Here is a 57,671-nt window from a genome sequence, read left to right on the forward strand (position 1 = left end):
TCACGAGAGAGTGCAACACCTCGGCGGCCTCGACCTGCTCGCGGGTGCTCTTCTCGGGGTAGATGACTTCGTTCTCGAGCAGCTTGCCCTGGCGATCGAGCACGACCACCTTGCAGCCCGTGCGGAAGCCCGGGTCGATGGCGAGCATCGTCTTCTGGCCCAGCGGCGAAGCGAGCAGCAGCTCGCGCAGGTTCTCAGCGAAAACGCGGATGGCTTCCTCGTCGGCCTTCTTCTTGAAGAAAATGCGGGCCTCGGCCTCCATGGCGAAACCGAGGAGACGCTTGTAACAATCCTGCGCGGCGAGGCGCACCTGCTCGGCGGCGGGCGATTTGCCGCGCACGAAGAGGTTTTCCACGATAGTGAGCGCGTCCTCCTCCGGCGGAGTAAGGCGGGAGTACAGGAACCCCTCGGACTCGCCACGGCGAATGGCGAGGATGCGGTGCGAAGGCGCGGTGGCGGCGGGTTCGCTCCAGTCAAAGTAGTCCTTGAACTTCGCGCCCTCCTCTTCCTTGCCCAGGGCGACCTTGGATTTCAGCACGCCCTTGGTGAGGTAAAGGTCGCGCAGCTTGGCGCGCACCTCGGCGTCGTCGTTGATGCGCTCGGCGATGATGTCGCGGGCTCCGGCCAGCGCGGCCTCGGCGTCCGGCACTTCCTTGGCGGCGTCGACGAACGGAGCGGCTTCCGCCACCGGGTCGGTCGTGGCGTCCTGCGCCCAGAGGATGTCGGCGAGCGGCTCCAGGCCACGCTCCTTGGCGACAGTGGCCTTGGTGCGCTTCTTCGGGCGGAAGGGCAGGTAGATATCCTCCAGCGTCGCGAGCGTCTCGGCGCCGTCGATCTTGGCCTTGAGTTCCTCGGTCAAAAGCTTGCGCTCCTCCAGCGAGGAGACGATGGATTCGCGGCGCTTATCCAGCTCGACGAGCTGCTCGAGGCGGTCGCGAATCGAGGTGATCTGCACTTCGTCCAGCTCACCCGTGCGCTCTTTGCGGTAACGCGCGATAAAGGGCACCGTGGCTCCCTCCTCCAGGAGCATCGCTGTCGCGGCGACCTGACGGGGCTGCAGCTTCAGTTCCTGGGTAACTTTCAGTACGTATTTTTCGATCATTGCGGGAGAAAAAGGGTGCGTCATGTTGCGCCAATTCCGCGTGGAGTCAATGAGGAGAAAATTCCATTTCTCGCTTGCCCAACCCCCGTCGGCTTCCATGGTAGAATTCATCAACTCTGGCGAGGCTTCCCCAAACCGGAGGCCGTTGGAAAACTCCCGGATTACGTAGAATCCCGGTGCCACATGCCCGCATTACTTCCGATTTTTCCCACATCTCGGAGCATCCCGTGGAAAAACAAGCCTGAGAACTGATTGCAATTATAAGTTTTTCTTATTTTCTTGTTCGCCATCCCCCCCCGAGGGCATCCTCAGGCCAGTTGGCCGATTGATGAAAATCTTCAATCCCAGACGCGAGAGGGGTATCAATCCGGACAGTATTCTCCGGAAGGGGCAGTGCGTTTGCCGAGCAAGGAGCCAATCCCTGCATTCCCCGCGATAGCCTACCATGAAACCCTCGATTCCCCAGGTCTCCGCCCCTTCCGATGAACTGATCGAAAAGATGAACGCCTGGTGGAGGGCCGCGAACTATCTCAACATCGGGCAGATTTACCTCAAGGCGAACCCGCTCGTGAAGGAGCCGCTCACGGTCGATCATATCAAGCCCCGCCTGCTCGGTCACTGGGGCACGTCGCCGGGACTGAATCTCGTCTACGTCCACCTCAACCGGCTGATCAAGCAATACGGTCTCGATGTCGTCTACATGGCGGGGCCCGGCCACGGCGGCCCGGCCTTGGTGGCGAATGTATATCTGGAGGGGAGCTACACGGAGTTCTTCCCCGAGATCACCCGCGACGAGGCGGGACTGCTGAAGCTGTTCCGCCAGTTCTCCACGCCGGGAGGAATCCCGAGCCATGTCAGCGCAACCACCCCCGGCTCCATCCACGAAGGCGGCGAGTTGGGTTATGTCCTCGTCCATGCCTTTGGCGCAGTGATGGATAATCCCGAGCTTATCGTTGCGGCGGTGGTAGGCGACGGCGAGGCGGAGACAGGCCCGCTGGAGGGAAGCTGGAAAGGCATCCGCTTTATCAACCCCGAGCGCGACGGCGCGGTGCTCCCCATCCTGCACCTGAACGGCTACAAGATCTCCGGCCCCACCGTCTGGGGACGCGAGAGCGACGAGAATATCGCCCGCTTCCTGGAGGGGCATGGTTACGAGCCGCATTTCGTGGAGGGCGACGATCCGGCGGCGGTTCACCGGGACTTCGCCGTCTGCCTGGAGACCGCCATCCTCAAGATCCAGGCCATCCAGAAGGAAGCCCGCGAAAACGGCTTTACCACCCGCCCGGTCTGGCCGGCCATCGTCCTGCGCACGCCCAAGGGATGGACCGGCCCGAAGGTCGTCGACGGTCTGCCGGTGGAGGGAACCTTCCGAGCTCATCAGGTGCCGCTCTCCACGGTGCGGGAAAATCCCACCCATCTGAAGATGCTCGAGGAGTGGCTGCATAGCTACCGACCCGAGGAGCTTTTCGACGAAAACGGAACCTTCCGCGCCGACCTGTATGCCCTCGCCCCGGCGGGTGATCACCGCATGGGCGCAAACCCTCATGCCAATGGCGGCAAGCTCACCATCCCGCTCGACCTGCCGGATTTCTCCGATTACGCCGTGCCGGTCCCCTCGCCCGCAAAGGAACGCATCGAGTCGACGCGCGAACTCGGGAAATTCCTCCGCGATCTCTACAAGCGGAACCCGCATAACTTCCGCCTCTTCTGCCCGGACGAGACGAACTCAAACCGCCTCGGCGCGGTCTTTGAAGTCACCGACCGCTGCTTCGTCAGTCCGCTCATCGCCATCGACGACCATGTCTCGCACACGGGCCGCGTAATGGAGGTGCTCAGCGAGCATAACTGCCATGGCTGGCTGGAGGGCTACAATCTGACGGGACGCCACGGGCTCTTTGCCACCTACGAGGCCTTTGCCATGGTGGCGGATTCCATGTCGATGCAGCACGCGAAGTGGCTGGAGCACTGCCGCCACATCCCGTGGCGCAAGCCGGTGCCGTCGCTGAATTACCTGCTCACCTCGACCTGCTGGCGCAATGACCACAATGGATTCAGCCATCAGGGCCCCGGCTTCATCGACAATCTCATCAACAAGCGCCCCGAGGTCGCCCGCGTCTATCTCCCGCCCGATGCGAACTGCCTGCTCAGCGTGGCGGATCACTGCTTCCGCAGCACGAACTACCTCAACGCCATCGTCATCGACAAGCAGCCGCAGTTGCAATACCTGACGATGGAACAGGCGCGGGCACATTGCGCACGCGGCGCGGATATCTGGACGTGGTGCAGCAATTGCCCGCCGGATGAAGAACCCGACATCGTGCTCGCCTGCGCGGGCGACATCGCGACGCAGGAAACCGTCGCCGCCGCGTGGCTGCTGCGCCAGCACCTCCCGAGCGTGCGCGTGCGCGTCGTCAACATCGTCGACCTCATGGCGCTACCGCCCCGCGACAAGCATCCGCACGGGATGGATCACACCGATTTCGTCCGCCTCTTCACGGAGAAAGGGCACGTCATCTTTGCCTTCCACGGCTTCCCTGGCGTGGTGCACCAGCTCATTCATGGCCGCCCCGATCAGGACCGCTTCCATGTGCGCGGCTACATTGAAGAGGGCACGACGACCACGCCTTTTGACATGGTGGTGCTCAATAAGATGAGCCGCATCCACCTTTGCCAGGATGTGATTCGCCACGTGCCACGGCTCGCGGGCGAGGAAACGCGCCTGCTCCAGGCTACCGAGGATTTGCTCCAGAAACACCGCCGCTATGTCCGCGAGCATTTCGAGGACCTCCCCGAGATCGCGGACTGGGTCTGGACGGACTGATTTATGCCAGCGTCAAACGACACCCCCATCGTGAAAACTCCCCAGCAGGTCCTGGCCGAGCAATCGGTCGACCCGGCCAAGGGACTGACCCCGGAGGACGCCTCCGCCCGGCTTCAGAAATATGGCCCGAACGCCATCGAGGAAAAGAGCCAGAGCGCGCTGAAGCGCTTCCTCGGTTACTTCTGGGGACCGCTGCCGTGGATGGTGGAGGCGCCTGCCGTGATGGCCGCGCTCATCGGCGACTGGGTGGATTTCTCGATCATCGTCTTCATGCTCGTCTTCAATGGCGTGCTGGGATTCTGGGAGGAAAGCACCGCGTCCAACGCGCTCTCCGCCCTGAAGAATTCCCTCGCCCTCACCGCCAAGGCCCTGCGTAAGGCCGCCTGGGGTGACGTCCCAGCGCGCGACCTCGTGCCCGGCGACATTGTGCGCGTGCGGCTGGGCGACGTGATTCCCGCCGACGGGGTTCTGCTGGAGGGCGATTATCTCGATATCGACCAGTCGGCGCTCACGGGCGAATCGCTCTCGGTTTCCAAAAAAGGCGGCGATGTCGTGTACTCCGGCTCCATTGTGAAAAAGGGCGAGATGACGCTTGTCGTCACCGCCACCGGCACGAACACCTTCTTTGGCCGCACGGCCAAGCTCGTCGCCTCTGCCGGAACCAAGTCCCACCTTCAGGAAGCCGTCGTCGGCATCGGGAATTTCCTCATCATCCTCACCCTCGCTCTCGCGGCGGTGCTGATCGTGGATCAGCTCGCGGGAATGCGCGGGCATTTCTCGAAGAACGGCCTCTTCGGCCTCGCGGAATACGTCCTCGTCCTGCTCGTGGCGGCGGTTCCCTTCACCACGCCGGCCGTCCTTTCCGTCACGATGGCCCTCGGCGCGAAGATGCTCGCCATCAAGAAGGCCATCGTCTCCCGGCTGGAATCCATCGAGGAACTCGCGGGCATCGACATCCTTTGCTCCGACAAGACGGGCACGCTCACGCAGAACAAGCTCACGCTCGGCGATGTCCTCCCGTGGAATGGCGCGACCGCGCAGGACGTGATCCTCGCCGGGGTGCTCGCCTCCAAGCTGGAAGACAAAGACCCCATCGACCTCGCCATCGCCGCCGGGCTGAAGGATCAGTCAACCGCCAGCGCCTGGACGCTGAAAACCTTCGTTCCGTTTGATCCGGTGAGCAAGCGCACGGAGGCTATGCTCACGGACGCCGCAGGCAGGACCATCCAGACCACGAAGGGCATGCCAGCGGTCATCCTCAGCCTTTGCGACCTGAGCGACGCCGACCGGAAAAAGGCGGAGGATTCCGTCACCGCGCTGGCCACCCGCGGCATGCGCGCCCTCGCCTCCGCTCGAAAGGACGAAGGCGGCAAGTGGATCTTTCTCGGCATCCTGCCCCTCATGGACCCGCCGCGCACGGATTCCAAACAGACCATCGCGGAAGCCCGCGAACTCGGCGTGCAGGTCAAGATGGTCACCGGCGACGATGTCGCCATCGCCCGCACGATCTCGGGCGAACTCGGCATGGGCGAGAACATCCAGCTCGCCTCCGACCTCTTCCCGGAAGGCACCTCGGTCGACAAACTGCCCGCCAATGCCGCCGCCCACATCGCGGCGGTTGACGGGTTTGCCCGCGTCTTCCCCGAGCACAAATATGGCGTGGTGAAAGCCCTCCAGGATGCGGGGCATATCGTCGGAATGACCGGCGACGGCGTGAACGACGCCCCCGCGCTGAAACAGGCCGACGTGGGAATCGCCGTCTCGGGAGCAACCGATGCCGCCCGCGCCGCGGCCGCGCTCGTGCTGACTGCTCCCGGCCTGTCCGTCATCATCGACGGCATCAAGGAGGCCCGCCGCATCTTTGAGCGGATGATGAGCTACATGCTCTACCGCATCGCCATGACGGTCGCGATCATGTTCTTCGTCGTCACGGCGGTAGTCTGCTATGACTTCTTCCCGCTCAGCGCTGTGATGATCATCGCCCTCGCGCTGCTGGACGATCTGCCGATCATGACGATCGCGTATGACAATGCCTCCGCCGCCCCGCAGCCGGTGAAGTGGCACATGCCGCGCATCTTCATGATCTCCTCGATCCTCGGCATCTTCGCCGTGGTGGAGAGCTTTCTCCTGCTCTTCCTCAGCCAGGACATCTACCACCTCGATAAACCGCACATCCAGACGATGATGTTCCTGCAACTCGTCGCCGGAGGTCACCTGATGCTCTTTGTCACGAGGGCCACAGGGCCATTCTGGAAACCGCCTTTCCCCGACATGCGGCTCTTCGTCGCCATCGTGGGCACCCAGGTCGTCGCCGTGCTTCTCTGCGGCTTCGGCGCGGGAACCGTGGTGCCCGCCCTGCCGTGGAACATCATCGGCTGGGTCTGGGTTTACAACATCGCGTGGATGTTCCTCCTCGATTTCGTGAAGCTCATGATCTACCGCGTGCTCGACGGCTGGAATCTCCACGAGGGACGGTCGTTCTTCACCACCATCCGCACCCACCTCAGCCCCTTCGGCTCGCTCTATGCGAAGAAGGGGCCTCGGTAAGGATGTATTAGCTTAACGAAGCGGAGCCGTCGCGAGGGTCGCCACGCGGCGGTAGCCTCGGTGGGAAAGTTCCGCCGCAGCGTAGGACGCAAAGGCGGGACTCTGCCCGACTGCGGGGAGCAGGACGATCATCTCGTCGCTGATCGCATCGAGCTTCGGCCGGATGTCGCGCTTCAGGTCAAACGGCGGGTACGCGGGCAGTGTTCCTCCCCGGCTCCAGGAGCGGATGAGCGTCTTCTGGATTGCGCGGGAAGCCGCCATCTGGGCCTTCATGAAGGCCTCGACCTGCAAAGGAGGCACGCCCCTGGCCTCCCCCTTGCTGACGAGGCCAGCCAAGAGCTCCGCCTCGCGCTTCGGATCGTAGACCGGCAGAGTGTCGCGGAATTTGACCCATGCGACCTGCGAGGCGAGGTCCAGCCGGTTACCCATCAGCTCGACCATGCGCTTCTGCGGCAGCGTCGGGTGAAAGGAAGACTGGGATGCAGGCGTGGCGCATCCCCCGACGAGCGCGAGGCAACACATGGCGAGAAAGGAACGTGTCAGCGTTTTCATCATCAGAGCGTGGGAAATTTCACCCACTTCGCGCCGAGGCTGGAGCTTTTCACCGCCGTCTCGATGAAGGCCATGCCATACACGCCGTCGTCGATCGTCGGGTAATCCACATCCTTCGGTACCTTCTTGCCCGTAACCGCCGCACGGATGGCGCGGAAGGCCTCGATGTAGATGTTTCCAAAGGCTTCCAGATAGCCCTCGGGATGCCCGGCGGGAATGCGCGTGAATTTCTGGAGCTTCGGCGAGAGGTAGCCATTGCCCCGGCCCCAGACCTGGCGCGGCTGGTCGGGGTACTTCACCACGAGCTGGTTCGGATGCTCCTGATGCCACTCCAGGGAGGCTTTCGAGCCATAGACGCGGATGTTGAGATTATTCTCCTCGCCGATGGCGATCTGCGAGGCGAAGAGCGTGCCCTTCGCGCCGCCCTTGTAACGCACAAGAATGCTGCCGTCGTCGTCGAGCAGGCGGCCTTTCACAAAGGTGGAAAGGTCCGCGCAGAGGCTCTCGATCTCCAGCCCGGTGATGTAGTGGGCGAGATTCTCGGCATGCGTGCCGATGTCGCCGAGCGAACCCGCCGCGCCGCTGCGCTTTGGGTCCGTGCGCCACGCAGCCTGCTTCTGCCCGTCCTTTTCGAGGAAGGAACTCAGCCAGCCCTGCGGGTACTCGGCCACCACCTTGCGGATCTCGCCGAGGTAGCCGGAGCGCACGAGCTCGCGCGCCTGCTTCACCATGACATTGCCGGTGTAGTTGTGAGTCAATACAAAGATCTTGCCGCTCTTTGCCACCACCTTGCGCAGCTCCTTGGCCTGCCTGAGGTCAAAGGTCACAGGCTTGTCGCAGATCACGTTGAAGCCGCTCTCCAGGAAAAGCTTCGCCGGACCGAAGTGCTGGTGGTTCGGCGTGACGATGACGACGAAATCGAGGCGCTCGCTGGCGGGCCGGTCTTTTTCCGCCGCCGCCATTTCCTCATAGCTGCCGTAGACTCGCGAGGGATCGAGGTTCAGATCCGCGCCGGATTCCCGCGAGCGCGTTGCATCCGAGGAGAAGGCCCCGGCCACGAGTTCCGCCTGCTGGTCCATCGCCGCCGCGATGCGGTGAACCGCACCAATAAAGGCTCCGCGGCCACCGCCTATCATTCCGTATCGAAGTTTGCGTGCCATAAAAAATCCTACTGCTCTGCTTTGTCGAAGGCCGAATCAAACGCGCGTGCGCTGGAGGGAAAATCCAGGGCGCGGACAGCGCGAGCCGCCTCGGTCGCGCCGTGGATGCGGTCCATGCGCGCATCCTCCCACTCCACGGAGAGCGGGCCGTGGTAGCCGATGTCGTTGAGCGCAACGATCACATCCTCAAAGCGGATGTCGCCGCGCCCGATCGAGCGAAAATCCCAGAACCGCCGTGCATCGCCAAAGCTCGTGTGCCCGCCGAAGACGCCGACTGATCCGTCACCGTGGCCCCACCAGACGTCCTTCATATGGGCGTGGTAAATGCGGTCGGAGAAGGTACGGATGAACTTCACATAATCCACCCCCTGATAGCCGAGATGCGAGGGGTCGTAGTTAAAGCCAAAGCGCTTGTGCCCGTCGACGGCCTCAATGGCCCGTTGGGCGGAGACAATATCAAAGGCGATCTCCGTCGGATGCACCTCGAGAGCGAAGTTCACATTCAGCGCGTCGAAGGCGTCGAGGATAGGCGTCCAGCGTGCCGCAAAATCCTCAAACCCCTTGTCCCAGTAGGCCTGCGTCGTCGGCGGAAAGGCATAGATGGAGTGCCAGATCGAGGAGCCGGTGAATCCATTGACCACGGCCAGTTCCCCGGCCTTCGCGCCCGGCTTGGCATCGAAAAACGCGCGGGCGGCCTTGCCCGTGGCGATCATCTCCTCGGCAGCCCGCTGGCGAACACCCTCGGGATTTCCATCGCCCCAGACGGCAGGCGGCAGGATGTTGCGATGGCGGTCGTCAATGAGATCGCACACGGCCTGGCCGACGAGGTGATTGGAGATCGCGTGGCAGGTCAGATCATTTTCCGCGAGGAGCTTCCAGTGATTCGGAATGTAGTCCGGGTCCGTGAGGGCCTTGCGGACATCGAAGTGGTCGCCCCAGCAGGCGAGTTCAACGCCATCGTATCCCATGGACTTGACGAGCGGGAGGAGTTCGCGAACCGGGAGGTCCGCCCATTGGCCGGTAAACAACGTGAGGGGTCGGGGCATGAGGCCGTAATGTGTCAGCCTCGCCGCCCGGGCGCAAGTCGAGGGATTCCCCCTTGTTCCTGCCTGCGATTTGCGCCAGAAACGGGAAAGTGCGACCCTTGAAGGCCTTGCGAATCTCTCCTCTTATCCTCGGTATCACGTTATCTCTGGCCGCTGTGTGCGGGCTCAGCGCCCAAGACCTGCGTCGTCCTCCCACCCCGGCGGACCGTCAGCAGTTCGGCTCCACCGGATGGCCCGCCGCCCGGGATCAACTCCAGACCGCCCTGCTCGCCGCCTACGCGCCCGGCGGTTCGCAGCGTCCCGGCAGCACAGGCGTGACAGCCTTCAAGAGCTGGCTGCTCCTCTGGAAATGGGCCGACCTGCTTTCCAAACCCGAGCAACCTTTCGGCACGAAACCTCAGGAAAGCGCGTCTCCATCCGCAGACATGCGAACCAATGCCGATATCCTCGATCCCGCTGTCGTTCGCGCATGGATTGCCGATGAGGCTTTCGGCACGATGCTTTTCGCCACGTTGTCGCCGGACGACAATGCCACCCAGGTCCTGAAAAACCTCCAGGAAATCTATCAGGCCAATGCCGCGAAGTTCCGGGAATATCAGGCTCTCGCCCTGGCGCTGGCCGTGGTCTACGACGAGCCGCTCCCCCGCTACTGGCCGCATCACCAGGTAACACAGTCGCTCATCCCGATCACCAACCAGACCGTGGCCGAGCGCTTCGCCTACTGGACCGGCGTGAATGATGGGAAGGATCTCCTGCTCGACATCCGGCGGCTGAAAGCCGACCAGCTCAAGTTCCTCGTCGACGCGCCAATCGACCCTGCCGAGTTTGCCTGGGCGCGCAAGCGGGTGCGCCTGTCGCGGTCCGAGATGCCGAAGGCCTTTTCCATGATCCGCTACGATCGCGACCGGCTCATGAACCAGCAATATTCCTGGACGGAAGGCCCGTACAAGCTGGACGAGATTTCCTCCAAAGGCGGCATCTGCGTCGACCAGGCCTACTTTGCCTGCATGGTCGGCAAGGCCCGTGGATTGCCTACCCTGTACTTCTCCGGCCAGGGTGTGGACGGTGGTCACGCGTGGTTTGGCTACATGAAGCTCGATGACAAGTGGGAGTTGGACTGTGGGCGCTACGAAAACCAGAACTACGCCACCGGCGAAGCGCTCGACCCGCAAACGTGGACGCCGATCAGCGACCACGAGCTTCAGTTCCTCGCCAAGCGCTTCCGCGATACGCCGCTCTACGCCGCCTCGCAGGACGACATTCTTTTTGCCGAGCTGTTCCTCGCCTCGGGCCAGAATGACCGGGCCTTGCGCGCCGCGGACAGTGCTGTTTCTGTGTGTCCGGAGAATCCGGATGCCTGGAATGAAAAGATCGCGGTGCTGGAAAAGACCCAGGCTTCGCTGCCCGTGCGCCGCACCAACCTGGAAGCGGCGAGCAAGCAATTCACCAACTACCGGGATCTCCGCGTCGACTACCAGCTCGCCCTCGCAAAGGTCGCCCGCGAGCAAGGCGACGCAGCGACCGCCGACGCTCTGGAACGCCAGGCTCAGTACCAGAACAAGAACAAGCGCTCCGACCTGAGCGTGAGCATCGCCGCCGGACGCCTCTCCACGCTGGTCGAGCAAAAGCAGTTCGACGAGGCCTTCAAGGAATACAAGAAACAGATCACCAGCCTGGGCAAAACCGGGGGCGGCAACTTTTTCTACGACATCGTCGAGCCGTTCGCCATGGCCCTCAAGGGAGCGGGTGATACCGCCAGGGCCGAAAGCGCCGTCTCTCTTGCCCGCAAGGCTCTGCGCCCCGAGACCGGCGGCATTCTCGATGTCGACATGACGCAACTCGAGAACGCCGTTTCCGCCAAAGCGGGCAACTAGCATTCGCCGCGAGCCGGAGCTGGCGAGCGGGCCGCCCGGAGCAAGCGCACTTGCGGTAGCGCCACTGGCGACTCGCCTTGCACCGCCATGCCGGTACTGCCGGGGTTTTGTTACCCGACATCTTTTCCGGAAAGCTCCCGTCCCGAAAAAGAAAGGACGCCGATGTCCTGCGACACCGGCGTCCCGGAGATCAGATGATCAGCCGATTAGGCGGGGATCAGTTCCTTCACCATCTCGCGCTCCTGCTTGAGCTCGTTGACGGTGGCTTCGATCTTGCCCTTGCTGAAATCGCTGAGCGGAAGGCCCTGAACGATCTCGAGCTTCGAGCCGTTGGAGCGAACCGGGAACGAGGTGATGAGCCCGGCCTCGATGCCATAGCTGCCGTCGGAGCACAGAGCCACGCTGTGGAAATCGCCAGCGGCGGTCGGCTCGATGATCGAGCGCACAGTATCGACCACGCCATGCGCGGCGGACTTGGCCGAGGAGAGACCGCGGGCCTCGATGATGGCCGCACCACGGAGCTGGACGCTCTTGATGAAGTCATTCTCGAGCCACTGGGTGTCCGTGATGACGGAGGTCACCGGCTTGCCGTTGATCTTCGCGTTTTCAAAATCCGGATAGAGCGTGCTGGAGTGGTTGCCCCAGATGGCGACGTTGGAAACGGCGGTGGAGTGCACCCCGGCCTTGGTGGCGAGCTGCGACTTGGCGCGGTTCTCGTCGAGACGGGTCATGGCAAACCAGCGGTCGCTGGGCACGTCGCGGCCATTGTTCATGGCGATGAGACAGTTCGTGTTGCAGGGGTTGCCCACGACGACGACGCGCACGTCGGAAGCCGCGTTCTTGGCGATGGCAGCGCCCTGGGAGATGAAGATCTTGCCATTGATGCCGAGTAGGTCCTTGCGCTCCATACCGGCCTTGCGCGGCACGCTGCCGACGAGGAGAGCCCAGTTCGCGCCGCTGAAACCTTCGTCGAGGTCAGCCGTGGCAACGATATTGGAAAGAAGCGGGAACGAGCAGTCGTTGAGTTCCATCACGACACCCTCGAGCGGCTTGAGAGCGTTGGGGATTTCGATGAGGCGAAGTTCGACAGGCTGGTCCGGGCCGAAAACGGAACCGGAAGCAATACGGGGAAGGAGAGAGTATCCGATCTGACCCGCGGCGCCGGTCACAGCGACTTTAATGGGAGCTTTCATACATTAATAAAACTAATGCAAGATGGCGTTTTCCCAAAGGACAAAAGCAGAAATCGTGAAGAATTTCGCGTAAACCGCCGTTCCGGAAAATGAGAAACCCCGTTTGCCTCGCGGCAATACGGGGTTCCTCGGTGCTGGGGGAGAAAGTGGTTTTTAGACGAGCTCCTTGAGAGCCTTGCCTGCGACGAACTTGACCGTCTTGGAGGCCTTGATCTTGATCTTCTGGCCGGTCTTCGGATTCACACCCGTGCGGGCTTTGCGGCTGGCGACCTTGAAGGTTCCGAAGCCGATGAGCTGCACCGTCTTCGTTTTCTTGACGCCGAGCTTGATGCCATCGATCACCGCGTTAACCGCGCGCTCCGCATCTGCTTTGCTGGTTCCGAGAGATTTCTGGACGGCTTCGACGAGTGCAACTTTGTTCATTGAAGGAGAAAAGATTGAGACTAGGGCGGACTATGACTAAGTCGGCCCGCCTCTGTCAACGTTTTCAGAGGAAAAAATGAGGAAAGCACATTTTTGCAAAATAGCAAATCGACATGGAGTTGCGGGAGGCCGGCCCTGGCTTTATAGATCGGCATGACCTTTGAGGAACAAATTGCCCTGTATCTCGGGCGGGAACCACAGATCGCATCCACTGCCTACATTGCTCCCGGAGCCTTTGTTGCCGGCGACGTAACGATCGGTGAGGAGGCAAGCATCTGGCCCGGATGTTCCCTGCGTGGCGATATCGCGCCCATCCTGATCGGAGCCCACTCCAATGTGCAGGACGGTTCCGTCGTTCATGTAGCGGATGACAAACCGGCCATCATCGGAGAATGGGTCACCATTGGCCACCAAGCCATTGTCCATGCCTGCGAGATCGGTGACGAGGTGCTTGTCGGCATGGGTGCGGTCGTGCTCGATGGAGCCAGGGTTGGCGCCCGGAGCATCATCGGTGCAGGCGCTGTGGTCACCGGCCGCATGGTGGTACCGCCGGGGTCGCTCGTGCTGGGGTCGCCCGCAGTGATCAAGCGGCAACTCAGCGCGGAAGAGCAGGCCAAGGTGCGCGTGTGGGCGGAACGCTATGTCACCGTGTCGCGGGCTTACCTCTCGGGTATGGCCAAGGTTGCCCGCCCATCGACCTGCTGCTAGTCTGCTCTCATGAGCAAGCCGGTGGAACAGATTTTTGTTCGAGCGATCATTCCGACGAGTGCTGGCGTCGCCGTGTTTGTCGGAAATGTCGAGAAGGTCTTCGTCATTTACGTCGACCCGAGTGTCGGCAGCGCGATCAATATGTTCCTCAACGGCACCGCCAAGGAGCGTCCCCTCACCCATGATCTCATGGCACTCATCCTGGCCTCACTCGGGGCAAAGGTCGATCGCGTCGTCATCAATGATCTCAAGAGCGGCACTTACTTCGGACGCCTGATCCTTACTGCGGAGAACGAACTCCAGCAGCGCAAGATCATCGAACTCGATGCCCGGCCCAGCGACTGTATTGCCTTGGCCTGCCAGCAAAAGGCCCCGATCTACGTGAGCCGAGAAGTTTGGGATGAGGTCGAGGATATGTCCGACGTGCTGGCCTCGATGCAGCAGCAACAGCAGGAGCAGTCTGGCGACGACGAAGAAGAGGACTAGAGCGGCCTAGATAAAGATGGAGCCGGTGCCCGGTGAATGCCCGGAGGGAGCGGCATCATACTGGGATTGCACGGAATGAATGGTTACATCCCTCCCAACGGGCCGACACCCATGGATCGCTCCAACCGAGCAATATCCATAGATGGACCCGATCTGCTCTAGAGTCCTCTCCATCGCGTCCACCCGGCATCGACCAGGAAAGCCAAGGCCACGAGCAGCAGCAGCCAGTTTCCCAGCGAGGCATAGCCTTCCGTAGCGGGGCGCACCCAGGCCTGGCGCAGATCGGTGATGACTCGTCCGCCGCTGGCAGCACTCACCGCGCGCACCTCATCCACGCGTTCCGAGGCAGAATCCCACTCGGGATCGACCGATGGAGCGACCGGACCAAAACCCCAACGCAGGTCCCCGGCCCGTACAACGCCCCTCAGGGGCTTCCCAGGTCGGAGAGGAACTCTCGCTTCCAGTTTTCGCGGCTCGATTTGCTCCCAGGGAACGGTCCGGGGTTCGGCGGACAAGTCGTCCGAAACGATCAGGACCGGAGGAGCTTTCGCGAGGCGCTCGGTCCAGGAATCATCGGTAAGCAATTCGATCCGCACGTCGTTGCCCTCCGTCCTGACCTTCAGGCTGGTCCCCTGCGGGGCGTCCAGGGGCAAAAGCCATCGGGCAAGCGTTTGCACAAAGTCTGGCGCAGCAGGCCAGTCACGGAATGCCGTCGAGTATTCTCCCGCCATCGGAAAGCAAACCGCCGCCACCCGCCCGATGCCACGCTGCCAGAAAGAAACCAAGGGAGCTTTATATTCGTCGCCCGAGATCAGCGCAACAGACGCCCCTGGGCGCAAATAACTAAGGTTGTAGCCGTCGACCTGCGGCAACCAGTCCATGCGGCGAGGAGAAATCTCCGACCATCCGCCAGCGCTGACAGTCGCTACCGGCTCCTTGAGAAATGCTGACCTCGCAATCGCAACTGTTTCCTGCGCAAACAGGCCAGGGAGTTGAGCCGGGTCGGCATTAAAGAATATACGACCTCCACCCAGCGCCGCCACGTCGGCGAGGAAATTGGCGTCGCTGTCAGTGGAGGACCCCAGACCGATGACACTGACGGTCGTTCCCTGGGCCTTCATCTCCCCGAGGAGGTGCCGATAATCTCCCGGCTCCTCCGCGTCGGCCGCATCGGCAAAGAGGATCACGTGGCGCTGGCCCGCGGTGGAGGTCTTCAGCGCCTCCCAGGCTGCTTTCAACCCCGTATACACATAGATCCCTCCGCCGGCGCTGCGGATGCTCCGCACATCCTCCGCCATCTTCGCCTTATCCCGCCCGATCATGGAGAAGGGCACCACCTCATGCGCCTCGCTATCCACAGCATAGACGGCCACGGCGTCCATTGCGCCCAGCAGTTCGATTGCGCGGGCCGCGCCTTCGTTTGCCAGGTCCATCTTGGTAGCTCCACCTCCGGCCGAAACGGCCATGCTCCCGGAACGATCCAGCACGATGGCCATCGCCACCGCCAGTTTGCGATGCTCCTCTCGCAACTCCATGGATACGGGCAGTAAAGGGTCCACCTGGGACTCAAAGTAGCCGCCGGCACCGAAACTCTGAGCCCCGCCGGACATAAGCAAACCGCCACCCTGCTCTTTTACAAAGAAAGGCAGCGCGCCCAGAAAAGCAGCGGGCAGACGATTGGCGGGCATATTGTTCAAGATCACAAGTCGCGACCCAGACAAGTCCCCCGCATGCAGGCGGGACGGATCATTGACGACCTGGACCGCCACACCACCCCGAACCAAAGCCGCCGCCACGGGATCGTCTGGATAAGGACTCACGAGCAGAACGCCCGGTCCGGAAACTGTCTCGATCCAAACGGAACCTGAGTTGTTGGCCATGCGCGAGTCCTGGAGGGGAATCAACCGGACATCGTACCGATGCGCTCCCCCCTTCTCCGCCCGCAGAGCGACTCGACCGTGTCCCCGGCCCCGCCGTACGGAGACCGCCCCTGTTCCGATACGCACTCCATCACGCAGAACCTCATAAGGTATCTCCTGATCCTCAAAGGAAAACGCCTCAAATTCCACCATCATCCCCTGACCTGCCTGCACTCGCAGAGGTGCATTCACCCGGGTGATCCCGGCATCGCCTGCGGAGGAGCGGTTTTCCATGCGCAGATCGAGAGGGACTTTCGCCGCAGCCAGCCTGGTCGACATTTCGCCGAGGGACTCGGTGGAAACGCCGTCGGTAACCATGAGCAACCGCGTAGCCCTCGCCGGATCGCGCAAGCCGAGAGCGTACTCAAGAACGAGCCTCATGCGAGTCTCGCCACGCGGGGACTCAAACGATCTGCCTCCCTCGCGCTCCAGAGGGGCGGCGGCAAAGTCCACGATACGAAGCCGGTCGTCCATGCCCCGCTTGGCCTCCAACAGCCGCTCGATCTCCTCGCGGCGCGGTTCGATCCACTCCGATGCCGACGACGATCGATCCATCAGCACGATCAAGTCCATGCCGGGCGGCGTCATGTTCCACTCAGGTCGGGCCAGATAGAAAACAAGGAGAACCAGGCAGGAGAGTCGCAACGGGCGCCATAGCCCCGCCCGGGGCAGCAGCCAGGCAACGAGAGCGACGCAAGGCAGCAGAAGCAGCCAATACGGAGCGCCCAGATGAAACATGGCGGCTATTCGTATCTCAGGGCGCTGATCGGGTCGAGTCGCGAAGCGCGCAGGGCCGGGTAAATACCAGACAGCACACCCGCAATGATCGCAAACACCACGCTGATCACGATCGAGTCCAGGGACACATAGGGAACGTTCTCACTCGGCGCGACTGCAATCAGGAGCTTGATCAGCCCGAAACCCGCCGCGATGCCGATGATCCCGCCGATGAATGCAACCGAAACGCTCTCGACCAGGATCTGCAAAAAGATATCCGCCCCCCTCGCTCCCACGGCAAGACGGATGCCGATCTCACGCACGCGTTCCGTGATACTGGCCAGCATGATGTTTGTAATGCCAATGCCACCCACGACGAGACTGATGGCCGCGATCAGGCCGCCGCTCAACCGGGTGGCGGAGATACTCGCCTCCATGCCCTGAAACCACTCCTCGCGAGTCTGAAGATCGAAGTCATCCACCCCGCGGTGGGTGATGTTGAGGGCATTGCGCACCATGCTCAAGGTCTCGCGGAATCGATCCAAGTCGCCAACGCGAAATGACAGGTTGTCCAAGCGAATGGAATCGAGAGAATCCTCGGGAAGCTGGCCGGACTTGTATTCAAAAAACATCGTGCTGAGTGGAATGATGACAGACTCGTTTTTGCGGCGAAACGGATCCCAGCGGTTCTGTGACTTGGAGGTCGGTTGCGACTGGCGAGCCTTCACGATCTCCCTCATGCGCTTGTCCTGCTCCCTCTCGTAGACATTCAGCACTCCGACAACTTTGAAGGGGGTCTGATTGATGGTTAAAATGCGTCCCACGGCATCTTCAGCCGGGAGATTCGGCCAGAACCGTTTCAGGATGGAATCTCCGATCACGACGGAGTGTGCCGCCCGGTCGACATCCAGCTGGGTCAGAAAGCGCCCCGCCGCGATCTCGTGCCGATTGACTACAAAATAATCCGGCCAGGCTCCAGAAACCTGCATACGTTGGGAGATCGGTCCGGAGGAAAGCAGCGCGCCGATATTGATCTCAGGAGAAACCTCCGTAACCATCGGCGTGGATGCCAGGATCGCGCGCGCATCCTGCACCGTGCGACCCGGGGAGAGATTGGCAAACTCGATCATCTCTGCGGAGATCTCCTTACCAATGACGGTGACGAGTTCCAGCCCGCCGACCTGCTGCATGAAGGCCTTCGTGCCGCGTTCGATACCATTGGTAAGCGACATCGTGGCAATGAGGCTGCTCACGCCCAGCACGATGCCGAGCATGGAAAGAAAGCTGCGAAACTTGTGGGCGGCGATCTCCCTCAGCCCCGTCTCGAGAGTGATCCAGAGATTCATGGATTGTATTCCCTGCGGACCTTTCCGTCGCGAATCTCGATGACCCGCTTTGTCACCGCCGCGACGTCAGGATCGTGCGTCACCAACACCACAGTGCGACCAGAGGCATGGAGGTCGCGGAACATCTGGAGCACCATCTCGCCGGTGGCCGAGTCGAGATTGCCCGTCGGTTCGTCGCCGAAAATGATGCGGGGCCGATTCACCAGGGCGCGGGCGATGGCCACGCGCTGACACTGACCACCGCTGAGTTGCGTCGGCCGGTTGTTGAGACGAGCCCCCAGCCCGACAGATTCCGCCACCTCGATGGCTCTCTTCCTTCGTTCGGCCGCGGGAATGCCGGAGTACAGGAGCGGCAACTCAATGTTGCGCACCACATCGATCTTCGGAAGAAGATTGAAGGACTGGAAAACGAATCCGATCTCCTTGTTTCGCACCTGGGCCAGAGTATCGGCACGGGCCGAGGTAAGATCCCGGCCAAAGAGCTGCATACGCCCGGAGGAAGGGGTATCCAGGCAGCCGAGCAAATGCATGAGAGTGGACTTGCCACTGCCGCTGGGGCCGATGATGGCGATGAACTCTCCCTCCTCGATACGAAGGTTGATTCCATCAAGGGCGCGGATCTCCTGATCACCGATCCGATACGACTTGACGACGTTTTCCAGGAGGACGAGAGCCACGACGTTCGCTAGGATTTCGCCGGCATCTTGGAGGGTTCCTCAAGCAGGATCTCCTCTCCCTCATTAAGACCAGCCTTCACCTCGGCAAACGAGAAATCGGTAAGGCCGATCGTAACCTTGCGGCGCTCTGTCGTCGCTCCGCGTCGAACATAGACAATATTATCCCGCCGATCGCGAAACACTGCCGTCACCGGTACGGAGACCGCGTTGGCGACCTTGCCGATAGGTACGATCATGCTCACCGACATGCCGGGCTTCAAGCGTCCCACGCCCTGATCGATCTCTGCCTCGACCTTGAACCCTTTAACGTTGTTTTTCACGGTCGCCAGAGGGGCGATGGATTCAATGCGCGCCGTAAGGGAACCCGTCATTCCATCGACAACCGCGATGTCTACTTTTTGCCCGACGACGAGATTCGGAGCATCGGCTTGATTGACATGCGAATCGATCATGAGCCGGGAAAGGCTGGCAAACTTCATCATCGTCGTGCCGGAGTTCACACTGGCGGCGGCCGTGACGACCTGCCCTTCGTTGACCGAATCCGGAATGTCCAGAACGGTGCCATCAAAAGGAGCCGTAATCACCGTTTTGCGCAGCTTGTCGTCCACGGTTTGAAGCCGGCGCTGGGCTTTTTCCAGGTTGTTCTCAGCGATGGCAAAATCGGACTCCAGATTGGAATAAACCTCCTTGCTGATGAGCTTCTGCTGGTAGAGGGCCTTGGCGCGCTCGTAATTCCCTCGGGTCTTGTCCACTGCCAGCTTGGCGCCTTCGATCTCGGTAAGCGCACCTGCCCGCTCCGTCTGGAGATCACGATCGTCGATGGTGGCAAGCATGTCACCTCGCGCCACGGTATCGCCGATGGCGACATGGATCTTCTTGATCTTGCCGCCCACCTCTGGCTTTACGTCGATCTGAAGCGATGGCGTCACCTCGCCCGTGAGGAGGAGGGAAGATTCGATATCCCGGCGTTCCGCCGTCACGATCGTCTCACCGGGGGCGGGTTCCGGAGCTCCCGTCGCTGACTTTCCGGAATACCAATGGAACCCGGCGTAGCCGAGCCCGGCCACAATGACCGCGAAGAGTATGAATCTGGTGGGAAGCTTCATGTTTCACTCCGCTCTTCGAAGAAAAGAGCGCAGGAGGCAGTATAGGAATGAATGTGGTTCTTGTCGACCACCGGGCCGATTTCCCCGCTGCAAAGGAAGCCCGCACTCGGATGATCTCCGAGGATTTCCTCCAGCAATCCGGCGTCGTGGCTTGAACTTCCAAACAATCCCGACCCACGTCCTGCACACGCAAAAAGCAATGAGGCAGAAGGCTTTACCCCCTCCAATACCGCATGCCGCAGGACGGAGCGCCACTCGTTATCCGCGGAATCTTTGTCCCGTAGCTGGTACTGCAAAGTTTGTCCGATGCGCGGGATGCCTCCGATGACAACCGCGCCAGAATTGGGGTCTGCGCCGAGAATATTGCGGATCAAAAAGTCGCCCGGTTTGAAATCCTCCACGTACTCCGTACCAGCCAGTCCGGCAAAAAGATTGCCCTTTGCCGAGGCCTTTTCGCCATCGGTCAGCCCTTCAAAAGCAGACTCGAGCGCCTCATACGCCGGATGGGATCCGAGAGCGTAAACAATATTATTTTCCGCCTTGGTCACAGTGAGAGGCTCTCCTATCGGGCGGCACCCCTGACTGACCAGCGGCAATACGCGCATGCCCTTTACTCCGAGCACGAGTGCATCGACAATCTTGTCATTCCAGAAAACCGCCGTGGTTTCCTCCTCCCCGGAAGCCAATCCCCCGATGCATGGAATATTCGGAAATGCCTTGTTCCATTCGGCAAGCCATGTCTCGACATCGAATAGAAACGGATTGGCCAGTGAGATCCAGGCAGAGGGATCAGTCGACCCCGCGATTTTCTTCCACGTCGATGTCCCGGCGGAACCCTCAAGGGTCGATTCCTTCAGCGTGACGACCTCAAAGGAGGCCTCTGGAGCGTCGACAGCGAGAAGGCTGAAACCTGATCCCGTCTCTTCCTCGACCCCGTTTGAGGTCAGGCCAACGCCGGTACAACCCACGACATCGACCACGTGGCCATCCACGCGTACGATCTCGGCAAACTCGGAGAGATGGGGTACATAATCCGGCGTCACAAAGGCAAACGCGATGGAGGCATTTCCTCCCGTGGCAGTCCGCAACTCGGCAGCCGCACTCACGACCTCCGCCGCGTCGAAACTCCCTTGCCTATGTACACTGGCGCATTTCTTCATCGCAGATGATTTTCCTGCGATCCGCTGTATTGTCAACGCCCGTGGCGCTGATTTTCATCCCACGTAAGTGATTTAGGCCGAACGAGTCGCCGGGGAACGATCATTCCGCCCCCCGGCGTCCGTCCCTGCTCCCCTACTCGAAGCTGTCGACGAGTGAGAAAATCTCCAGTTGATCCTTCACTGCCGACAGGCTTGCCGCCTCGCTCAGCGTGATCGTGATCGTCCGTTCCTCGCCGGCATACAGATCGACAAAGTTGTCATCGGCGCGGAACTCGAGCGCTGGGAAGTTCACCTGCACCGCATGGTGAAAGGTCTTCGACGCCAGAGCGACTTCAAACTGTGTCTTGGACACCGCCTTCACCCTTGAGCGGATCGGCGAGCGCTTGAGGTTGAGATACCTCTGTGCCGTAAAGAATGCCGTACGACGAGCCACAGCACCGTCCTCGGTGACCAACTCGGCCTTCAGGTAGATTTCCGACGCACCGTATTTCGCCAACTCCTTGCGAGCATCCACCGTTTCCTGGAGCACCGACTGGCCATACTCCAGCACGAACTTGCGGGAGCCGGAGCGAAGGACCTTGCCATCGAGAGTCTCGATGCTCCAATTGAGCCGTGCCTTTTGCTGCGGAGCCAGCCCGTCGTAAACGGAGTGAATCTCCACTCCATGCACAGTACTGAGAGCGATGTTGTTTTTGCCGATGGACTCCGCGCCCAGCACCTTGAGGCTCAGGAGAGCCGGAGCGAAGAAGCGTCGGGACTCGTATTGCAACGCCTTCCAGCGCCCCTTGTACTCCAGACTGCTCCACGAGGCGACCGGCCAGCAGTCATTGAGTTGCCAGTAGAGTGCTCCCATCGTACGGGGCATGGAGCGACGGAAGTGCTCAATGCCTACTTTCATGCAATATGCCTGGTTGAGTTGGGAGAGGTAAGCCAGGGAGCGGTAATCCCTCGGGAACCGATAGAGCCGGGACACGTAGTCCATGATGATGAGGTTGCCCGCGCCGTTCTTCTGGTGATTCTCCATCACCGGCCCGAAGACATTCATGTCCTCCTCGCTGCAGTAGGTCTTTGCCACCTCCGGCGAGCTGTAGGATTGCATGCCAAACTCGGAGCAGAAGCGGAAGTTCTTCTCCTCATAGGTACTTACCGGTTTGCGCATGTGCCAGACGTCCCAGAAGTGGCAGTCGCCCGCCCGCTCGTTGTTGTGGCCTTTTTCGTACCCCTCCGGATTATGCGGTGAACACGGCCAATAGGTGGTGGTTCCATCGTATAGAGCCACGGCCTCGGGCAGGATGCGGTAAAAGACCGACTCGTAGGCTTTCTTCCTCGCCTTGGTGGCGACGATCTGGTCCGGCATCTGCTCGATCTCGTTGTTGCCGCACCACAGCGCGAGACAGGCGCGATGCGCAAGCCTCTGGACCTGATACGCTGCCTCGGCCTTCACGCTGGCGAGGAATGGCCTGTCGCCCGGGTACAGCGCGCAGGCAAACATGAAGTCCTGCCACACGAGGAGGCCCTTCTCGTCGCAGAGGTCATAAAAGTCCTCCTTCTCGTAGATGCCGCCGCCCCAGACGCGGATCATATTCATGTGGGCATCTGCGGCCGAGCTTAGAAGGTTGTCGTAATCCTCGCGGGTCACCCGGGCGACAAAGCTATCGGCGGGAATCCAGTTGGCTCCTTTGGCAAAGATGACACGCCCGTTCACGACGAACTGGAAGGACTCGCCAAATTCGTCCGGATGACGATCGAGTTCGATGGTGCGCAGCCCGATCTTTCGCTGCCAGGTGTCGATCACGCAGCCCGACTTGTCCAGCCAGCGAAGCTCGACCGTGTAGAGCGGCTGCTCCCCATGCCCATTGGGCCACCATAGCGCGGGGTCCTTGATGACGACCTCGGTGCCCTGAAACTCCGCGATCTTCTTGCCGTCGAGCGAGAGGGTTCCCGCGAGCTTACCGGCGGACCGTCGCTCCATGCGGGGGGTGAAGCTGAGCTTCACCTTGCCACGCGAATGCTCCTGGCGGATGCCCACCGAGCGAAAGCGATTTTCGCTCCAAGCCTCGAGATACACCGATTTCCACAACCCGGAGGAGGCAAAGCGCGGACCCCAGTCCCAGCCAAACGAGCGGGCTTCCTTTCGCAGAAGGGAGCTTCCGCCCACGGGATCGTTCCACTCGATGAGTTCCTCTCCCGTGAGACGATCCCGTATCTCCTTCAACGGGCTGCGAAATCTGACCTCGAGGACATTTTCCCCGTCGGCCTTGAGCAGCCGGGTCACGTCAAACCGGTAGCCAATGAACATATTGTCCACTCTGGCGAGCTCCTTCCCGTTGAAAACGATGGTCGCGACCGTGTCGATGCCCTCAAAGACGAGATCCACCCGCTCCTCGGCGAGTACCGCCTCGTCGATGGCAAAGGTCTTGCGATAGGTGAAATCGAGCTCCTCCAGGTGCTGGAGCGCCAGTTCGTTGCGCCCCCAGTACGGGTCGGGGATCAAGTCATGGCTCAGGAGGTCGGTATGTGCACATCCGGGTACCTGCGCGGCGAGCCAGCGACGGGATTGAGGATCGAGAAATTTCCAATCGGAGAGGAGAGGTTGTTGAAGCATGATAGCGAAAAACTATTCTTTCACTCCATATTCCCCATTTACATCCGCGCCTCCACTGCATTTGATATCAAAATCCTCTGAATGCTTGTGAAAAGCTCTACTCCCTACGAGCTCCTCGGCGTGGCCATGTACTACCAGCCGGAAGGCAGTGAGCCCGACTACGATGTCGTCACCGACGGCATCGAGCGAGTGGAGCTGGTCATCGGGGGCCGGGGATGGTTGCGCACTCCCGATGGGTATCTGGAAATCAAGCCCGGCCACCTGCTCTGGCACATCACCGGCGAGGAAACGATCTCCCGCAGCGACTGGAAGAACCCCTACTTCTGCCTCTCCCTCCACCTGCGCGTCGCCTCCGGCCACAGCCGCCCATGCCCGCGCATCTCCGTGTGGTCCGACCTGGAATCCGCCCGCGTCTTTTGCGACCAGGCCGTCCGGTGGAATGCGGATGAGACCGTGAGCCGCGACGGCCTCGTGCAGTTCATCATCGGCTCAATGCTGATCCAGGCCTCGCAAAGCGCCCGGCAGGAATCCGTCAAGGTTCCGATGCGGGTGAGCCGCGCGTTGCAGGCGATCGAGTATCGCCATTGCGAGAAGATCAGCGTGCCGCAGGTAGCCCGCGCTGCCGGGGTTTCCTGTTCCCATCTGCATGCCCTGTTCCGCGAATACTTCAATGCCTCCCCGCACGAAATGATCGTCAAGTACCGCCTGCGCTCCGCCCGCGAGCAACTCGCCGGCACGGATCGGTCAATCAAAGAAATCGCTCTGGGGTGCGGCTTCACCTCGGCGGCGGCTTTTTGTCATACCTTTCGATCCCGATCCGGAGAGACGCCTCTCGCCTATCGCAAGCGGCAACTCGGACGATAACGCGGCGTCGATTACGTATCATTCCTCATTTCCGCAGAATCTTCCTTTTACGTTATTACCCAAGAAGGAGTTCTTGCCGCTTGCCGCGGGAACGATCAATCCGGGGATTCGCACTCTTGTTCCGAAAACTTTTTCGCGCTCTATCAGGCAATACTTTGCCGCTATATGGGTACCGGCTGGAGGTTCGCACAACTGGTTTCTTCTGGCCAATGACAAAGAGATGATCTTATCTTTCAGGGAGTCTTAATTTTTACGCAAAGTTAAGATTAACTAATACAGGAGAAGAAGCTTGAAACCCTTCCCCCACCCCCCGTCATTCTCCCCTGACAAATTAGCATCCAGCTGGCAAACTGACGATGCCCTGCGATTTCTGGTCGACGCCATCCCAAACGCCGCCCTCCTCACCAACAAGGAAGGTGTCATTCTCCAGGCCAATGCCGAGAGCGAGCGTCTCCTGGGCTATCCCCAGGACGGGCTCAAGGGCTGTTCCGTGGATGCCCTCGTGCCGGAGCGCTACCGGAGCCAGCATCCGGCCTTCCGGGGAGAATATGCGCACAAGGCCGAGGCCCGGCCGATGGGGCACGGCCGCGAGCTTTACGCCCTGCGGCGCGATGGCACGGAGGTGCCGGTCGAGATCGGCCTGAATCCTATCAAAACCGCCGACGACCTGATGATCGTGGCGGTCATCGTCGACATCACCGAACGAAAAAAGTCGGAGGAGGCAATGCGCACCCTCAATGCCGACCTGGAGCAGCGAGTCCTGAGACGCACGGCCATGCTGCAGACGTTCCTGGAATCTCTGCCCGGCCTCTATGTGGTCCTGACGCCCACCTTTGACATCGTGGCAGCGAGCAATGCCTATCTCTCCGCGACGATGACAAAAAGAGAGGCCATCACGGGGAGGAACCTTTTTGACGTCTTTCCGGACAATCCCAATGAAGGCGGATCAACTGCGACGACGGAGCTGCGGCTGTCGCTCCATCATGTCCTCGAAAACGCCGAGGCGCACACGATGCCGATTGTGCGCTACGACATTCGTGACGACGCAGGCCGCTTTGAGGAGCGCTACTGGAGCCCCATCAATTCGCCAATTCTGGACGAAAACCGCCGCGTCCAGTTCATCATACACCGGGTCGAGGACGTCACGGCATTCATGCAGCAAAGGATGCGGCAGACGAGCAAAGCCGAGCTGACCCAGACTCAGCGCGAACAGATGGAAGCGGAGATTTTCGTCAGCTCACTCAAGGTCCAGGAGGTCAACCGCCAGCTCGAGGCGGCCAATAAGGAGCTGGAGGCGTTTTCCTATTCCGTCTCCCACGACCTGCGGGCGCCACTGCGAGCCATCGACGGCTTTTCCCTGGCGGTGGCGGAGGACTACGGCTCCCTGCTGCCCGAGGAGGGGCGCCGCTATCTGGAGATCATCCGGCAGGGTGCGCAACGGATGGGAACCCTGATCGACGACCTGCTCACCTTCTCCCGCCTGAGCCGCCGACCGCTCGCCGTGTCGCCGGTCGAGATGAACACACTGGTGCGCAATGTATTGGCTGAGCTCTCCGCCCAGCATGACCGCCGGATCGTGGAGATCCGCCAAGGCGACCTCCCGCCGGCCTCCGGCGATCTCGCCCTGCTGAAGCAGGTCTGGCTCAACCTTCTCTCCAATGCCTTCAAATACACGCGCCGGCGTAATCCTGCGATCATCGAGATCGGCGCGATATTGCAGGATGGCGAGACGGTGTATTTCGTGCGGGATAACGGGACGGGGTTTGATATGCGGTATGCGGACAAGCTTTTTGGGGTCTTTCAGCGCCTGCACCGGGCGGAGGATTACGAAGGCACCGGCGTTGGCCTCGCCATCGTGCAACGCGTCGTCCACCGCCACGGCGGGCGGGCCTGGGCAGATGCGAAGGAAGACCACGGAGCCACCTTTTATTTCACCCTGGGAGACCATTCATGAACAAAAGCGACATCGTGGAACTGCTGCTGGTTGAGGATAATCCTCAGGATCTCGAACTGACCCTGAGAGCCCTCAAAAAGGCGAATCTGGCCAACAACATCAGGGTCGCACGCGACGGAGCGGAGGCGCTGGAGTTCCTCTTCGGTAGCGAGGAGCACATGGAGCGCCGCATCGAGAATGGCCCCAGCATCATTCTCCTCGACCTGAAGCTGCCCAAGGTCGACGGGCTGGAAGTGCTCAAACGCATCAAGGCTGACCCGCGCACGCAGTCCATCCCCGTCATCATCCTGACCTCGTCAAAGGAACACACCGACGTGTCGGAATGCTACAAGCTCGGCGCCAACAGCTACATCGTGAAGCCAGTGGAATTTGAAGGCTTCGCCAACGCCGTGCGCGACCTCGGCTTTTATTGGCTCCTCCTGAACCAGTCACCCCGAATGGAAGTCTGAAATGACTCATCCTCTTCGCATCCTGATGGTCGAGGACAATCCCCTCGATGCCGAGCTGATCCTCCGCAACATGAAGGAAGCGGGATTCCTCGTCGAATCGCAGAGGGTGGAAAGCGAAAAGGACCTGCGGGCGGCCCTCCGGCATGATGTCGACATCGTCCTCTCGGACTATTGCCTTCCGCAACTAGACGGCATGCGGGCCCTGACCATCGTCAAGGAAACCCGCCCGGACCTCCCGTTTATCATTCTCTCCGGAACGATCGGCGAAGAGACCGCGGTCGAGGCCATCAAGCGAGGAGCCAGCGACTACCTGCTGAAAGACCGCCTCGCGCGGCTGGGACCAGCCATCACCCACGCGATCGAGCAATGCCGGACCACCCTCGAGCGCAAGCGTATCGAGGATCAGCTCCGATGGCGCACGGCTTTCTTTGAGGCCATGGTAAACTCGTCGCTCGATGGCATGCTGGTCGTCCAGACCGACGGAACCAAGATCCTGCAAAACGCCCGCTTCAATGAGCTGATGGGCATCCCTCAGGAGATTATCGACAATCCCGACGACCAGGCGCAGCTCGCCTTTGTCATCAGCCGGATGAAAGAACCCGGGCCTTTTGCCGAGCGGGTCGCCTTCCTCTATTCGCACCCGGCGGAGATCTCGCGAGACATCGTGGAGCTCGTCGACGGCACGATCCTCGACCGTCACACCGAGCCGGTGCGCAATGCCGAGGGCGAAATCTATGGACGGGTGTGGGTATTCCGGGACGTCACGGAAGAGCGTAGACGCGAGTCCGAGATGGCAGCTGCGCTCGCCCGGGAAAAGGACATGCTCCGAGCCGCCCAGGCGGGTAATCGCGCGAAGAACGAGTTTCTCGCGGTAATCAGCCACGAGATCCGGACGCCGATGAACAGTATCCTCGGGTTTTCCGATCTGCTGGCCAGGATGCCGGAGTTGCCCTCCACCTGCGTGGACCATGTGAAAACGATCTCCTCCAGTGCGGAGAGCCTCCTGCGCATCCTCGATGATGTGCTGGACTTCAGCCGCAGCGAGGCTGGCGAGATGAAAATCGAAAATACTTTCTTCTCTCCGCGAGAACTCATGCAGGACGTGCACACCTTCCTCCAGCCCCTTGCGGAAGAGAAACATCTCTCGTTCCTTCTCGACATCAGGGAGCCCGTGCCTGCCACTCTTTGGAATGACGCCGGCCGCCTGCGTCAGGTCCTCATCAACCTCGTACGCAATGCGCTCAAGTTCACTTCATCAGGATCGGTTTTGCTAGGATTTCAGTCCGGATCGGACCAGGGAAAACCCTGGATCGAATACTTCGTTTGCGACACTGGCATCGGAATCCCGGAAGAGAAACAGTCTCTGATCTTCGAACCCTTTACCCAGGTGGACTACAGCACTTCGCGCCTGCACGGGGGTACCGGCCTCGGGCTGGCCATCTCCCGGCGATTGGTCGAACTCATGTCGGGTACACTGACACTCGAGAGCACCTCGGGAGCCGGCTCGATTTTCCGCGTGCGTTTTCCCGATACAAGCGTCCCGAAGATGACCATCCGTCCTGTGGAAGCGATCACCGATCAGGATCTCAACGAATCCTTTGCCTCGGAACATCCGCTCAACATTCTCCTCGTGGAGGATGACCTGGTGAATCTCAAACTCCTCCGCGCGATCCTCACCAAGCTCGGGTACACTCCCTTTGTAGCGCACGATGGGGTGGATGCGGTGAAGATCTTCTCCGAGCAGCACCTTGACTGCATCCTCATGGATTTGCAGATGCCACGAAAGGATGGCCTCCAGGCGACATCGGAGATTCGCCAGATGGAAACTGCCGCCCACGTTGGGCATCGCGCCTTCATTTCCGCACTCACCGCCAATATTGTCGAGGAGACCCGGAGCCAGTGCTTCGAAGTGGGAATGGATGCTTACCTGAACAAACCCGTGCGGCGCACCCTTTTGGCCGGCACGCTATTGCAAGCTTGGAACAATAGACAATGTCCGGTCGTCAATCCCTTGCAGCATAACGGACGACTGCGAAGGTGAGCTGACAAACGGCGCACTCCTCATCAGGAAACCGCAATCGCATCTGCCTCGATCTCAAAAAGCAGGTCAGGTCGGCAGATATCGGCCTGAAAGCAGACCATCGAAAAATCCGGCAATGCCCGTTCCCGCGCGATTTTCTGGAACACCGGAAGGTGCTCGTTCTTGTGCTTGAAATAGGCAATGGATCGGGAAACATCCGCCCAGGAAAATTGCTGCTTCTTCAAGATTGCCTCCATCACGTCGAGGCTCAATTGGATCTGCCTCTCGATATCGCCGACATGAATCGTTAACCCGCCCGGCTCGATCGAGGCGGTACCCGACACATAAAGTTCGCGGAACTCTGGATGCCTCACCTCCACCGCCCGGCTGAATGAACTGCCATAGTCCTCCGCCGAGCATTGCAATGGCGAGGAATGCCGGTGCAAGGTCAACCCCGGCCCCTTGGGTTTCACAGCAAGAAGGCTGCCGACAATCGCCGCTCCGCGCGTATTCCCTGCCCCGATCCCTGTACTGGCGGGAACGATACGGTCAAAGACTCCTCGCTCCTCGTAAAAGCGGGTGCGCACTTCGTTCAAGGTGTCGTACCAGTCCAGCACATTACTCGGATACAGCCAGGTGCGGATGCAATCTGTAAAAACGAAGCCATGTGCTTCGAGAACTCGCTCGAAGACTTCATATAGCTGCCGACACTGCACTCCCGGCCTTGCCGCGAGGTCCATCGGATACAAGTCGCCAACCTGACAATATCTCGCCAGGTCATCTTCCCAAACCACGCCATTGATCCGCCCTTCAAAGCAAACCGGAGCGGCACTTGCCCCGTTGACTTCGAAAAACTGAAAAGAAACTGGCGAATTCTCATCAGCCAGAGTCACTCCGTGCTGCTGAGGCAGTAACCGAATGGCTCCCTCAGGCAACTCCCCTCTCGCGGGGCCAAAGACATACTGCATGGCTCGACGATCCCGCCCCATCTCCGCGGGTAACGAGCCCCGGATGTCTTCAGCAAGGCCATTCCCGGTGGCAACACGCACTCTGTTGCCAGACGACTCCAGCAAGGTCTCCCGCCAGGAGCGCCCATGAGAACGTTGCAGCAATGAGACAGTTTTAGGAACAGACATAGACAGCCCTTTCAGATTCGCTCGTAGCGCCTCTCCGGTCAATGTTGTTGGAGGTTCCCCCCTGCCAAGGCTATCGGGATGTCTCCTCGTATTCACCTGCCACCATCACGCGTAATGCTCGTCCAAGCTCCACTTTAGCAATGAAAAACAGAAGCGAGTCACGAGCAACTATCGAGAGATCACCTGAACCTTCGTGTCGGGTTCCGACGCCTACCCGATATTACTCCGCAGGATAAAAATACCCAACCGCGGCTAGGTAGCCGGAGAGGATGGTCTCCGGGTTTCGATGGCCTCTGCGAGAACCTGGTCCAATTGCGCCGGCGTCAGCGGTTTTAGCAGGTGATGCCGGTATCCTGCCGATAGACTCCGCGAGTGGTCCGACTTGCTGCCAAATCCACTCATGGCCACGGCAAAGATGGGATGGGGCAGCGTCGTTTTCTCCAGCAAGTCCCATCCCGTGCCGTCGGGGAGGCCGATATCGGAGATCAGGACATCGCATTGCGAGTCAGGCAATACTTTCATGGCCTCCGCCAGACAGGTCGCAGTGAGCACGGTATGCCCGAGGTCTTCCAGGTAAAAGGTCAGGCACTCCAGGGTATCCGGATGATTCTCAACGAGGAGGACTCTCAGCTTTTTTTCGGACGCCGCTTTTCCTTTCATTGGATACACATAACAAAAGGAACGTCTGGAAGCCATACGTTCACGCCATACCTGTGCTCACCGAGCACGCGAGTTACTCGACATCCTCGAACATCTTATCCTGCACGGAAGTTAATCCTCTCCCTGTAGCCGACCGCTTCAGCGACTTTCTTGACCAAGCGCGTGCTCCCGCGAAGCAGGTAACAGGCAAAGCGCATGCAGGAAGCCCGTCGGCGTGAGGCCAGCTTAAAGCCGAAAAAGAAAGAGTGGAGCGGGTAGCGGGAATCGAACCCGCATGGCCTGCTTGGAAGGCAGGAACTTTACCATTAAGCTATACCCGCGATGGGTCAGGCAGTATCTCGATCGAGGAGGCTGCCGTCAACGGGAATTTATCCGATAGTTGGCAGAAGATTGGAGCCGATTGCCCGATCGATGGAAAGGTGACCGCCGCCGAGGAAAAGCAAGGCCAGGCCCGAGGATAGGATAGTCAGCGGGAGCTGGACGTTTTCAAAGGTCGTCCCACCATGAACGTAAAAAATGGCCGCCCCCATGAGAATCACTACCAGCAGACCGCCCAGGCGAGTGAGAAGACCAAAGAACAGAAGCACCACAACGAGGAGCTCTGCAATGATGGCTGCCGAGATCAGGATAACGGGAACATTCACGCCCTCGGCGGAGGTCCAGGCATGGACCGTGGCCATCCACCCCTCCCCTCCGAACCAGCCGAACGCTTTTTGACCGCCCTGATAGAGGAATATCGCCACCAAGGCCATCCGGAGAAAAAACGGGCCAAAACTCGGCGGAGTCCGAAAGAAAAGATACACCGGATTGCTCGACACGCGGGGACGCTAGCAAACCCGGGAGCAAGGAGGAAAGGAAAACTGTTTGGCTCCGGGCATGGTGGCCGTCTAGGGTGTGCGCCCATGTCCGGCCGCAAATCTCTCCCACCGCCGCTCCTGGCCTACACGGCTCCGTTCGTCGTGTTCCTGTTGTTCCTCGCCATGGAGCAGGGAATTTCATCGCTCGGGGCAGAGTCCGGCCAATGGTGGCTGGCGACTCCAAAGTACTGGGTCTTCCCACTCCAGACTCTGGTTTGCGGCGGGATATTGCTTTATTTCTGGCGGCATTACCAGTTTGGCCCGCTGGCCCCGGGTTGGATCGGCGTTCTCGGCGGGCTGGTGATTCTCGGCCTCTGGATCGCCCCGCAGGCGGTCCTCGGCTTTGCTCCTCGGACGACGGGCGGGTTTGACCCCTACACGTTAGGTGCGGAGGGAACCACGCCCCTCTTAATGATCGCTGCCCGGTTCGCCCGCCTCGTGATCGTGGTCCCGCTGGTGGAAGAGATTTTCTGGCGAGGCTTCCTTATGCGCTACCTGATCAAGGAGGACTTTCAGAAAGTCCCCTTCGGCGCGTACTCCCACCTGTCATTTTTTGGCGTTGCGGGGTTGTTTATGCTGGTGCACAGCCAGGCCGACTGGCCCGCGGCGTTTCTCTCCGGTATCATTTTCAACGCCATTGCCGTGAAGACGAAGAGCCTGTTTGCCTGTATAGTGGCCCATGCCGTGGCTAATCTCGGCCTCGGGATGTACATCATGACAACGCGACAGTGGGGATTCTGGTAGAAACATGAAGATCGGCTTTGCCCAGCTCAATACGACCGTCGGCGACTTCGCCGGGAATTGTGAACGCATCCTCTCGGCCTACAAGAAGCTGGCCTCGGAGGGCGCTGATATCATCCTGACGCCGGAACTCTCAATCACCGGCTATCCGCCGCAGGACCTGCTCTTCAAATCGCAGTTCGTTCCCCGCAATCTCGAGGCCCTCGCGGAGTTGCAAAAGGCCGTGACGCGAGCTGCGCTGGTGGTCGGTTTTGTCGATCTCAACACTTCCAGCCATGGGAAGCCGTTTCGCAATGCCGCCGCTGTGCTCCAGCCAGGCATCCAGCCCGCCATCGTCCACAAGACCTTGCTGCCGACCTACGATGTGTTTGACGAGGCCCGGTATTTTGAACCCGCCGTCCACCACTCTCCTGTTGAGATCCGGGGCGAGAGCTTTGGCGTCACGATCTGCGAGGATATCTGGACCGGGGAATACCTCCCCCGCCCACTCTACGCGAATGATCCCGTGCGGGAACTGACGGCGGCAGGAGTGGCGGCCATCCTCAATCTCAGCGCCTCGCCCTTTGCCCTCGGCAAACCCCGCCAGCGGACAGCGATGATCGAGGAACTCGCCCGCAAATACGAAATCCCCTTTTACTACTGCAATGCCGTCGGGGGGAATGACCAGCTCGTCTTTGATGGCAACTCGCTGGCTGTCTCCGCGAGCGGAAAGACATTCTGGCGCGGCGCATCTTTCACCGAGGAGCTCAGCGTGATCGACGAGAACGACCTCCAGGAGGGCCTGAAGCCCGCTCGCTCCGACATGGCCGACCTTTACGACGCCCTCGTCCTCGGCCTGCGGGACTACATGGGGAAATGCGGGTTCAAGTCCTGTGTCCTGGGGTTGAGCGGCGGCATCGACTCCGCCCTCACTGCTGTCCTAGCCGCGGAAGCGGTCGGCCGCAGCAATGTCCTGGGAGTTGCCATGCCGACGCAATACTCGTCCCAGCACAGCGTGGGCGATGCCGAGCTCCTCGCCCGCAATCTCGGCATTCGTTACCTGAAAATCCCGATCCAGGAGAGTTTTCAGGCCTTCCTCGGCCAGATGAATCCGGTCTTTGAAGGGCTGAAGGAGGATACGACAGAGGAAAACATGCAGGCCCGCCTGCGAGGCCTCACCCTCATGTCGCTTTCCAACAAGTTCGGCAGCCTGCTCCTGACCACGGGCAACAAGAGCGAGCTGGCCGTAGGGTATTGCACCCTCTACGGGGACATGTGCGGAGGATTGGCCGTGATCTCCGATGTCCCCAAGACAGTCGTTTACGAACTCTCCGAGTACATCAATCGCAATGGCGACATCATCCCCCGCAACACGATCGTCAAACCTCCCAGCGCCGAGCTGCGCCCGGACCAAAAGGATCAGGATACACTCCCGCCCTATGATCTGCTCGATTCCATACTCTCCCTTTACGTGGAGGAAAATCTCTCCGGCGCAGACATCATCCAGAAAGGATTCGATGCCGATACGGTGCGGTGGATCATTCGCCGGGTGGACCTCAATGAGTACAAACGCGAGCAGGCGGCCCCGGGATTGAAGGTCACCGGCCGCGCCTTTGGGATGGGTCGACGCATGCCGATTGCCCAGAAGTTTGTGGCCTGAATGAGAAAATTCCCCTGTCTGCCTCTCGGGGAAATAACTGCCCCCTAGGCTTTATCGCGGCTCTATGCTATTGGTCAGGCTTGCCTTCCAAATGAAAAAACACGGCCTTGTGTGGCTCATCGCAGCATCTGCTGCATTCGTAACTTCTGGAGCTCCGGCGACCGAACGCGGCAACTCCGACCTCGTTTTCCAGGGAAAATCCATCGACCAGATGGTCGTCGAGTACATGCGGGAAAAGAAAATCCCGGGCCTCTCCGTGGCCATAGTACAGGCTCCGTACATCACGCGTGTCACCGGCTACGGATATTCCGATACGGGCCGCAAGCTCCTCAGCGCCTCCCGGACCTTGTTTCAGATCGGGCAGATGGCCGAGGCCTACACAGCGGTAGCCGTGCTCCAACTGGTCGAGGACGGCAAGGTCAAGCTGGATGATCCCATCGAGCAGCACGTCCCCCTCACCCCGGCACCATGGCACGGCGTGACGGTCCGCCAGTTGCTTCAGCATCAATCCGGCCTGCCTGACTACACAAAGGCCACTCCGAAAAACCCGGGAGATCCGCCGGCCCAGATGTTCCAGGCAGTCGCCGAGCAGGGACCTCTTTTCCCTCCCGGTTCCCAATACGCACCGAGCGCCACGGATTACCTGCTCCTTCAGCTTCTCATCGAGACAGCGAGCGGACAGAGTTACGAGAGTTTCGTTCGCGCCCGCCAGTTTGACCGGCTGGGACTCAAGGAAACCTTCTTCGCCGGAGAAATCCCCCAGTTACCCCGTGACCTGCCTGAGGGCGGCGAGAAGCCGAAAAAATTTCTCCAGGAGGCTGTCTTCATCAATCCTGTGGAACCCGCCACCGGCTACCGGGACGATGACCTGAAACCTGTCCCCCTTTCCGACGCCCTCTTTCGCTCCGCCATTTACGCCTCGGCCTCCGATATCAGCTTCTGGGACATCGCACTGGCTGGTGACCTGATGCTGAAAAATGCCGACCTCAAGAAGCTCGTCTTCACCCCGGCCAGCATCAAGACAGACATCCCGACCTCCGGCCCATGGCGCTTTCCGGGGCGTCCCGGTCTCATGATTGCCTCGGGTAGCGCAGATGGATTCTCGTCCGTGCTCTGCCGCTTCACCGACCCCAAGGACCTGCTTTGCGTGACCGTCCTCGCCAACCGCGAGGGCATCGACCTTGAGCCGCTCGCCCTGCAAATCGCTGGTGCTTACGATCCCTCGCTCGGTCCCAAGCCAAAAGCCACCCCCGCCGCCACGCCCACTCCTGCACCCGCAACCTCGCCCACTCCAGCCCCGAAACCGACGACAACGCCTGTCCCGAAGCCCTCATCGACTCCGACTGCCACCCCGTAAGGCGAAAGCCCGGGTTGACCGGAGGTCGCAGGTGCGTTAAGTCGCACGGAAAACCGCACTCTGCCTTCATGCCTCGATCGCCTCTACCCTGCCTCGCCATACTCGGCTGCGTCATCACCCTGACGGGAGCACCACTGGCCGCGCAACAGGTCATCGTGCCTGAGGACCCGATCTCGGAGGCTCCCATCGCCTTGCAGGAGATGCGCGCTGGATACCCTCGACTCTCCAAGGCCACTCCCGACCAATTGCAAGAGTATCTGGACCGCGTCGACAAACTGCAAAAAGCGGCGGAAGCTTACGCGCAGACCGGCAAATCGCTCCAAGCCTCCCTATATTACAGTCAGGCCCTGGAGGGTATCTCAAAGCTGTCGACGTCACGCCCGCAATGGAAGCCCGAGGAAATGCAGCAGCAAAAGAGCGTGATCCAATCCGCAATTGCAGCGTTGCCTCCGACCACGCCATCGAGTGCGGATGAAACAGCCACGATCGCCCTGCTGGCCGATCAGGTGAGCGATGGTAAGCTTGCCCTCTCCTGGAGCTTGCATGCGGTGAATCTCTCCGCCGATGAAGCCGCCCGGCACCTCGATGTCTCGGTGAGCTACGACTCCCTGCCCGCCAAGCAGCGCAAGGCCCGCCTGCTGGCCAATCAGGTGTCGCCAGATCCGTCCGGGGAAAGTGGCCGGTTTGCCGTTCGACAGGAGTTCGCCTGCCCCGCAGGAGTGACCAAGGCTTCAATACGCGCCGATTTCTTCGACCAGGACCTCTTCACAGAGTCCAGGGCCCTCGTGCGCGGCACCGAGGAAGCATCCAACAGGCAGACTCCGAAATCCGCCGACTAAAAAAAAGACGGCGGCACATCGCGAGATGCACCGCCGTTTCAAATCAAGTCCCGCTCAGGAAGCGGCGGCGAGATAACTCACCGCCTTCTCCGAGGAAAACCGGGAGCGAACGCTCAGGAGATCAGCTTAGCATCGAGCGTGATCGTCGCATTGAGGAGCTTCGAGATCGGGCAGTTTGCCTTGGCGAACGCCGCGAGCTCGTCAAATTTCTCCGCGTCGATGCCCGGCACTTCTGCCTCGAGAGAAAGATGCACCTTGGTCACGGCCCACGCGCTCTTGACCTGCTCGAGGATGACCTCGGCAGTGGTATTGAGCGCCTTCGGCGTGAAACCTGCGTTGCCGAGGAAAAGGCTCAGCGCCATCGTGAAACATCCGGCGTGAGCAGCCGCGATCAACTCCTCGGGATTGGTTCCCGAGCCATTCTCGAAACGAGCCTTGAACGAGTAAGGCGTCTGATCGAGCACCTTGCTCTTCGTTGTGATGGTTCCCTTGCCATCGTTGAGGTTACCTTCCCAGTGTGCAGAGGCGGTATTTGTGATCATCGTCGTTCGTGTAATTTGGATGCAACCAAGGAGCCCGGTTGCGAGTCCTCTACATTGCCGCGAGACCGCCCGGCGATCAAGCCCAACCGATTTTTCGCAAGCCGTGTAAAATTTTCGCAAAAAAGAATTGGAAAATCCGCGGAAGCAGACATATTTACCGTCCCTCGCGCAAGGAGTCTTAGCTCAATCGGTTAGAGCGCTGCCCTGTCACGGCAGAGGTTGCGGGTTCGAGCCCCGTAGACTCCGCCACTCACTCGAGTGGCGGATTTCCCTCAGAAGTCCTTTATTTATCAGCCTTTCCGGTCGACTGGTGGTTTTCTCGTGGATGCAAAATCCACGTGTTTCATGCAAAACGTTTGTTACCTTTTGTTACCTCTGCCTGGGAGCAATTTCGAGGCCTCCATTTCCCTGATCACCCTCTCCCGGTGAGCAACCAGGGTTGGCATCGGCATCTGTAGGGCCTAAACGAGCTATCTCCGCCAGACGCTCAATTTTGATGGCTTCCCTGGCAACGGCTCAAAGATCCCTCCGGATCGCCCCAAAGTGAAAAACCGGCTCCCCCTTGCCCAAGGTCGAGGAAAAGGTTCCCGGGGCGTTCCGGCACCTTTCCGCCGACAGCATCACCTCGAAAATCAATCGACTCACGCCAGCCTGAGCCCTGCGGATCGCAGCACGCCCCAGCCACAGACAGTCCCAAATACACCCCCCGATGGTCTTTCCAACACGCCTGACCGGGTGATGCGTTCGATTATTTCCCAAAGCGCACGCGTGAGCACAACAGATAACGAGTGTTCCAAAGAGATCGGTGAGATCGCTTTCATTCTCATCATTTCGATGTGTGTCCAGACATTGAAATTTCGAAAGAGAAGCGACCCCAAACCTTCGAGGGTCATGCTGGCGGAACCAGAGGGTCAGCCACGCGCCAAGGCTTCCAGCAGAGGCGGACACGTCCGAATGTATCCCCCTGCAAAAGCCAATGTCTTTAGGGGTCCGCGCAGGATGCGGCAATACAAGCAGAGCTGAAGAACAGAAATCTTGAAGGCCCGATTTTCTTATCGCTCGTTTTCAGGCTTCCTCGTCCGAAACACCACTTCGAAACCGCAAAGAACTCCAGAAAGCTAAAAGACTCCGCCCCGAACAGGCATACCAAAAAGCCCGATCTCAACAACCTCGAGATGGGACTCAATGACGCATTGAACGCCATCGAGGCATGGGGAGACAACTGTCAGGTCTGCTCAGTCCAAAAGACAAAAATCTACGTGGAAGGCCTAGAGCTCCACTATCCGAGGTGACAATATCGACTATTCCCGACGGCTGATGAAGCCGAAAACCGAACCCCGCATTTCCCCAGGAATCCCAAAAATGATAGCGGGACGGCGACTTCTGCATGAAGTTGTCAGAAAACGATGAGAGAGCGAGGACTAGACGATCCTGTGGCAAGCAAAACGTGATGCTCCAGTCACCACGACTCAACATATCTCCGATCAGGCGGTATGTTGTTCGTTTTCTTCGGATCCTGCTTACTTGGATCGGTCCATACAGCGTACATCGACCTAACTTTTGCCTTGCCGTTCGTCCCTGCATTTTGGATGTCGCTGGAGTAGTTCGTGTCGTAGGCGATCTGGTACGGCCCTCCCCACGGATCGAGAAACGCGCCATTCGTATACCCTCCCTTACCGGATTTGTAGTACGGAACCTCGATGAAAATGATCCTTCTGGCGTTCGTTCCCATGAGTGCATCGAGCAACGCGCCTCTCACCTCGGTGAAGCTGTTGGTTCCCCATGGACCAACGCCGTACTCGGTTTCGTAGGCTCGACACGCGGTAGCGATCTGCACCGCGTCATTTCGAGCCTGCGCCTTCCTTGCAGCTGTAATGGCTGATCCAACCGCCGGGAAAAGGAGAGCCATCAGGATACCTATGATCGCGATGACGATCAGGAGTTCTATGAGCGTAAAGGCTTTCGAGCGCATATCAGTTTCCGGCGATTACCGGCATTACCCAACCACGCGAAGTGAGAACTGGCTCCCCCTGCCCTGCTGCAGATATCGTGGCAAGAGCCTGTTTTGCCTCGGCCTCAGGAAGCTTTCCGGCCGCAACCTGGGCGGAAAGAAACTCGGAGAACGTCTTGGAGGTCGTTCCAATCCCGCTGCCTAATTTGTACTTTTGGAGAAGCGGGGCGAGGACCTCGATCTGGACATCCGTAGCGGCCTGCAGATCATGGATCTTTTGTTCTCGCGAGTCGGTGTAGGACCGGAGAGAGAAAAACGCACCCAGGGCGATTACCGAGGCAACCAGAACGAGCGCGAGGGGTACTGGGAGTTTCATTTGGTTTTCTGAACCGTGATCAGGCACGAGAAAAAACTCCAGAAAAATCGTATACTGCTATAGGATTTTAGCGATGCATCTAGCGTATAGTTACGTAATGGCCGGTCGTAAAGGCGCGAAGGCTGGAGAGCGTAAAAACCTCTTCGGAGCCAAGCTCAAGGCATTTCGCCTTGCGCAGGGCATCGCTTTGCGCGACATGGCTGCCCGCCTGGAGGCCAAAGGCTGGGAGGTATCTGAGGGTACCTGGGGCCATGTAGAAGCAGGCCGACGCGTTCTGAGCGACATCGAGTTGGCCCTCGCTCTCAAAGTCCTTCGCAGGAAGTTCCGGGATCTAGACTAGAGCAGTCCCGATATAGAAAGCACCGGAACGACCCGCGCCAGGGCAAACACCGCAGTACCGCGACTCCGTCGACAATCACTCCGAGAAAGCCGAACCGTCTGTCAGAAGCACGCAGAAGTGCTGCGAACAGATAACCAGCGGGGATCCAGACAAGGGCGCGTGTGATTGCCACCCTCCCCATGTCGACTTACACAAGGATCTCACCCTCGGCTGTGATCCGAAATTTCTCCATACCAGCAGCCAAGTCTGCCTTTTTGAATAGTCGGAGCTTTCCGAGATGGTAATGGAGTACCCAGCCCTTGCTGACGCAGGCGTGATATTGTCGGCCCGGAGAAGCTACCGCTCTAGCTTGGCAAGCTCCTTGGCGGTGTCCCTCGGGTACCTGTAGTTGCGCCAGATGTGGAGGGGCACAGGATACCGAGGATTGCCAGGATCTAGGAGAGTGGAACAGTTCATGCCGGTGACGTCGAGATTGACTGCAAAATGCGCTGACAACACCCGTGACCTCCTCCAGCCACCTGCAGGCGTATAAAGTTTATGCAGTCTGACGCGTGACGAAGCCTCATCGCATGGTCGTTCTGGATTCTCTCCCGAGGCCACAATGCAGAATCAGTTCATGCCTCGCAGGAAGTCAGGACCTTCATCCCCCTTTCCTGTACCGCCCTCACCAAAAGGACGTATCCCATTGATACCTGATTCCGGCCTATGGAGCGAAGGTGAAACGGATTGCCTCTCTTGAAATTTGAAATTGAGTTCGATTCAAGAGTCGGAGTAGAAGCCTCTTATGCGCTTGATGGTCTGTTCTCGTGAGAGTGTGGAGAACTACCATGGCCATCCCGTTTCCCACTTCGTCAGTCTGATTGATCCTGGAGAAAAAGACCCCTCAATCCCGCCGCCGTCGGTGGAAAAGGACTTGTCCCTGGCATTCAGCGACCTGGACGACATCGAGGTCACATTGCCGCGGTTCAAGCGCTACCAACCGCCGGAACGGGAGCACATTGAGGAGTTGGTGGGTTTCGGGCGTGAAATGAGCGATCTTTCGGAATGGGGGTTGCTGTTAAACTGCGAGGCCGGCATCAGCCGCTCTCCTGCGGCAGCCATTATTATTCTGACCGCGGCCGGATATCGTCCGCAAACGGCGTTTGGCCTCGTTCGCCGGGTGCAGCCCGAGATGCTGCCCAATCGCCGCATGCTGCGTCTTTCCGATGAGGTCCTGGACACGGGCGGCGCCCTTCATCGCATGGCGGAGATTCACCGCCAGAAAGCTTTCCTCCGCGCGGGTTACGAAGACCCGACGCTCGTCCGGCAACGGGAAGCGCAACTGGAAGCACAGCAGTCCTGGTGGAAACGCTGGATGCGGTCCGTGGCTCGCCGATTGCGTCGGGAAAATCGCAAGGTGCCGGGTCCGAAATAAACTCGGGCGCACGACATCTCAGCTCACCGTCGCCGATGTTGAGGCGTCGTCTGCGCTCTCGTGGTCGCCTGAGGCAGGCTCTATATGCACGACGGTGTCGATGACCCTAGGGACTTCGTTCTGAACTCGATTTTTTACGAGATGCCCGATGCGGTGCCCTTCCCAAACACTGAGGTCTCCATCAATCCAGACGTGGAGTTCGATAAACATGCCGATACCGCTCTTGCGGATGCGACATTTCTCGATTTTGCGCACGCCGTCCACCTGCGCTGCGATGGATCGCATTTCGTTAATCAGGTCTTCCGAGACGTTCCCGTCCAGCACGTCATGGAGCGCGTTTTTCGCGATGATGGTCCCATTCACGATGATGATGCCGCAGGCCAGCAATGCTGCGTAATCGTCCGCAGATTCCCAGCCGGGGCCACCGATTAAGGCAACAGCGATACCGATGGCCGCCGCTCCCGAGGTAATTGCGTCGGAGAGATGATGCCAGGCGTCCCCTTCCAGCGCACGGCTATCCACCTGCTTGTTCACTTTCTGAATGACCCGGGAAAGGGTCCATTTGGCAATGACCACGCCGAAAAGAACCGGCAGCGTAAACCACGCAGGAGCATGGTGAGGCGTCAAAATCTCCAGTACGGAGTGCCATCCGATCACGACAGCCGCTATCAAAAGAGCGGCACCCGAAAAGAATCCGGCGAGAGACTCTATCTTGCCATGTCCGTAAGGGTGATCCTCATCGGCTGGACGAAGGGACAGCTGAAACCCTGCCCAGGTGATAATCGACGACAGGATGTCTCCGGCAGACTCAATGCCATCAGCAATCATGGCGTAGGAATTGCCGATGATGCCGACGGATATCTTTACCGCCATCAGGACGATGTTGACGCAAAGAGTCAACATGCCGAGGGCGAGGGTCTTACCTGTATCGATCATAGCTGGATTGGCTCGCAAAGGAGCTGCGCCCCATTACCGATTTTCCATCATTCTGTCAACGAAGGCCGCACAGAAGGTCCCCAGGCCAGAACAATCGCAAAGGAAAGACGGGACGCGGTGGCTGGCAGGACTGCAAGGAACGGACCTGGGCATCGGAATCCCAGTCACATATTTGCGCATCGCCATCCACCACGTCTCTCCCGACTTTGCCTGCCGCCCTAGCCGCGCAGGACGTTCTCGACCTTTAGTTTCATGGTGCCTCCCGGCATCGTCCACTCAAAGACGTCGCCGCGGCGAAATCCCAGCATTGCGGTGCCGAGCGGCGCGAGAATCGAAATACGTCCCTCGCTCACGTCGGCCTCCTGCGGCAACACGAGCGTGTAGTCGAGCACATCGCCCGACTCCAACTCCACCAGGCGAGCCCGGCGTCGCAGGGTAATGACATCGGGCGCAATCTCCGCCTCCGGCAATATATCTGCCCGAAGCAACTCGCTGAGCAGGGCGCCCTGCCGCGTCTTTTCATCGTTCGTTTCGCCCGGATTGCGGGCGAGGAGTTCCATCAAGGTGTTGTAGTCGTTTTGAGTGACTTGGATCGTGTTCATGGATGTTGTGGTGTTGTTGAGGGAAAAGGCGCGGAAAAGGCGTCGAGGCGGATGCATTCGTGACCATCGGCATGCCTCCAGACCGCCTCGCGTTTCGCGGTATTCAGCAGGATGTGGCACGGAAATTCGCCATCAGGGTTGAATCCGGCATTAAAAATCACGGTGGCGCCGCGTCGGTCCCACCAGCATCCGCCCGGCTCCCATGGGGCGCTCCGCATATGGCCTGTCAGCAGGAAATCCGGGTGATAGGAAAGCGCAGCCGAGTCCTCCTGCAAATTCGCCCCGGCACCTACGCCAACCGCCGCTCCAGCAGGTGGTTCATGCTCCATAACCAGCCAGCGACATCGCGTCTGCCGCCGCCAGCGATCCGGCATTTCAAACCAATGCTTGTTTTGACTTCTCCATGGGAGAGCAGTGATGGCCACATCGTCATGGCACCGCGTGCCGGACTGCGATTTCAGCCAATACCATCGCGCGCCCAGGAGATCCTGCTCCCCTTCAGAAGCATAAAAGCCCACGCGCGCCTGGCCGATACGCCATGCGGCGAACTCAGCAGCCTCGCGCTGAGCATCGATGTTACCAAGGCACGGGTCCACGAGATCCCCAGCGACACAGATCGCATCGACGCGCGGCGCGCAACGAACAAGCCATTCGTACCAATGTTGTTTTCCCAGCAAATCGCTGGTCAGTAGCAGAGTCATTTTCAATACCTGTGGATGAAACCGGCAGAGAGCGCACACAGGTGTGTGCGCGAGAGGAAGGTCCCCCAAGGAACCATTCAAGACTGGAGACGAGCGGGCTGATCCTGGAGCAAGCGCCTCACAAAAAGAGGCACACCGGACGCCCGCCTACGACATGAAGACGAGGCAGAGAAAACCTCGCGAGCGCTTGGGATGGCGCATCGCCGCATCCAGGCACACTTCTCCCCCGACGGGGGCAAACGAGGACGAAGATAGTGAGCTCATGGTGACCTCATAATCATCCCCTCTGTTTGAAAAAAATCAACCCCCTTCCGATATTTCAAGGTACAGCTTCCCCCGACCGTCGTGGCGCGAAGTTCATCGCCCTTATTTCGCGCCCGCTGCGTTGATATATTTATATCGACGTATTTTTCTTTTTACACCTGCCATCCAAACGCTTTTCCTTGGCGCATGCGCAGAGCTTTTATCGCCCTTGTGTCCGCCATCTCGGTGTTTTTGTCTCCAAGTCTCACTATCGCATCCGAGAACGGACCATCTCCGGGCAATGGAATGATCCTGACGCCCCGACCAGGCCCCACCCCTCGCTTAAACGGGCCGAGCGTGTTTGGAGTCCGTCCGGGTTCGCCGGTGCTTTATACGATCCCCGCTACGGGTGAACGACCCATTGCCTTCTCCGCCGACAATCTGCCCCCCGGTCTCGCCCTCGACGCTTCGAATGGTTTCATCACCGGTACCCTCAAGGAAAAAGGAGAATATCGGCTCACCCTGCATGCGACAAACCGCCTCGGCAGCGCACGTAAGGCTTTTCGTATCATCGTGGGGGATACGATCGCCCTTACTCCGCCGATGGGATGGAATAGCTGGAACTGCTGGGGGGCATCAGTGAGCCAGGAAAAGGTACTGAGTTCCGCTCGTGCTCTCGTGGAAAAGGGCCTGCGCGATCACGGGTGGAGCTACATAAATATCGACGATGGCTGGCAGGGAAAACGCGGTGGCGTATTCAACGGCATTCAAGCCAATCCAAAATTTCCCGATATCAGCGAACTCGCCGATGATATTCACAGGATGGGGTTGCGGTTTGGGATTTACTCCACACCGTGGAATGTCACCTATGCCGGTCACATCGGTTCGTATGCAGACCATGAAGATGGCAGCTACACGTGGATCTCCAGCGGACAGCATAACGAGAACTTTAAAATCAACCGCAACGGCAACAAGCCTGACGATGTCGGAAAGAAGGAAGAGATCGATGGCTCCCATTCCTTTGTCCTCAACGATGTCTCACAATGGGCGGCTTGGGGAGTGGATTTCCTGAAGTACGACTGGCACGTGATCGATGTTCCCCGGGTGAAAGAAATGCACGATGCGTTGGCCGCCGCATCCCGCGATATCGTTTACAGCCTGTCGAATAGCGCACCTGTGGAGGAGGCGGCAAATTTTGCCCGCTATTCCAATCTCTGGCGCACCACGGGTGACATCGAGGACTCATGGAAAAGCATGAGTACGATCGGATTCAATCAGGATCAGTGGGCTCCCTACTCCGGGCCCGGTCATTGGAACGATCCCGACATGCTGATCGTGGGACATGTGGGATGGGGCAATCCCCATCCCACCACGTTGACTCCCGACGAACAGTATACGCACATCTCCCTATGGTCCTTGCTGGCGGCTCCCCTGCTGATCGGCTGCGACCTCTCGGCGCTGGATGATTTTACCCTCAGCCTCCTGACCAATGACGAAGTGATCGAGGTCAACCAGGACCCGCTCGGCAAACAGGGAATCTGCGTCGCCAAGGACGGGGACCTCCGCGTTTATGTCAAGCCGTTGGAAGACGGCTCCCTGGCGGTCGGCCTTTTCAATCTCGGAGCGCAAAACGCCGAGGTCACGGCGTCATGGGCCGATCTCAAAATCTCGGGCAGGCAGCGCGTGCGGAATCTCTGGACGCAAAAGGACATCGGGACGTACGAGGACAGTTTTCGCTCTTCCGTCGCCTCCCATGGCGTCGTGTTCCTCCGCCTTTTCCCGGAGGAGTGAGTTCGATCAAGGGACCTGCCGGGCGGGAGTATTTTCTTCCACCCGTTTGATGAAGCCCGGGATAAGCAGGCAGGCGCCATTGACGACCCCGCCATGATCGAGCCCTCCCATCTCGTAAAGCTCGACGAAAGGATGGCCCAGGTTGCGCAGGCTCACGGCTAGGAGATCATTCTCCTCCACGCGATTCTTATACTCGATCCTCCGGTCGCCCAGAATGAGACAGATCGGCGGCAGGTCTTTGGATGCGTAATAAAGCGGAGCATACTCATCAATGATCGGGCGTAGCTCGGGCTGCGTATCGCCCCGCACCTTTTTCACCTGGAAATGCGTCGAGACCTGCCCGCTGACCGGGATGATGCCGGCGAGCTGCCGATTGGAAAGCCCAAGCGCCGCGAGCCAGCGCGGGTCCATGCCGATCATGGCCGCTAGATACCCGCCCGCAGAATGCCCGGCGATGAAGACCTTCTTCGGATCGCCGCCCCTCGCCTCGATGTTTTTCAAGACCCACGCGGTGGCTGCCGCTGCGTCCTGAAGGATTTCATCCGGGGTAGCCTTGGGGGAAAGCCGGTAGCCCACGGCAGCTGTCGCGATACCCTTTTCCTGGAGAAGCTTGGGAATCTCCCGCTCGCCGCCAGTCAGTCCGCCGCCGTGAAACCAGATCACCGTCGCAAAACCCGGCTTATTGGTTGGGTATACGAGATCCAGGACGCAGGTTTCCTTCTGGTACGCATCGGCCTTTTCCAGCCGGGCAGATTCATAATAGGACAGGGCTGCCTCCGTGCGATACTCCTCCGCGCCCAGGTCGGCATGGATTGCGAACAGCGCCAGGGAGAAACAAAGTAGGGCCTTCATGGAGGGATTCATTCCTAGCAAAACAGCCTGCTGCACCCAGCCAAATATCGGAATAACGTAAAAATCAGAAAACGGGCGGCGAATTCAGATTGCGGACTGGAAAGCCTGGGGGGTATTACCTGCCCATGTCCAAGATCACCAAAATCGCGGCGGCGATCGCCGGAGTTATTCTCGGCGGCTTATTCATCATGGCGGCTGTGGTCGTCTTGCTTAATCTCGTAAAGGACGGCCCCGTTCCGGCAGAGGGCACTCCCGCCGCGGCATTCATGGCCGCCTTTATCCCGACGGGGTACATGACGTTCGTGAAAATCTTCGAACTCCTCGGTGGTCTGTTGGTCATCGTTCCGAAGACCCGCAACTTTGGCCTTCTCATTCTCGGCCCGATCCTGGTGAACATCCTCGCCTTTCACGTCTTTATCGAAAAGGGAGCAGGACTCCTCGACCCGATGCTGATCCTTATCGTGGTGTGCGCGGCCTTCCTGCTTTGGGTTGAGCGCAAGGCCTTCCTTTCCCTGCTGAAATAGCGACCTACACCAGCTGGTAGAGATGTACCGGCTTGGGCTGGCCCTTGAGCTCGACCAGGCCGAGATCGACCGCACCAGCCACATCGGGACCGCACTGCTCCGCCACAGCGTCGGACACCAATAGCTGGGCGCGGAATTGCTTCGTGGCCTGCTCGATCCGCGCGGCGACATTCACCGTGTCGCCGATGACTGTGTATTCCTTGCGCTGCTCGGAGCCGACGTTGCCGGTGATCGCGACTCCAACGTGCAGTCCGATGCCGAGCCGGGTCGGCGGGATCTCGCCCGCCGCCACCAGCCGGTCGGTGGAGGAAAGAATCTCGCGGGCGCAGGCCACGGCGTTACGGGCCAGCTTGAGATCTTCGCTCGGCGCGCCAAAGACAGCCATGAATCCATCGCCGAGGAACTTGTTCACGATGCCTCCGTGATCGTTGACGACCTGGATCATGGGCCCGAAAAGCTGATTCAGATATTCCACGATCTCACCTGGAAGTTTGGCGGCGGCGAGGTTGCTGAAGTCGCGAATGTCAACAAACATCACGCACACCTGACGCTCCTCGCCCGTAAGCTCCACCGACTGGTGCAGGAGACGGTCGGCCACGCTCGGCGAAACATGCTGGCCAAAGATGCTCACGGCGCGATCGCGCTCCCTGGCGACCTTGAGAGACTCGCCAAGCTGCTTGCGCAGCCGGTGACCGACGTAACCAGCGGCAAGGCCCGTCAGCACGATGAGAATCCCTTTCATCCCATAGTGCGGAAACGAAACGAGCACCGCCGTGCTGGGCGTCGCCTCCAGGCCATGCACCGCAAAAAAGGCTGCGACATTAAACCCGATAGCCGCCGTGATACCGCTGACGAGGCTCAACCGCAGGCTGAGACTCAGAGCCGACAGCGCCAGATAGGGGAAATAAATATATGGCGCCGGACCCGCCATGCCATTAAGCGGCCCGACAAAGACGATCAGAAAGGCGAGCACTGCCGTGAAAAACAGCGGCTCGATGACCGCATTCACCACGCGGACCCAGTAAACCGGCTCGTACCCTTTGCGAATCAGCTGGGTGAGCCAGCCAAAGGACGTGCATTCGTAAAGAAACATGACCGTCAGCATTCCGATGCCAAACGGGAGGCTGGCCCGCACCTTTTCCCGGAGTTCCGGCTGCATCACTACCGGGCCAAATACCGACCACAGCAAGGCGGCGATCAGCAGCACGATCAGCACAGCCAGCACGCCGACGCGCTGCCTCTCACTTTTGACCACGCCAAAAGCAAGTGAACCGCCCAGCGAGTCGTCCGTTCCGCCAGCGCTGTCAAGAGGTCGACTGAGATTCATGGCGAGATACAAGCGGCTCACCTTCCCTCTCCGCAAGCGCAATACCGCAGCACTTCAGCACTTTCATCTCCTTATCCCTCATGCAGAACGGGTTATACATTTGTTTAAAACATCTGTTTGAAACGGATGTATAAATCGGGATAGTAACGCACATGGCAACACTCTCGGCAGCATCCGTCCCCGCTCGCGAACGCCTCATCGAGGCAGCGGGAGAGGTTTTCGGGGATCACGGCTTCGAAGGGTCGACCGTCCGGGAGATCACGCGTCGCGCGAAGGTGAATCTCGCCGCAATTAACTACTACTTCCGGGACAAGGAGGAACTTTACCTGGAGGCCCTCAATCATGCGATGCGCACCATTTTTGTTCGCACCCAGCCAGAGGAACTCGGAACGACTCCGAGCGAACAACTTTTTGCCTACATCTCCGGCCTCCTCCAGCGTGTTCTCAATTCGGCCCGACCAGGCTGGCACGGCAAGCTGCTGGCCCGTGAACTCACCTCACCCTCCCGGCTCCTGAATGTCCTGGTAGAGACCTTCATTCGTCCGCATCGGGATACCTTGCACAAGATCATCCAGTCCGCCGCTGGCGGCAAACTCTCAGAAGCCCAGATTTCCCTCATCGGAGCCAGCGTGATCGGCCAGTGCCTCTACTACCGAAACTGCCGCGCCGTCTCCGAGCGTCTCTCCCCGGAACTCCTCGAGGCCCCCGATTACCTCGACCGTATCGCTGCACATATCACCGATTTTTCCCTCGCCGGCATCGCCGCCACGGCGGCATCCGCACCACGCCACCAATGAGCACACCCGCACCCTCTCCCGAGTCCAGCCCCGAGCCAAAACCGAAGCGACGGCTTCAACGCCGGTATTTCATCGCGATCTTTGCCGCCATAGCCGTGGTGGCGCTCCTCATGTATTTTCTCAATCGCGGAATGGAATCCACGGACGACGCGTTCGTCGAGGCTCACATCCTGCAGGTGAGCCCGCAGATCGCCGGTCAGGTCAGCAAGGTTTATGTCGACGACAACCAGGAGGTGAAAGCCGGGGACCTCCTCGTCGAAATCGACCCGAGAGACAACCAGGCCGTCTACGATTCCGCCTCGGCGAACCTCGCCTCCGCAGAGGCCAAATACGCCCAGGCGCAGGCCCAGCTCAGCATCTCCGAGGCGGCGCTACAGCAGGCGAAGTTTGAGGTCGAGAACGCCCAGGCCAATGCCGACAACACCGACAAGGAGCTCAAGCGCAGCCAGGAACTCCGCACCCGCGGCGTCATCTCCCAGCAGGATCTCGACAACGCCGACACCGCCCAGAGAACGGCCAAGGCAACCCTCGACGGACGCAACAAGCGAGTCATCGCCGCGGGCGCCGAGGTAACGATGAACCAGGCGGCGGTCAAATCCGGCCAGGCTCAGGTGGAACTCGCCAAGGCCATGCTGGAAACCGCCAGACTGCGGCTCTCCTACAATAAAATCTACGCTCCGCAGGACGGACGCGTGACGCGCAAGAACGTCGAGCCGGGCAACTATGTGCAAACCGGCAGCGCCCTCATGGCGGTCGTCCCGCACGACGTCTGGGTGGTGGCAAACTACAAGGAAACCCAGCTCGATCACATGCGCAACGGCCAGCCTGTGGAAATCAAGGTCGACGCCTACCCGGCGCTGCACCTCACCGGGCGCGTCGAAAGCATCCAGAAAGGCACGGGCGCTCGCTTCAGTCTGCTGCCTTCCGAGAATGCCACGGGCAACTACGTCAAGGTCGTGCAGCGCGTCCCGGTGAAAATCGTCTTCGACAAGCTGCCGACGGATACCCCGATCCTCGCTCCCGGCATGTCGGTCATTCCTGTAGTCAATACTCGCTAACCGCTTGAATACCCCGTCGGGAGACAAGGTGAATCCCTGGGTGGTGACGGTCGTCATCTCCCTGGCCACATTCATGGAGGTGCTGGATACCAGCATCGCCAATGTGTCGCTTTCCCACATCGCCGGCGGCCTCGCGGCGGGACTCGATGAAAGCACCTGGGTGCTGACCACCTATCTCGTCGCCAATGCCGTGATGATGCCCATCAGCGGCTGGCTCAGTACGATCTTTGGGACAAAACGATTTTACATGACGTGTGTGGCAGTCTTCACGGCAAGCTCCCTGCTCTGCGGCATGGCCCCCTCGCTGAACTGGCTCATCGCCTTCCGGCTGATCCAGGGCATCGGAGGCGCTGGCATGGCTCCGGTCGTGCAGGCGATGCTCGCCGATATCTTTCCTCCCGAGAAACGAGGAATGGCATTTTCTGTTTATGGCCTGTCTGTCGTTTTCGCTCCCGCCATCGGGCCGACGCTCGGCGGGTGGATCACCGACAACTACAGCTGGCACTGGATCTTCCTCATCAACGTGCCAGTGGGAATCATCTCGCTCATGCTCACCGCAGTGCTGGTGAGCGAACCGGAGGCGGCCAAGGTGGAGCGAGCGCGCGTGTTTCGCAATGGTCTGCGGATCGATTGGATCGGGTTCTTTCTGGCGGTAGTCGGCATCGGGTGCCTCGAACTATTCGTCGATCGTGGCGAGCGCAGCGACTGGTTTTCCTCTCCTGCGATTCTCACTGCGGCAATTATCGCCGGCATCAGCCTTTTGACCTTGGTATTCTGGGAGATCCGGCAAAAGGAACCCATCGTCGATATCCCGTTGCTGAAACTTCCCTCATTCCTTGCGTCTTTCGTCACCATGTTCTTCATGGGCTTCATCCTTTTTGGCACGACCGCCCTGCTCCCGCAGTTCCTCGAGCAACTCCTCGGCTACACCGCCCAGCAGGCCGGGCTGGCTCTCACGGCAGGCGGAGTATTCCTCATGTTCATGATGCCGCTGGTGGGCGGCGTACTCATCCCCAAGTTCCCGGCCAAGTACCTTGTCGCCGTGGGGCTGGTCATTCTGGCGGCGTCTTTGTTCAACATGACTCGCTTCAATCTTGGGATCAGCTTCGACATGGCCGTGCAGGCTCGCATTTTCCAGGTGGCGGGCATCGCCCTGATCTTCGCGCCCATCACGCAGGCGGCTTACAATGGTCTACCCCCAGGAAAGAACAACAACGCCTCCGCCCTGATCAACCTCGCACGCAATCTCGGTGGCAGCATCGGCATCGCCGTTTGCAGCACGATCATCGCGAGGCGCGGACAGTTTCACCAGGCCCGGATCGTCGAGCATGTCTCAGCCTTTGACACGGAGACGCAATCCGCTCTGGTCCATTTGAAGGCCATGCTTCCGCATGACCCGTCTTCCCTCCAACCTCTTCGATATATTTACGGAGAGGTCCAGCGGCAGGCAGGCATGCTCTCCTACATCGATGCCTTCTGGCTGATGGGCATCTTGACTCTCCTTGTCCTGCCTCTCGCCTTCCTCCTTCGCCAGAGCCACGGTCGCAGCGATGCGCCGGTGGGGCACTGATTTCCGGAAAAACGAGTGACAACGCCTGCGATTTCTGCGACTGGCATGGCCCAATGCCTGAAGCGGAATCTGAACGCATTCTAGCTCGCGACCAGGGCCGGGAGCACTGGGACCTTTGGGGTCCCTATCTCCCGGAACGCCAATGGGGTACGGTTCGCGAGGATTACTCGGCCAACGGCGACGCCTGGACGTACTTCCCTCACGACCATGCCCGCTCCCGCGCATACCGATGGGGTGAGGATGGGCTGCTGGGCATCTGCGACAGCGACTGCCGCCTTTGTTTCTCCGTCGCCTTCTGGAACGGCAAGGATCACATCCTCAAGGAGCGTCCCTTCGGCCTATCCAATCCCGAGGGCAACCACGGCGAGGACATCAAGGATTACTTCTATCACCTCGACAACACGCCCACGCACAGCTTCATGCGCGGGCTGTACAAGTACCCTCAAACGGAGTTCCCCTACCAGCAACTTCGCGAGGCCAACGCTGGGCGTTCGCGGGAGGAACCGGAGTACGAATTAGTCGATACTGGCATCTTCAACGAAGGACGGTATTTCGACATTGTGATCGAGTACGCGAAGTTTTCGCCAACCGATATTGCCATCCGCATCATCGCGACGAACCGGGGACCGGATGCCGCGCCGCTCACGATCCTTCCCACCCTGTGGTTCCGAAACACGTGGTCCTGGGGGGAAGAAGGCGTCACCACACCCGAGATGCACCTCACTCCCGATGGTTCGATTCGCGCGACACCATGGGGGCTTCCCGTGCATCAGCTTTACGGGGACGCGCCGGATGAAGTCCTGTTCACCGAGAACGAGACGAACAACCAGCGGCTTTTTAACGCACCCAACGCGACGCAATACGTCAAAGACGCGTTCCACGAGTATATCGTGAACGGAAAGAAAGATGTGGTGAACCCAGCCAACAGCGGGACGAAGAGCGCCATGGTCTTCCGTCGCATGGTGGAGCCGGGACAGACCACGGTGGTGAATCTCCGGCTTACCGAGCATCCCCAGCCTGCACCGTTCAGCACGGAGTTTGACGCGCTTTTCAAACTGCGTGAGGAGGAGAGCACGGAGTTTTATAAGGCCATCGCGCCTGGCGCATCGGAGGAGGATCTCCGTATCCAAAAGAGTGCACTGGCAGGGCTCCTCTGGTGCAAAAAGTTCTACTTCTTCCCCGTCCTCCTGTGGCTCGAAGGCGACCCCACCATGCCCAAGCCCCCAGCGGAGCGTTGGAAACTGCCCAATGCGTTCTGGAAGGAGATGCACGCCCATGACGTGATCTCGATGCCAGACTGCTGGGAGTACCCGTATTTCTGCGCCTGGGATCTGATGTTCCAATCCGTAGCCTTTTCGCTCATCGATTCACAGACGGCGAAGAAGCAAAACCTGCTGCTGCGCGGGGAGCGGTACACCTCCCCAAGTTCACAGATGCCCGCCTACGAATGGGCGCTCTCCGATGCCAACCCTCCGATCGGCGGCTGGGCGGCATGGCGCATCTATTCCATCGAACGAGGCATCAAGGGTGTGGGTGACCGGGACTACCTCAAGCGTGCCTTCAACAAGCTCCTCATGGGATACTCCTGGTGGGCAAACCGCGTCGACCAGACAGGTGACAATGTCTTCGAAGGTGGCTTCCTTGGCTTGGACAACATCGGAGTCTTCGACCGTCGCTATCCCCTGCCCGATGGCAGCCGCATCGAGCAGAGCGATGGCACGTCATGGATGGCGACCTATTCGCTCAACATGCTCAACATCGCCCTCGAGCTGGCTCGCGAAGACCCCATCTACGAGGATATTGCCGACAAGTTCCTCAACGATTTCATCTACCTCGCAGCATCCGTCAATGCCAAGGGCACCCACGGCTTCAGCCTCTGGGATGACGAAGATGGATTTTACTACGATGTACTGCGCCGTCCCGATGGGTCTGTCGAGTATCTGCGGACTCGGTCCATCGCCGGACTCACGCCGCTCTTTGCGGTGGAGAGCTTCGGATCGGAAGTGGCGGATTTATTCCCGCTCATGCGCAAGCGCATCGAGTATTTCCAGAAACACCGCCCGCACCTGCTCGACGAACTCCACCACATCGGCAAGGAAATCGACGGCCGCCGCCTCGTCTCTCTCGTGCCGCCCGAGCGTCTGCGCCGCATCTGCGAAAGGCTGTTCGATGAAAACGAATTCCTCTCGCCCCACGGCATCCGCGCGCTTTCGCGGTATTACCTCGACCATCCGTACACTTTCACAGAGGGTACGGAGACCGAGACCCTGAGCTACAGTCCAGCGGACAGCCCGGTCGGGATGTTCGGCGGAAACTCCAACTGGCGAGGGCCGGTCTGGATTCCCATGAATTACCTGCTCATCGAGGCCCTGCAAAAGTTTGGCTTCTACTTTGGAGATACCTTCAAGGTGGAATTTCCCACCGGCAGCGGAAACGAGATGAACCTCTGGGACATCTCGATCGAGCTACAAAAGCGTCTCGTCTCGATCTTCCAGCAGGATGAAAATGGCAAGCGCGCCTTCAATGGCGATGTCGAACTCTTCCAGAACGATCCGCACTGGAAAGACCTGCTGATATTCAATGAATACTTCAACGGCGACACCGGGGCGGGAGTCGGCGCCAGCCACCAGACCGGCTGGACCGCGCTCATCGCCAAGATGATCCGCCAGATCCACACCTTCCAAGCCGATTAACCCAACCCACTCCACATCTATGAAACTCGAAGGAAAAGTAGCTCTCGTCACAGGCAGCGCCCAAGGCATCGGCCAGGCCATCGCAATCCGTCTCGCCAAGGAAGGCGCTGACGTCATCATCGACGACCGTCTCGGCAACACCGGAGCACAGGAGACATGCAAAGAGATTGAGTCCCTGGGGCGGAAGTCCCTCGTCGTCGGAGGCGACCTCGCCAATCTCGCCGATAACCGCCGCCTCATCACCGAGGGCGTGTCGAACTTCGGCAAGATCGACATCCTCGTCAACAACGCCGGCGTCGAGAAGGGCGCGGACTTCTGGAATGTCACCGAGGCCGACTATGACTTCGTCCTCAACATCAACCTCAAGGGCACGTATTTCCTCACCCAGGATTTCGTCAACCACCTCCGCGACACGAAGCGTACCGGCAAGATCATCAATGTCAGCTCCGTACACGAGGAGCTTCCCTTCCCGCACTTCTCGACCTACTGCGCGAGCAAGGGCGCGCTGAAGATGCTGTGCCGCGACCTGGCGATCGAACTGGCCCCGCTCGGGATCACAATCAACAACATCGCCCCGGGCGCGATCGAGACACCGATCAACACCAAACTCCTCAACAGCCCCGACCTCATGAAGGCGCTGCTGAGCAACATCCCGCTCAATCGACTCGGTAAACCCGGCGATGTCGCTGGCGTGGCGGCGTTCCTTGCCTCTGAGGATGCAGACTACATCACCGGCACGACCATCGTCGTCGACGGCGGCCTGCTCTGGGACTATTCCGAACAGTAAAGATAACCTTAGTGCGAGGCGGCGGCGCGGAAATCCGGCCCCGCCTCCTCCGCCTGAGCCTGGGCTCGACGGGCGGTGATCTTTACAAAGAGCCACATTCCTCCCACGTAGGCAAATGTCGCAAAGGGGATCAGGATGCCCTCCCAGGTCGGATACAGTCCCAGCCAGATGCCCATCCATGAGGGCAATTCCAGCCCCGGGATCGGGTGCACTGGCAGCCAACCGACCGTCTGGAAAAGTCGCGTGGTCGAGCCGAGGAACGTGAAGAGTACGAAGATCACCAGCACACCAGTGACGACGAGCATCTTGCGATACGGGAGCTTGGCCCCGATCGCGAAGACGGCCACACCGAGCGTACCGATGAGCAGGAAACCGATGAGCAGGCCGAGCGACACGGCTTTCATTCCCGCCTCCAGGATGAGAGACTGCATGAAGAGCGTCGTCTCAAAACCCTCGCGGAAAATCGTCATGAAGCCGACACCCATCAAGGCGAGATTCTCCCAGCGGGTGGCGCGTTTGCGTTGAGCCGCCTTGCTCAGATCACGCAGGCGGGCATTCCATCCAGTCCAGTAATATTTATGGAAGACCCAGTTGGTCACCATGAGCAGGATGATCACCGCGATGACCGAGATCACGGCCTCCAGGGTTTCCCCATAGCGGGAGAGACCTTGGAGTAAAGTCTTGGAAGCAGCAAAAAGCCCTGCGCTAGCCCCCAGCGCGAGCCATGCTCCCAGACCGATACGACGGCGAATTCCCGCATTTTCCGGCCCGCGCAGTCCAGCCAGCAAGGCGGCAAGAATCACCACAGCCTCCAATCCTTCACGAGACACGATGAGCACGGTGCTGATCGTCGCGGCCATCGGGGAAAGCCCCACCTTGACCAGCGCGGCGCATTCATCGAGCGCGTCCAGCGCATGATCGTATGCACCGCTCAGCGTCTCTCCCTTGGCGCGGCTGTCGAGCGCAGCCTTGATGCCAGGCCGCCCCGGCGAGCCATCGAGAAAAGCCTTCTCCGCCTTGATCGCGAGCTGTGGATCGCGAGGCAGGGCTCGGGATTCGATTTCCAGGTCAAAGCTGGCGTAGGCGTCGACGCGCAGTTGCTCCGCCTTCCGCCACTGGCCGTCCATGGCTGCGGCAAGGGACTGGCCCAGCAGCGCGCGAATCTCCAGCACCGTCTCCGTCACTACATCCGCGCCCGTACCTGCCTTCTTCAGAGCCAGACCAAATTCCTTTTGCAGCAGCGAGGAGATCTCCTTTACGTCTGACTCGATCTCGGAAAGGGCCACCTTGCGGTTGATACCTGACTCCAGCTTCTCAAAGCCCGCGAGCAGCGTGCTGCCGTATTGGTTCAGTGCCTCCGCCTTGGTCTGACGCCACACGGGCATCAGTTCGTTCACGATCTGCCCCGCCTGGATCGTGAAGGTCTTCGCCTCGCGATATTCGAGAGGAATGATGATCTCCCCATCCCTCACTCCGGACTGGTATTCCATCGGGATCAACCGGAGGAGCTTGAGGACGATGCGCTCACGACGCTGGACGTCTTCGGCGGAGAGGAGGTTCGGATAACCCGCCTCGAGCGCGAGCCGCCATTCCGAGATCAGCTTGGGCAGATCAGTGTTTCCCGCCAGAGCCGCAGCGACGAGCTGGGTCGAGGTCACCTCGGGGGCCTGGGTCGGGGGCTTGGCCCCGACGAGAGCGAGGATCGAGGGCGGGATCAAAGAAAGCTGCTCGATCTCCGCCGAGCGGGACGCGATCAGCTGCGGTGTCGCACGTCCGTCGAGGACAAGTCGATACAGTGCATCGCTCTTTTCCCGGGCGCGGGTGATCTGCCAGAGGACATATTCCTTCGCCAACAATTGAGCGACCTGTTCGCGATGAATCCCCTCGCCGCCCAGCCGTTGCAGGGCGAGAGCGCCCTCCACCGCGCTGACGTATTTCGGCAGTTTGATGATGGCACGCCACTCGCGGGCCTTCTCGACATCACCCGCCGAAAGTGCGGCCAGCATCTGGAGCGCCGCGACGTGCTGGAGGCGCGCCTGCAAATTGCCCAGCGATTGCGCCGCATCGGCTTGGGAAAAATTCTCCGATTTGTCCCAGATCGCCTTGGCGGCGGGATCAGTCAGATCCGGCAGAAAGGCCGCCCGCGCTGCCTGGATGCGGGCCTCGTCCTCGCTCGACCAGCGATTTCCATGCAGGTCGAGCAGGCTTTCATCGATTACGCCTTGCAGGGTGCTGACGTCGTCGATCACGTCAGCCCGGGACGAGTGGACCGTCAGGCCCAAGACGCCCGCGAGGAGGACGGCTTTTGCAAGGGTACGCATGGCAGAAACTACGTTTTAACTCTGCACCTTGACGCCGGAAACTGCGGCGCTCTGCTCGATCTGAGGCACGAGCTTGTCGGTCTTTTCCTTCGCCTGGGTGGCGAGTTCGTCGATCTCGGCGGCGGAGATTTCACCCTGCTTCTCGCGCTTCTCGATCAGATCGAGGAAGTGCTGGATTTCGTCAAAACCGGAGACCACGGACTTGGCGAGCGCCTTGTCCTTGGCGGCGACGCCGGATTTTACGGCATCGTACATGACTTCGCAGCTGCTCATGATGCCACGCATGTCTGAGATACGGCTGACGGCCTGGAATCGGCCCGACTTGCTCGACGAGTAGCGGGATTCCTTCCAGTCCTCAAAGTAATCGGAGAGCGTTGGTGTCATCACAACCATCGCTCCGAAACAGTCATTCACCGAGGCATTCCAGGCTTTCGCGTCGGCCACGAGTTCGCCGATCTTCTTGTTCACGTCCTTGGCCGCCGCCACGAGCACCTCCGGCTTCGGCATCGTCTTGTTGTCACCGACGGGAACCACCCAGCGCTTGTCGCCACCCCATAAGGCCGGCTCGATGATGTAGGTGAAAAGGCTGCCCTGCTTGTCGATCTTCTTGCCATTGCCGAGATCCAGCACGACCGGTGCGACACCATCAGGACCCTCCGAGGCCGGGACACCGGCATCGAGGTAGACATCATAATCCGCCATCGACTCCACGCCCGCCACGATACCCTCGACGGTTTCGTAGCCGAAGCTATCCATCGCCTTGTAGTTCTCCTGCATCTTGCCGACCAGGGCGTCCATCTTCTTTGGGTCCGCCTTGTAAGCCGCCTCGACTGAGTTTCCATTCGCGGCCACGACCGCCGCGTAGGCATCGCTGTTTTTGACGAACTC

Annotated in this window: 48 protein-coding genes and 2 tRNA genes (2 of these 50 running past the window's edge); 24 read left to right on the forward strand and 26 right to left on the reverse strand. The window is 59.8% G+C overall.

Features of this window, described 5'->3' with window-relative positions; translation table 11 throughout:
- Nucleotides 1–1,102 carry the beginning of a Tex family protein gene (locus TSACC_RS00400; RefSeq protein WP_075077499.1) on the reverse strand. The gene continues 1,184 nt to the left of window position 1, outside the view, so only the first 1,102 of its 2,286 coding nucleotides appear in the window; it begins with the start codon at nucleotides 1,100–1,102; its stop codon lies off the left edge, out of view.
- Between the two features lie 445 nt (nucleotides 1,103–1,547).
- Here TSACC_RS00400 and TSACC_RS00405 point away from each other — a divergent pair, with 445 nt between their 5' ends.
- On the forward strand, nucleotides 1,548–3,923 hold the full coding sequence (locus TSACC_RS00405; protein WP_075077425.1) for a phosphoketolase family protein: 2,376 nt from the start codon (nucleotides 1,548–1,550) through the stop codon (nucleotides 3,921–3,923).
- 30 nt (nucleotides 3,924–3,953) lie between these two features.
- On the forward strand, nucleotides 3,954–6,470 hold the full coding sequence (locus TSACC_RS00410; protein WP_169809486.1) for a plasma-membrane proton-efflux P-type ATPase: 2,517 nt from the start codon (nucleotides 3,954–3,956) through the stop codon (nucleotides 6,468–6,470).
- Nucleotides 6,471–6,482: 12 nt separating this feature from the next.
- Here the strand turns inward: TSACC_RS00410 and aroQ are convergent, their stop codons facing one another.
- From aroQ to TSACC_RS00425, 3 genes are read right to left on the reverse strand one after another with little or no spacing between them, the layout of a single operon-like run.
- Complete coding sequence (aroQ, locus tag TSACC_RS00415; protein WP_169809487.1) at nucleotides 6,483–7,022, reverse strand: gamma subclass chorismate mutase AroQ; 540 nt, start codon at nucleotides 7,020–7,022, stop codon at nucleotides 6,483–6,485.
- Between the two features lie 2 nt (nucleotides 7,023–7,024).
- Nucleotides 7,025–8,182: a Gfo/Idh/MocA family protein gene (locus TSACC_RS00420; protein WP_075077428.1), complete on the reverse strand. Its 1,158-nt coding sequence runs from the start codon at nucleotides 8,180–8,182 to the stop codon at nucleotides 7,025–7,027.
- Nucleotides 8,183–8,190: 8 nt separating this feature from the next.
- The gene (locus tag TSACC_RS00425; protein ID WP_075077429.1) at nucleotides 8,191–9,228 is read right to left on the reverse strand and encodes a sugar phosphate isomerase/epimerase family protein; all 1,038 of its coding nucleotides are present in this window, start codon (nucleotides 9,226–9,228) and stop codon (nucleotides 8,191–8,193) included.
- 98 nt (nucleotides 9,229–9,326) lie between these two features.
- On the opposite strand from TSACC_RS00425, the gene TSACC_RS00430 reads away from it, so the two are divergent.
- Complete coding sequence (locus TSACC_RS00430) at nucleotides 9,327–11,102, forward strand: tetratricopeptide repeat protein (protein WP_075077430.1); 1,776 nt, start codon at nucleotides 9,327–9,329, stop codon at nucleotides 11,100–11,102.
- 206 nt (nucleotides 11,103–11,308) lie between these two features.
- On the opposite strand, the gene TSACC_RS00435 is transcribed toward TSACC_RS00430, so the two are convergent.
- Entirely contained in the window at nucleotides 11,309–12,295 is a 987-nt protein-coding gene (locus TSACC_RS00435; protein ID WP_075077431.1) for a malate dehydrogenase, read from the reverse strand.
- Nucleotides 12,296–12,448: 153 nt separating this feature from the next.
- Nucleotides 12,449–12,718, reverse strand: a complete 270-nt coding sequence (locus TSACC_RS00440; RefSeq protein ID WP_075077432.1) for an HU family DNA-binding protein — start codon at nucleotides 12,716–12,718, stop codon at nucleotides 12,449–12,451.
- A gap of 153 nt (nucleotides 12,719–12,871) precedes the next feature.
- On the opposite strand from TSACC_RS00440, the gene TSACC_RS00445 reads away from it, so the two are divergent.
- Together TSACC_RS00445 and TSACC_RS00450 are read left to right on the forward strand one after the other, a co-directional pair.
- Nucleotides 12,872–13,426, forward strand: a complete 555-nt coding sequence (locus TSACC_RS00445) for a gamma carbonic anhydrase family protein (RefSeq protein ID WP_075077433.1) — start codon at nucleotides 12,872–12,874, stop codon at nucleotides 13,424–13,426.
- A 9-nt stretch (nucleotides 13,427–13,435) separates the two neighbouring features.
- A complete protein-coding gene (locus tag TSACC_RS00450; protein ID WP_075077434.1) occupies nucleotides 13,436–13,912 on the forward strand; it encodes a bifunctional nuclease family protein in 477 nt (158 codons plus the stop codon).
- 158 nt (nucleotides 13,913–14,070) lie between these two features.
- Here the strand turns inward: TSACC_RS00450 and TSACC_RS00455 are convergent, their stop codons facing one another.
- From TSACC_RS00455 to TSACC_RS00480, 6 genes are all read right to left on the reverse strand, one after another.
- On the reverse strand, nucleotides 14,071–16,569 hold the full coding sequence (locus TSACC_RS00455; protein ID WP_075077435.1) for a vWA domain-containing protein: 2,499 nt from the start codon (nucleotides 16,567–16,569) through the stop codon (nucleotides 14,071–14,073).
- Nucleotides 16,570–16,574: 5 nt separating this feature from the next.
- Nucleotides 16,575–17,894, reverse strand: coding sequence for an ABC transporter permease (locus TSACC_RS00460; RefSeq protein WP_075077436.1), 1,320 nt, complete (start codon nucleotides 17,892–17,894; stop codon nucleotides 16,575–16,577).
- Nucleotides 17,891–18,571, reverse strand: a complete 681-nt coding sequence (locus TSACC_RS00465; protein WP_075077437.1) for an ABC transporter ATP-binding protein — start codon at nucleotides 18,569–18,571, stop codon at nucleotides 17,891–17,893. The genes TSACC_RS00460 and TSACC_RS00465 overlap by 4 nt, the downstream gene beginning before the upstream one ends.
- Nucleotides 18,572–18,579: 8 nt before the next feature.
- Nucleotides 18,580–19,677 (reverse strand): efflux RND transporter periplasmic adaptor subunit, encoded by a 1,098-nt coding sequence (locus TSACC_RS00470; protein WP_075077438.1) that lies wholly within the window; start codon nucleotides 19,675–19,677, stop codon nucleotides 18,580–18,582.
- Nucleotides 19,674–20,837, reverse strand: coding sequence for an FIST signal transduction protein (locus TSACC_RS00475; RefSeq protein WP_075077439.1), 1,164 nt, complete (start codon nucleotides 20,835–20,837; stop codon nucleotides 19,674–19,676). The genes TSACC_RS00470 and TSACC_RS00475 overlap by 4 nt, the downstream gene beginning before the upstream one ends.
- A 133-nt stretch (nucleotides 20,838–20,970) precedes the next feature.
- Nucleotides 20,971–23,442 (reverse strand): beta-mannosidase, encoded by a 2,472-nt coding sequence (locus TSACC_RS00480; RefSeq protein ID WP_075077440.1) that lies wholly within the window; start codon nucleotides 23,440–23,442, stop codon nucleotides 20,971–20,973.
- 87 nt (nucleotides 23,443–23,529) lie between these two features.
- Between TSACC_RS00480 and TSACC_RS00485 the strand changes: the two genes are divergently transcribed.
- The 4 genes from TSACC_RS00485 (at nucleotide 23,530) to TSACC_RS00505 (ending at nucleotide 28,750) form a co-directional block, all read left to right on the forward strand.
- Nucleotides 23,530–24,306: a helix-turn-helix transcriptional regulator gene (locus tag TSACC_RS00485; protein ID WP_169809488.1), complete on the forward strand. Its 777-nt coding sequence runs from the start codon at nucleotides 23,530–23,532 to the stop codon at nucleotides 24,304–24,306.
- A gap of 289 nt (nucleotides 24,307–24,595) precedes the next feature.
- Complete coding sequence (locus TSACC_RS00495) at nucleotides 24,596–26,260, forward strand: PAS domain-containing sensor histidine kinase (protein WP_084400079.1); 1,665 nt, start codon at nucleotides 24,596–24,598, stop codon at nucleotides 26,258–26,260.
- Nucleotides 26,257–26,709 carry a response regulator gene (locus tag TSACC_RS00500; RefSeq protein ID WP_075077442.1) on the forward strand — a complete coding sequence of 151 codons (453 nt, stop codon included), beginning with the start codon at nucleotides 26,257–26,259 and terminating at the stop codon, nucleotides 26,707–26,709. Before TSACC_RS00495 ends, TSACC_RS00500 begins: the two co-directional genes overlap by 4 nt.
- A 1-nt stretch (nucleotide 26,710) precedes the next feature.
- Nucleotides 26,711–28,750: a response regulator gene (locus TSACC_RS00505; RefSeq protein WP_075077443.1), complete on the forward strand. Its 2,040-nt coding sequence runs from the start codon at nucleotides 26,711–26,713 to the stop codon at nucleotides 28,748–28,750.
- Between the two features lie 23 nt (nucleotides 28,751–28,773).
- Here the strand turns inward: TSACC_RS00505 and TSACC_RS00510 are convergent, their stop codons facing one another.
- The 4 genes from TSACC_RS00510 to TSACC_RS00525 form a co-directional block, all read right to left on the reverse strand.
- Nucleotides 28,774–29,865 (reverse strand): Rid family hydrolase, encoded by a 1,092-nt coding sequence (locus tag TSACC_RS00510; protein ID WP_075077444.1) that lies wholly within the window; start codon nucleotides 29,863–29,865, stop codon nucleotides 28,774–28,776.
- Between the two features lie 252 nt (nucleotides 29,866–30,117).
- Nucleotides 30,118–30,525 carry a response regulator gene (locus tag TSACC_RS00515; protein WP_075077445.1) on the reverse strand — a complete coding sequence of 136 codons (408 nt, stop codon included), beginning with the start codon at nucleotides 30,523–30,525 and terminating at the stop codon, nucleotides 30,118–30,120.
- A gap of 246 nt (nucleotides 30,526–30,771) precedes the next feature.
- Nucleotides 30,772–30,845 (reverse strand) — tRNA-Gly (locus tag TSACC_RS00520).
- Nucleotides 30,846–30,893: 48 nt separating this feature from the next.
- On the reverse strand, nucleotides 30,894–31,343 hold the full coding sequence (locus TSACC_RS00525) for a DoxX family protein (protein WP_169809489.1): 450 nt from the start codon (nucleotides 31,341–31,343) through the stop codon (nucleotides 30,894–30,896).
- Nucleotides 31,344–31,427: 84 nt separating this feature from the next.
- On the opposite strand from TSACC_RS00525, the gene TSACC_RS21135 reads away from it, so the two are divergent.
- The 4 genes from TSACC_RS21135 (at nucleotide 31,428) to TSACC_RS00545 (ending at nucleotide 35,958) form a co-directional block, all read left to right on the forward strand.
- Nucleotides 31,428–32,126, forward strand: coding sequence for a CAAX prenyl protease-related protein (locus tag TSACC_RS21135; RefSeq protein ID WP_075077447.1), 699 nt, complete (start codon nucleotides 31,428–31,430; stop codon nucleotides 32,124–32,126).
- 4 nt (nucleotides 32,127–32,130) lie between these two features.
- On the forward strand, nucleotides 32,131–33,762 hold the full coding sequence (locus tag TSACC_RS00535; protein WP_075077448.1) for an NAD+ synthase: 1,632 nt from the start codon (nucleotides 32,131–32,133) through the stop codon (nucleotides 33,760–33,762).
- Between the two features lie 91 nt (nucleotides 33,763–33,853).
- The gene (locus tag TSACC_RS00540) at nucleotides 33,854–35,119 is read left to right on the forward strand and encodes a serine hydrolase domain-containing protein (protein WP_169809490.1); all 1,266 of its coding nucleotides are present in this window, start codon (nucleotides 33,854–33,856) and stop codon (nucleotides 35,117–35,119) included.
- A 68-nt stretch (nucleotides 35,120–35,187) separates the two neighbouring features.
- Nucleotides 35,188–35,958, forward strand: a complete 771-nt coding sequence (locus tag TSACC_RS00545; RefSeq protein WP_075077450.1) for a hypothetical protein — start codon at nucleotides 35,188–35,190, stop codon at nucleotides 35,956–35,958.
- Nucleotides 35,959–36,071: 113 nt separating this feature from the next.
- On the opposite strand, the gene TSACC_RS00550 is transcribed toward TSACC_RS00545, so the two are convergent.
- Entirely contained in the window at nucleotides 36,072–36,500 is a 429-nt protein-coding gene (locus TSACC_RS00550) for an OsmC family protein (RefSeq protein ID WP_075077451.1), read from the reverse strand.
- A gap of 172 nt (nucleotides 36,501–36,672) precedes the next feature.
- Here TSACC_RS00550 and TSACC_RS00555 point away from each other — a divergent pair.
- A tRNA-Asp gene (locus tag TSACC_RS00555) sits at nucleotides 36,673–36,749 on the forward strand.
- Nucleotides 36,750–37,507: 758 nt separating this feature from the next.
- On the forward strand, nucleotides 37,508–37,792 hold the full coding sequence (locus tag TSACC_RS22645; RefSeq protein WP_084400082.1) for a RusA family crossover junction endodeoxyribonuclease: 285 nt from the start codon (nucleotides 37,508–37,510) through the stop codon (nucleotides 37,790–37,792).
- A 167-nt stretch (nucleotides 37,793–37,959) separates the two neighbouring features.
- On the opposite strand, the gene TSACC_RS00565 is transcribed toward TSACC_RS22645, so the two are convergent.
- Together TSACC_RS00565 and TSACC_RS00570 are read right to left on the reverse strand one after the other, a co-directional pair.
- On the reverse strand, nucleotides 37,960–38,472 hold the full coding sequence (locus TSACC_RS00565) for a prepilin-type N-terminal cleavage/methylation domain-containing protein (protein WP_075077452.1): 513 nt from the start codon (nucleotides 38,470–38,472) through the stop codon (nucleotides 37,960–37,962).
- 1 nt (nucleotide 38,473) lies between these two features.
- Nucleotides 38,474–38,827 carry a hypothetical protein gene (locus tag TSACC_RS00570; RefSeq protein WP_075077453.1) on the reverse strand — a complete coding sequence of 118 codons (354 nt, stop codon included), beginning with the start codon at nucleotides 38,825–38,827 and terminating at the stop codon, nucleotides 38,474–38,476.
- Nucleotides 38,828–38,924: 97 nt separating this feature from the next.
- On the opposite strand from TSACC_RS00570, the gene TSACC_RS00575 reads away from it, so the two are divergent.
- Together TSACC_RS00575 and TSACC_RS00580 are read left to right on the forward strand one after the other, a co-directional pair.
- Nucleotides 38,925–39,167, forward strand: coding sequence for a helix-turn-helix domain-containing protein (locus TSACC_RS00575; RefSeq protein WP_169809491.1), 243 nt, complete (start codon nucleotides 38,925–38,927; stop codon nucleotides 39,165–39,167).
- Between the two features lie 793 nt (nucleotides 39,168–39,960).
- Nucleotides 39,961–40,581 carry a hypothetical protein gene (locus TSACC_RS00580; protein WP_153811182.1) on the forward strand — a complete coding sequence of 207 codons (621 nt, stop codon included), beginning with the start codon at nucleotides 39,961–39,963 and terminating at the stop codon, nucleotides 40,579–40,581.
- An 18-nt stretch (nucleotides 40,582–40,599) separates the two neighbouring features.
- Here TSACC_RS00580 and TSACC_RS00585 read toward each other — a convergent pair whose 3' ends face one another.
- The 3 genes from TSACC_RS00585 to TSACC_RS21560 form a co-directional block, all read right to left on the reverse strand.
- Nucleotides 40,600–41,517, reverse strand: a complete 918-nt coding sequence (locus tag TSACC_RS00585; protein WP_075077456.1) for a cation diffusion facilitator family transporter — start codon at nucleotides 41,515–41,517, stop codon at nucleotides 40,600–40,602.
- A 218-nt stretch (nucleotides 41,518–41,735) separates the two neighbouring features.
- Nucleotides 41,736–42,119 carry a GreA/GreB family elongation factor gene (locus TSACC_RS00590; protein WP_075077501.1) on the reverse strand — a complete coding sequence of 128 codons (384 nt, stop codon included), beginning with the start codon at nucleotides 42,117–42,119 and terminating at the stop codon, nucleotides 41,736–41,738.
- A complete protein-coding gene (locus tag TSACC_RS21560) occupies nucleotides 42,116–42,820 on the reverse strand; it encodes a hypothetical protein (RefSeq protein ID WP_153811183.1) in 705 nt (234 codons plus the stop codon). The genes TSACC_RS00590 and TSACC_RS21560 overlap by 4 nt, the downstream gene beginning before the upstream one ends.
- 600 nt (nucleotides 42,821–43,420) lie before the next feature.
- Between TSACC_RS21560 and TSACC_RS00600 the strand changes: the two genes are divergently transcribed.
- Nucleotides 43,421–44,854: a putative Ig domain-containing protein gene (locus TSACC_RS00600; protein ID WP_202815877.1), complete on the forward strand. Its 1,434-nt coding sequence runs from the start codon at nucleotides 43,421–43,423 to the stop codon at nucleotides 44,852–44,854.
- A 6-nt stretch (nucleotides 44,855–44,860) separates the two neighbouring features.
- Here the strand turns inward: TSACC_RS00600 and TSACC_RS00605 are convergent, their stop codons facing one another.
- Nucleotides 44,861–45,706 carry an alpha/beta hydrolase gene (locus TSACC_RS00605; RefSeq protein ID WP_202815878.1) on the reverse strand — a complete coding sequence of 282 codons (846 nt, stop codon included), beginning with the start codon at nucleotides 45,704–45,706 and terminating at the stop codon, nucleotides 44,861–44,863.
- Between the two features lie 125 nt (nucleotides 45,707–45,831).
- Between TSACC_RS00605 and TSACC_RS00610 the strand changes: the two genes are divergently transcribed.
- Nucleotides 45,832–46,230, forward strand: a complete 399-nt coding sequence (locus TSACC_RS00610; RefSeq protein ID WP_075077460.1) for a hypothetical protein — start codon at nucleotides 45,832–45,834, stop codon at nucleotides 46,228–46,230.
- 4 nt (nucleotides 46,231–46,234) lie between these two features.
- Here the strand turns inward: TSACC_RS00610 and TSACC_RS00615 are convergent, their stop codons facing one another.
- Entirely contained in the window at nucleotides 46,235–47,557 is a 1,323-nt protein-coding gene (locus tag TSACC_RS00615) for an adenylate/guanylate cyclase domain-containing protein (protein ID WP_075077461.1), read from the reverse strand.
- Nucleotides 47,558–47,709: 152 nt separating this feature from the next.
- Between TSACC_RS00615 and TSACC_RS00620 the strand changes: the two genes are divergently transcribed.
- Genes TSACC_RS00620 through TSACC_RS00640 form a run of 5 tightly spaced genes read left to right on the forward strand, consistent with a single transcriptional unit; the run spans nucleotide 47,710 to nucleotide 54,462 of the window.
- The gene (locus tag TSACC_RS00620; protein ID WP_075077462.1) at nucleotides 47,710–48,354 is read left to right on the forward strand and encodes a TetR/AcrR family transcriptional regulator; all 645 of its coding nucleotides are present in this window, start codon (nucleotides 47,710–47,712) and stop codon (nucleotides 48,352–48,354) included.
- Nucleotides 48,351–49,412, forward strand: a complete 1,062-nt coding sequence (locus tag TSACC_RS00625) for an HlyD family secretion protein (protein ID WP_075077463.1) — start codon at nucleotides 48,351–48,353, stop codon at nucleotides 49,410–49,412. The genes TSACC_RS00620 and TSACC_RS00625 overlap by 4 nt, the downstream gene beginning before the upstream one ends.
- 4 nt (nucleotides 49,413–49,416) lie before the next feature.
- Entirely contained in the window at nucleotides 49,417–50,982 is a 1,566-nt protein-coding gene (locus TSACC_RS00630; RefSeq protein WP_202815879.1) for a DHA2 family efflux MFS transporter permease subunit, read from the forward strand.
- A gap of 53 nt (nucleotides 50,983–51,035) precedes the next feature.
- Nucleotides 51,036–53,675: an MGH1-like glycoside hydrolase domain-containing protein gene (locus TSACC_RS00635; protein WP_075077465.1), complete on the forward strand. Its 2,640-nt coding sequence runs from the start codon at nucleotides 51,036–51,038 to the stop codon at nucleotides 53,673–53,675.
- Between the two features lie 19 nt (nucleotides 53,676–53,694).
- Nucleotides 53,695–54,462 carry an SDR family NAD(P)-dependent oxidoreductase gene (locus TSACC_RS00640; protein WP_075077466.1) on the forward strand — a complete coding sequence of 256 codons (768 nt, stop codon included), beginning with the start codon at nucleotides 53,695–53,697 and terminating at the stop codon, nucleotides 54,460–54,462.
- Nucleotides 54,463–54,470: 8 nt separating this feature from the next.
- Here TSACC_RS00640 and TSACC_RS00645 read toward each other — a convergent pair whose 3' ends face one another.
- The gene (locus tag TSACC_RS00645; RefSeq protein ID WP_075077467.1) at nucleotides 54,471–56,783 is read right to left on the reverse strand and encodes an FTR1 family iron permease; all 2,313 of its coding nucleotides are present in this window, start codon (nucleotides 56,781–56,783) and stop codon (nucleotides 54,471–54,473) included.
- 15 nt (nucleotides 56,784–56,798) lie between these two features.
- Nucleotides 56,799–57,671, reverse strand: partial view of an imelysin family protein gene (locus tag TSACC_RS00650; protein ID WP_169809492.1) — the 3' portion only. The gene runs 144 nt beyond the window's last position; 873 of the gene's 1,017 nt are visible here — the last part of the coding sequence; the start codon falls outside the window, past its right edge; it ends in the stop codon at nucleotides 56,799–56,801.

This window comes from Terrimicrobium sacchariphilum (assembly GCF_001613545.1).
Taxonomy (GTDB): domain Bacteria; phylum Verrucomicrobiota; class Verrucomicrobiia; order Chthoniobacterales; family Terrimicrobiaceae; genus Terrimicrobium; species Terrimicrobium sacchariphilum.

Coding starts and splice junctions, on each gene's coding strand:
- TSACC_RS00405 (WP_075077425.1), top strand. CDS start 1,548: ATGAAACCCTCGATTCCCCAGGTCTCCGCCCCTTCCGATGAACTGATC.
- aroQ (WP_169809487.1), bottom strand. CDS start 7,022: ATGAAAACGCTGACACGTTCCTTTCTCGCCATGTGTTGCCTCGCGCTC.
- TSACC_RS00420 (WP_075077428.1), bottom strand. CDS start 8,182: ATGGCACGCAAACTTCGATACGGAATGATAGGCGGTGGCCGCGGAGCC.
- TSACC_RS00425 (WP_075077429.1), bottom strand. CDS start 9,228: ATGCCCCGACCCCTCACGTTGTTTACCGGCCAATGGGCGGACCTCCCG.
- TSACC_RS00435 (WP_075077431.1), bottom strand. CDS start 12,295: ATGAAAGCTCCCATTAAAGTCGCTGTGACCGGCGCCGCGGGTCAGATC.
- TSACC_RS00440 (WP_075077432.1), bottom strand. CDS start 12,718: ATGAACAAAGTTGCACTCGTCGAAGCCGTCCAGAAATCTCTCGGAACC.
- TSACC_RS00445 (WP_075077433.1), top strand. CDS start 12,872: ATGACCTTTGAGGAACAAATTGCCCTGTATCTCGGGCGGGAACCACAG.
- TSACC_RS00450 (WP_075077434.1), top strand. CDS start 13,436: ATGAGCAAGCCGGTGGAACAGATTTTTGTTCGAGCGATCATTCCGACG.
- TSACC_RS00455 (WP_075077435.1), bottom strand. CDS start 16,569: ATGTTTCATCTGGGCGCTCCGTATTGGCTGCTTCTGCTGCCTTGCGTC.
- TSACC_RS00460 (WP_075077436.1), bottom strand. CDS start 17,894: ATGAATCTCTGGATCACTCTCGAGACGGGGCTGAGGGAGATCGCCGCC.
- TSACC_RS00470 (WP_075077438.1), bottom strand. CDS start 19,677: ATGAAGCTTCCCACCAGATTCATACTCTTCGCGGTCATTGTGGCCGGG.
- TSACC_RS00475 (WP_075077439.1), bottom strand. CDS start 20,837: ATGAAGAAATGCGCCAGTGTACATAGGCAAGGGAGTTTCGACGCGGCG.
- TSACC_RS00480 (WP_075077440.1), bottom strand. CDS start 23,442: ATGCTTCAACAACCTCTCCTCTCCGATTGGAAATTTCTCGATCCTCAA.
- TSACC_RS00500 (WP_075077442.1), top strand. CDS start 26,257: ATGAACAAAAGCGACATCGTGGAACTGCTGCTGGTTGAGGATAATCCT.
- TSACC_RS00505 (WP_075077443.1), top strand. CDS start 26,711: ATGACTCATCCTCTTCGCATCCTGATGGTCGAGGACAATCCCCTCGAT.
- TSACC_RS00510 (WP_075077444.1), bottom strand. CDS start 29,865: ATGTCTGTTCCTAAAACTGTCTCATTGCTGCAACGTTCTCATGGGCGC.
- TSACC_RS00515 (WP_075077445.1), bottom strand. CDS start 30,525: ATGAAAGGAAAAGCGGCGTCCGAAAAAAAGCTGAGAGTCCTCCTCGTT.
- TSACC_RS21135 (WP_075077447.1), top strand. CDS start 31,428: ATGTCCGGCCGCAAATCTCTCCCACCGCCGCTCCTGGCCTACACGGCT.
- TSACC_RS00535 (WP_075077448.1), top strand. CDS start 32,131: ATGAAGATCGGCTTTGCCCAGCTCAATACGACCGTCGGCGACTTCGCC.
- TSACC_RS00540 (WP_169809490.1), top strand. CDS start 33,854: ATGAAAAAACACGGCCTTGTGTGGCTCATCGCAGCATCTGCTGCATTC.
- TSACC_RS00545 (WP_075077450.1), top strand. CDS start 35,188: ATGCCTCGATCGCCTCTACCCTGCCTCGCCATACTCGGCTGCGTCATC.
- TSACC_RS00550 (WP_075077451.1), bottom strand. CDS start 36,500: ATGATCACAAATACCGCCTCTGCACACTGGGAAGGTAACCTCAACGAT.
- TSACC_RS00565 (WP_075077452.1), bottom strand. CDS start 38,472: ATGCGCTCGAAAGCCTTTACGCTCATAGAACTCCTGATCGTCATCGCG.
- TSACC_RS00570 (WP_075077453.1), bottom strand. CDS start 38,827: ATGAAACTCCCAGTACCCCTCGCGCTCGTTCTGGTTGCCTCGGTAATC.
- TSACC_RS00575 (WP_169809491.1), top strand. CDS start 38,925: ATGGCCGGTCGTAAAGGCGCGAAGGCTGGAGAGCGTAAAAACCTCTTC.
- TSACC_RS00580 (WP_153811182.1), top strand. CDS start 39,961: ATGGTCTGTTCTCGTGAGAGTGTGGAGAACTACCATGGCCATCCCGTT.
- TSACC_RS00585 (WP_075077456.1), bottom strand. CDS start 41,517: ATGATCGATACAGGTAAGACCCTCGCCCTCGGCATGTTGACTCTTTGC.
- TSACC_RS00590 (WP_075077501.1), bottom strand. CDS start 42,119: ATGAACACGATCCAAGTCACTCAAAACGACTACAACACCTTGATGGAA.
- TSACC_RS21560 (WP_153811183.1), bottom strand. CDS start 42,820: ATGACTCTGCTACTGACCAGCGATTTGCTGGGAAAACAACATTGGTAC.
- TSACC_RS00605 (WP_202815878.1), bottom strand. CDS start 45,706: ATGAAGGCCCTACTTTGTTTCTCCCTGGCGCTGTTCGCAATCCATGCC.
- TSACC_RS00610 (WP_075077460.1), top strand. CDS start 45,832: ATGTCCAAGATCACCAAAATCGCGGCGGCGATCGCCGGAGTTATTCTC.
- TSACC_RS00615 (WP_075077461.1), bottom strand. CDS start 47,557: ATGAATCTCAGTCGACCTCTTGACAGCGCTGGCGGAACGGACGACTCG.
- TSACC_RS00620 (WP_075077462.1), top strand. CDS start 47,710: ATGGCAACACTCTCGGCAGCATCCGTCCCCGCTCGCGAACGCCTCATC.
- TSACC_RS00625 (WP_075077463.1), top strand. CDS start 48,351: ATGAGCACACCCGCACCCTCTCCCGAGTCCAGCCCCGAGCCAAAACCG.
- TSACC_RS00635 (WP_075077465.1), top strand. CDS start 51,036: ATGCCTGAAGCGGAATCTGAACGCATTCTAGCTCGCGACCAGGGCCGG.
- TSACC_RS00640 (WP_075077466.1), top strand. CDS start 53,695: ATGAAACTCGAAGGAAAAGTAGCTCTCGTCACAGGCAGCGCCCAAGGC.
- TSACC_RS00645 (WP_075077467.1), bottom strand. CDS start 56,783: ATGCGTACCCTTGCAAAAGCCGTCCTCCTCGCGGGCGTCTTGGGCCTG.